Here is a 56,624-nt window from a genome sequence, read left to right as displayed (position 1 = left end):
GATCGCCCGCGCGCTGCAACACACTCGCCGCCTGCATGGACGCGACCAGTTGCTCGAAGTTGTCCACATGCGGGCCCATCACGACGGGGCAGTGCCACAAGATGGCCTCCAGCGGGTTGTGCCCGCCCACCGGCACCAGCGATCCGCCGACGAAGGCTGCATCGGCGAGCCCGAAAAAGCGCTTGAGCTCGCCCAGGGTGTCCAGCAGCCAGACCTGCGTGGCAGGCCCCGGGCCGCCCTCACTGCGCCGCACGAAGGGTTCGCCGGCACGCTCCAGCAAGTCCGCAACCTCGCCAAAACGCTGCGGGTGACGGGGCGCGATGATGATCAGGAGGTCCGGGTACTCGTCGCGCAGGTCGCGCAGACCCGGCAGCAGCCTCGCCTCCTCGTCCGCGTGGGTGCTGGCGAGGATGACCACCGGCCGCGCACCCACCCATGACCGCAGGCCATCCACCTCATGGCGATCCGCGGCGTCGATGTGAATGTCGAACTTGATATCACCGTTCACCGTGAGCCGGTCGGCTGCCGCGCCCAGGCCGACGAAGCGGTCACGGTCGAGCTCATTGCGGCATGCGATCCAGTCAAATTGGCGCAGAGTCGGTCCGATGAGACGCGGTATGCGTGCATAGCGCCGCGCCGAACGCTCGGAGAGCCGCGCGTTGGCCAGCACCACCGGGACCTGCGCGCGGGCTGCCTGCGCCAGCAGATTGGGCCAGATCTCGGTCTCCATGATCACCACGCAACGGGGGCGCACCGCGCGCAGGAACCGACGCTGCAGCCAGGGCAGGTCCAGCGGCAGAAACCGGTGCGTGACCTGCCCGCCCAGGCGCTCTTCCAGCATGGCCGCACCAGTGGGCGTGGTGGTCGAGACCAGCGGCCGCACCCCGCTGGCGAGCAGACCCCGAATCAGGGGCTCCGCCGCCAGGACCTCGCCGACCGACACCGCATGGATCCATACCGGCGCCGGAGCGGGCGCTGCGGCCCAGCCCATGACCTCGCCCAGACGCACGCGCACCGGCGCGCGGCGACTGCGCAGAAGGTGCCGGATCAGAAGCAGGGGGGTCAGCAACGCCAGCAGCGCCGTGTAGACTACGCGGGTCATTCGCAGGGAGACTCCGATCCGTGACGGCACGGCCCGAACCATCGAGCGCGACCGAACGCCCCCCGCGCGGCCCCGCCACCTGGCCCATGTGGGCCGTGATCGGGCTGGCGCGGCTGATCATCCAGCTGCCCATTCGCTGGCAACAGGCCTTGGGCCGCGGCATGGGGCGACTGTTCTACCGCCTGGGCCACGAACGTCGGGCCATTGCCCGCACCAATCTGGCGCTGTGCTTTCCCGACCAGCCTGCCGCCCGCCGCGAACAGTGGCTGCGCGAGCATTTCGAGGCGGCCGGGATCGGCGTCCTGGAGATGGCCATGGCCTGGTGGGGGCGCGACGCGCAGTTCAAGGGGCATTACACAATCCACGGAATGGAACATCTCGACCGGGCGCTGGAACAGGGCCGGGGAGCCCTGCTGGTCAGCGCCCATTTCACCACACTCGAGCTTTGCGGGCGCCTGCTCGCGCTGCACCGGCCGTTCGCCGCGATGTACCGGCCCAGCGAGCGCCCGCTGATCAATTATCTGTTCAAGGTCAATCGCAACCGGCACACGGCCGGCGTCATCGCCCGCGACGACGTGAAGGAGCTGCTGCGCACCCTGCGCAGAAACACGCCGGTATGGTACGCGCCCGACCAGGCGACCACAGGCCGCCAGACCGAGCTGGTCCCGTTCTTTGGCGAGCCGGCCAACACCCAGACGGCCACGCACCGCATCGCCCGCGTAAGCGGCGCCCCGGTCCTGCCCTTCTTTGGGTACCGTCGGGACGACGGCCACTACGTCGTGACCATCCACCCTCCGGTGGAAAACTTCCCCACCGACGACGCCTACGCCGACACCCTGCGCATCAATCAGCTTATCGAGCAGGCCGTGATGGATGCCCCGGGCCAGTACTTCTGGACCCACAAGCGCTTCAAGAAACGCACGGGCCTGCCGGACCCTTACGCGGGCTGACGGCCTCGCTGGATCAGTCTGCGAGTCCCAGCGCGTTCCGGATATGCGCAGCGACCATCGGGGTGTCATTCACCGGCGTGTAGGACCACTGATCGAGCGCTCCCGTGAATGGCCGGGTCACGCCTTCCGCCTCCAGCGCAGAATGGAAGGCCTGCAGCCGATGGCCGAGCGGCCCCAGCGCCGCCGTATAGACAGGCACGCCGGTGGCGGCCGCCTCGGAGACCATGGACACGGAATCGGCACTGACCACGATATGGTCGGCGGTCGCCAGCATGGCCATGTAGGGGTTTTCCCCCGTTCCGTCCCAGACGAAGCCCGGGACCCCCGCCAGCCCCTCGACCAGGTGCCGGGTGCTGGCCTCCCCCGTGCGCCGCGACGGCGTCACCAGCACACTGCCACCAGCCGTAGCCGCAGCCTCGCGCAGATCCCGGACCAGACGGTCCAGCCGCTCCCACCCGAGATCGCCGCGCTGGGTCGCGCCACCGACCAGCACCGCAATCCAGGGCCTGGGAAAGGCGGCCCAGGCCTCGCCCAGAGCGGCCCGTGCGGCGTCGAGCCCCTCGGCGGTGACCCGATGCAGGGCACCGCGCGTCGCGATCACATTGGGGCCCGCCAGCCCGTCGTGACGCGGCGGCACCACCCAGTCGAAATGGCGAGGGGAGATCTGTGGATCCTGCACATGGACGGTCATGATGGCGCCGCCACTGGCACGCTTCAGGGCCACCGCCACCATGGCACTGCGACGGCCGCAAGAGATCAGCAGCCGCGGCCACGGCGGCTCCAGCGCATCGCTGTCAGCGGTCAGCCCCCGCAGCACGCCCGGGGCAAAGGAACCACGCATCCAGCGCCAGGGGCGGCGCAGGCTCACGGTCTTGTGCTCGTAGGGCAGCCCGACGGCCTCGGCCAGGCCGCGGACCTGACTGGTCATCCCTGCTTCACCGGTGGTCAGGGTCCAGCACGAGATCTCATTCACAGCCAAGCGACCCGCGTCCGGCTTTCGCTCAAGCGGGCACACCCCGCTGCACAGGGGTATCCGGCGAGGCCAGTTCGTGCCGATTGCGCCACTCTTCAGTGACGTAGTTGATGATCAGGGACCGGCGTACGCCCTCCAGCGGGCGCCGATGATAACCGTGCCAAGTGTTGTCGGCCGGCACAAATACCAGTGCGCTGTTGTAAGTCCCGGGGGCGGTCTCGTAGTGCGTATCGGCATCCACGTAGACATCCGTACCCCAGTTCTCGAAGCCCGGATCGGTGGACAGGTACAGCAGCATGGTGAATTTCTTCACGCCCAGATCCGTGTGCGGTGCCAGCCAGAAACCCTCGGTATCCAGGCAGTGCTCGATGCGCAGGTAATTGCCGCTCACGTCCACGCCGCACACATCAAAGATCGCATCCAGCACTTGCGGACTCTCGAAGGCCGCCGCAACGCTCTCGCAGACCTCGAAGGCATTCCGATTTTCGGCGTCGAAGAAGCGCCGGGAGCTGTTGTGCGTCTCGCGCTTGCCCTCGGTATCCCCGATCGCCGGCGGCGCGAACGGCAGCGCCTCCACCGCGCGCGCGGCCGCCTCCGGCAACACCGCCTGCGGATACCAACGCCGATACGGGTATGCCTCCGACGATGCCCGCCGCAGCGATGCCTCGACCTGCTCTGCCACCTCTGCGACCGGGTTCATGTCTTTCCTCGAAAAATTAGATATTTGAATTCACGATTGTAAAGCAACGAGCACAGCAGCCAAAACCTCCGGACGCCCGAGCTGCTAGAATTCGGGGTCTTTACAAGCCGCACACGCCATAATTCGTGGCACCCCGGACAAGGCGATCCATGACATCCAGACCCGCCCCGAAGCCCTCCGCATTCGGCAACCACCGCCCCGAAAAGCGTGCGCTTCCATTCCTCTGGATCGTTCGCCTCGGACTCGCCCGCGGCGAGCTTTCGCGCGGGTTGCGCAAATTGTGGACGCGCTGGTTCGACCACGTGGTGGACATCGAGGCGAGGGGGATTCGCTATCGCCTGAACATCGGCGACAACGTCACCGATGCCAAGATCCTCCTGTCTTCCAAACAATACGATCAGACCGAACTCCAGCATCTTGCGCACGCATGTTCCGGGGGCACGTTCGTCGATATCGGTGCCAACACGGGCTACTACAGCCTGCAGGTTGCCGCCTCCGGGGCGCGTCAGATACTTGCGATCGAGCCGAACCCGCCCACCTTCGAACGCCTGGCATTCAACATCAACTGCAATCCATTCGCGAAAACGGTTCGCGCCCTCAAACTTGCCATTGGGCCCAAGGGGCGCGTAGCCCTTCACAAGACAACAACGCTTGGATCGGCCTCACTAATGAAGAGGGATCTTCACGAAGCGGGCGCCACCGAGGTCGAGTCCAGCCCGCTCCTCGATGTGCTGAAAGCAGAAGATATCACCCAGATCGACGGGTTAAAGATCGACATCGAAGGATACGAATACCAGGCGCTCGAACCCTTCTTCAGGGACGCACCCCGCTCGCTGTACCCGCACTGCATGGTCGTGGAAAAGTGCCACGGGCATGTCTGGGAGCAGGACGTCATCAAGCTGCTCCAGCCCCATGGCTACACGCTCACCGCACAGACACGCTCCAACGCGATTCTGCACCGAGATTGAGGGGCGGCGGACCGAGCCACGGCCAGGACAGCACCGGGAGAGTCACACCATGACCACCATCCTGCAGGTCGTTCCCGCCCTCGAAGCGGGGGGCGTAGAGCGCGGCACGCTCGAAATCGGACAGGCCGTGGCTGACGCCGGGCACCGCTCTCTGGTGATGTCGGCAGGCGGCCGCATGGTGCCCGAACTGGAGCGTCAGGGCAGCGAGCACTTCGCCTGGCCGATCGGGAACAAATCCCCCTGGACCTTCCGGCTGGTGCGCCCACTGCGGCGTTTCCTGCAACAACAACGCGTAGATGTGATCGATGTTCGTTCGCGTATGCCGGCCTGGGTCGTCTGGCGGGCATGGTCGCGGATGCCCGCAGCTACCCGCCCCCGACTGGTGACCTCGGTGCACGGTTTTAACTCCGTGAACCGGTACAGCGAGATCCTCACGCGGGGAGAACGCGTAGTGACAGTATCCGAGACCCTGAGGCGTTTCCTGCTGGAACAGTACCCGCGCCTGGATGAACAGAGGATTGAAGTCATCCATCGGGGCGTTGACACCCGCGAATACAACCCCGGGTTTCGACCATCTCCCTCCTGGGTGGCCCAGTGGGAGGAAGCCTTCCCCCAGCTTCACTTGCGGCACGTCCTCACGCTTCCAGGCCGAATTACCCGACTGAAGGGCCACTTCGACGGCTTGGACATCCTGCAGGGCCTGCTACAGCGGAGCATCCCGGCGCACCTGCTCGTGGTCGGCGGCACCGATCCACGCAAAAAGGACTACCAACGCGAACTGCAGGGGCGCATCTCCGAACTCGGCCTGGCATCCCACGTCACCTTTACCGGACAACGATCCGACCTCCGGGAAATTCTCGCATCCTCCAATGCGGTGCTTTCCATCTCGTCGCAACCCGAGTCGTTCGGCCGCACCACCCTGGAAGCCCTCAGCCTGGGACGACCTGTCCTTGGGTACGATCATGGCGGAGTGGGAGAACAGCTTGCCCAGCTGCTCCCAGAAGGACTGATACCGGCCGGGCACACACAGCGCGCGGTTGAGCGACTTGCCGAATGGGCCAAAAGAAGCCCCCCGCACCCTCGCTGGCCCCACTCGTGGGACCTGGACAGCATGTGCCAGCGCACCCTGGCTCTCTACGGAAAGATCGCCGAACGATAATTTCCCTTGCGCGCTTTACCGGTTCGTTTGCCGATACACGATGGGGGTCAGCGCAAGCGCAACCACCAGCCACAGTACGGCGGTCGAATAGGAACTGTAGAGCGTCCAGTGGACGTTAAGCGGATTCAGCGCTACGAAGATTGCGACCGCACCGACCACAAAATCAGGGCGCGCCTCGCGCAGGCCACGTCTGGCGCCTCGCCACAACGCCCAGAGAATGCCCACCAGAGCCGCCAGATAAGCTACAAGCCCGACAATTCCGGTGGACACCAGAACATCCATAAAATACAAGTGGATATGCGAGAAAGACATATCGGTGTAGCCACGTGCATGAGCCACGGGCTCGACGCCGCGGACCCCCACGCCCAGGATCGGCTCATCCTTCGCAACCTGCCAGGACGCAAACCAAATCGTCCCGCGCCTTGCGGTCGCGGCATCAAGGCCCTCGATACTGAAATCGGACATTTGGGTCACGACCGCCAGGCGATCTCGGGTTTCAGGTGACACCCAAAGGGCCGCGGCCACTCCCACCGCCAGCATCCCTACCAGCACACCCACGACCCTCGGTCGCAAGCGGTAAAACCAGACCAGGAAAACACCGTAGGCAACCACCGTAACCAGAGTTGCGAGCATCGCGGCTCGGGAACCCGAAAGGACGATCGCAACGATCACGATCAATGGCAGCAGAAGGGCGAGCCGACTGGAAGAGGCCAGTCGACGCGATGCCTCGAGCACAAATGGGAGGAAGTGCGCGAGCACAATCCCCAGCCGCATGTTCGGATGAAACAAGCCGTCGATCCGGCGACCGTTATATGGATAGCCAAGGATGTTACTGCCCGAGAAAAACTGCAGAAGCCCATCCAGCGACCAGAAAACCGCAAGCGCCAGGACTACATAGAGAACCGGTATCGCAATGTCACGACGCCGAGCCACCCACAGGATCGGAATCACGGCGATCGCAAACAAGGGGTAGGTAAGCGCGGTTCGCAAGGCACGATCGAAATCAACCGCCACCGAAAGCGCCATCAACTGGGGAACCCATAACGCCAGCAAAAGCAGGAATGCCCAGCGTATCCAGGGCTCCCGCCAGAGTACCCCGCACCGGGTGACCAACAGCGCAATACCGAGAAAAGCCAGAAGCGCCAGAGGCGCAAACACGCTCGTCCCGAACGGCAGAGCGAAAAGAGCAAGCGCTGCAAGCACCACTACGCCAGGGAACCACCAATCGACCCGTCCACTTTCCCCTTTCACAAAGCGCCCCATTCGCCCATCAACGCTGTCGCCCGAAACCGGTTGTCATCTTATCAGCAGTAGCGTTATCAATTGAGCGTACGGCCCGGGAGACCAGGCCGCATCGCCCGCACGGTTGTCCAGCCTTGCTATCATCCCTCCGATTGCCACCTCCCTTGGGGAATCCACATCCTGTAACAAGCCAGACAGGGACAAGGAGCCTGATTCATGACTACGAAGAACCCCGGCACGATCACCGTCGAAGTAGGCGCGGGCGAGCTGCTGGACAAGATCACGATCCTGAAGATCAAGGACCAGCGGATCTCCGATCCCGAAAAACTCAGGAACATCCGTCACGAGCTCGATGCGCTCGGCAGGACATGGTCGACTGCGGGCATTGACAACCCCGAGATCGAGGCTCTGGAGCGCGAGCTTCTGGAGGTCAATGTAAAGCTCTGGGACATTGAGGACGAGATCCGAGAATGCGAGGCACGGCAGGATTTCGGTGAGCGTTTCGTGGAACTGGCCCGGTCGGTTTACATCACCAACGATGAGCGTGCGCGCATCAAGAAGACGGTCAACACCCTGTGCAATTCGGCCATCGTTGAAGAGAAATCCTACGCGAGCTATCGCTAGCCAAAGTGGAGATCCGACGCCATCTCGCGTAGCACAGTCTGCATCGGGAGTTCCTTTAGGTCCGCCGCTTCGATGGCCCGAAACCTCGCACGCGACAACCCGGTCCGCACGGGCGATGCATGGGGCCCGAACAGGGCTAACCCTGGCTTTCCAAGACTCGCCGCCACGTGCGTCGGCCCCGTATCGTTCCCGACGACGTAGGCGGCACCCCGGATAACCCCGGCCAGCCCGAACCAGTTCAGAACCTTGCCAGCGTCATCAAACAGCGCAAGCGCCGGTATGGACCGACTCAGCTCCAGCTCGTCCGGACCGGGAACCGTAACAATCTGGTACTTCGTGCGCTCGGCCAGGGCTGCAGCAAGTTCCGCATAGAACGGCCAGCGCTTCTCGGGATGGCTGGCCGAAGACCCGGGGATGAGCATGATGTATTCGCCGGTCACACCATTCGCCCGCAAAATGGAAGCGACATCCTCCGCCATCCAGCTTACATCCGGCTCGAGCGTGTGCGTGGTTTCAAGCCCGGCCCCCGACAACTGTCGCTGAAATGCCGCAAGCGCGGATTCCTCGCCCCGCTCGCGCTCACCGCAGATCCAGATCGCGCGCTGCAGGATGTGACGCCGATAGATGGATGTTCGGCTCGAATTCTGCAGATCGTAGACGCGATCAAACCGCTCGGCTCGAAGCATCCGCGCCAGACGCCACCAGACCACCAGCTTCCAAGCCTTTGGGCGGGTCTCGGTCAGGACACGGTCAACATGCGGGCAACGTTCAAAAATGGAACGATACGAAGGCGTGGTCAGGACGACCAGCTCGTCATTCGGGTGATGCTTGCGGATATCCCGCAATGCGCCATCGGCCTGCACAACGTCGCCGAAGGCGCCGTGCTTGATTACCAGAACCTTAGCCATCCAATGCCTCGGCAAGCCGTCTTGCCGCCCCCAACCACCGGTCTCGGCGACAACGTCGGACTCAGGTGTCGTCCTTCAGGATGAACTGGGTGCCGCAGTACGGGCACTGGTAGCGGCCGTCCGGGGTCTCGTCGATCGGGAGGTAGACGCGCGGGTGCGAGGCCCACAACGCCATCTTCGGCGTCGGGCAGTGCAGCGGCAGGTCTTTCTTGGTGACCGTGATCTCCGGCTGCGCGTTCGCGGTCTCGTACTGGTCCTGGTGATGAGCGGTATCGGGATTGACCATGGTTTTCGTCTCGCGTGTTGGGGAAACACTGATTAATGCACGCGCTCGCGCTCGAGTCGCTTTTGCGTGCGAACAAGGCGCGGTGACTGCCGTGCAGTCATTCTGCACAAGGGAACCGCAACGCCGTTCCCGCGCAAAAGCGGCCGAGCCCCGTCTTTCAATAGCTTGTGGGGGTTGGCACCCCAGGTTCCCCGATCCTGCGTTGCGCCACTTGCGGGTAGAACCACTACCCGCTGCACGACGCGCCTTGTCTCGGAAAACCTGGGGTGCCAACGCGAGCGTGTGCATTAATCAGTGTTTCCCTAGAGGTAGGTCAGCCAGCCGTCGTGCTGACGGTCGCGGCCCTGTACGACATCAAAATAGCGCGATTGCAGACGTTCGGTAATCGGCCCACGGGTGCCGGAGCCGATCGGGCGGTCGTCGACCTCGCGGATCGGGGTCACCTCGGCAGCGGTACCGGTGAAGAAGGCCTCGTCCGCGATGTAGACCTCGTCGCGGGTGATGCGCTTCTCCACCACGCGCAGGCCTTCCTCCTCGGCCAGGCTGATCACCGTGCGGCGGGTGATGCCGTCCAGCGCGGAGGTCAGGTCCGGGGTGACCAGTACGCCGTCGCGCACCAGGAAGATGTTCTCGCCACTGCCCTCGGCCACGTAGCCCTCGGTATCCAGCAGCATGGCCTCGTCGTAGCCGCAGCGGGTCGCTTCTTGCAGGGCCAGCATCGAGTTCATGTAGTTGCCGTTGGCCTTGGCCTTGCACATGGTCACGTTCACGTGGTGCCGGCTGTAGGACGAGGTGCGGATGCGGATGCCCTTCTCCATGCCCTCGTCGCCCAGATAGGCGCCCCAGTGCCAGGCCGCCACCATCGCGTGCACGTTCAGGTTGTCCGCGCGCAGGCCCATGCCCTCGGAGCCGAGAAAGCACATCGGGCGCAGGTAGGCGCTCTCCAGACCGTTGTCGCGGACCGAGGCGATCTGCGCATCATTCAGTTCGTCGGCCGAGTACGGGATGGTCATGCCGAGGATCTTGGCGGAGTTGAACAGGCGCCGGGTGTGGTCCTGCAGGCGAAAGATCGCCGGGCCACGCTCGGTCTTGTAGGCGCGCACGCCCTCGAACACGCCCATGCCGTAATGCAGGGTGTGGGTCAGTACGTGGGTCTGCGCCTCGCGCCAGGGCACCATCTGCCCGTCCAGCCAGATCACCCCGTCGCGGTCGGCCATCGACATGTCTTGTATCCCTCTAGGCGTTCTTGTTGGCGACCGGGTCCGGCGCACCGAACAGGTCATTCCAGGTTTCGATTATGCGGTCGCGCACCGCCAGCAGTTCGTCGTCCGGCTCCTCGACCCGGGCCTCGCAGCCCGCCAGCGTCAGACGATGGATGCGGTTGCGCAAGTCCCGATAGGCATCCGCCAGCGCCTCGCTCAGGCCCGCATCAATCACGCCCTCGCGCCCGAGGGTTTCCAGCGTGCGAATCTTGTCCGGCCAGTCGCAGACAGCGGGATGGTCGTGGGCGGATACCAAAACCCAGTATTGAACCATGAATTCGATATCAGTGATACCGCCGCGATCGCGCTTGAGATGGAAGCCCTGGCCCTTTTTCGAGGCGTGCTCCGCCAGCATCCGGCCGCGCATCTCGACCACCTCGGCGCGCAGGGCTTCCGCGTCACGCGCGCGGGTCAGCACCTCGCGGCGCAGGGCATCGAACTGCTCCCCCAGCGCCGGGTCGCCGGCGACGAAACGGGCCCGCACCAGTGCCTGATGCTCCCAGGTCCAGGCGGACTCGTCCTGATAGCGCCGGAACGCCTGCAGCCCGCTGACCAGCAGGCCCGCGGTTCCGCTCGGACGCAGCCGGGTGTCCACCTCGTACAGGCGCCCGGCCGGGGTGAAGGCCCCGAGCAGATGCACCACGCGCTGCGCGACCCGGGCGAAGAACTCCGTGTTGTCGATCACGCGGGGACCGGCGGTCTGGGCCTCGTCACCCTCGCTGTCATGCAGGAAGACCACGTCCAGGTCCGACCCGTACCCCAGCTCGAAGCCGCCCAGCTTGCCGTAGCCGATCACCGCGAACCGGGCACCGCGCCCTCCCTCGACACCGCCGCAGCGCGGCTCGCCATGGCGCTCGACCATCTTCTCCCAGGCCAGCCGCAGGACCCGTTCCAGCAGGACCTCGGCCAGCCAGGTCAGGTGATCGGAGACCTTCATTAGCGGCAGAAACCCCATGATATCGGCCGCCGCCACCCGCAGCGTCTGTACCTGCTTGAACTGGCGCAGGCGGTCCAGCATCTGCTCGTGGTCCTGTTCCGGAAACTGGGCCAGTTCGGCCTCCAGCTCCTCGCGCAGGCCGGACCGGTCCGGCGGGGCATACAGGGCCCGCGGGTCCAGCAGTTCGTCCAGCAGCACCGGGTGCCGGGTCAGCTGCTCGTTGATCCACGGGCTGGCCGCCACCAGCTTGACCAGCTGGGAGAGCGCCAGCGGATTCTCCACCAGCAGCGACAGATACACCGAACGGCGGGCGATGGTGCGAACCATCTGCAGGGCGCGCGGCAGGACGGCATCCGGCGCCTCCATCTCGGCGATCGCGCCGATCAGCAGCGGCATCAGACGATCCAGCCGCTGACGCCCGGTGACGCTCATGGCTCTGACCCCCGGGCTCTCGCGCAGATCGGCGATGCCCCGCAGCGCCTCGTCGGCATCCTGGAAGTCCATCGAACGCAGGACCTTTAGCGCATCCGCCTCCGGCAGCGAGCCCTGCCACAGACGGTTCAGCTGCTGTTCGCGATCGGTCTCCGGCGAGGCCTCCATGGCCTTGCCGTCCGCCCGCTGCGGGGCACTGAAGACCTGCTCGAAATGCGCATGCACCCGCCGCTGCTCGCGAACCAGGGCCATCTCGAAGGCGGCCTCGTCTTCAAAGCCCAGCGCCAGCGCCAGGCGGTACCGATCATCCCCGTTGGAGGGGAGCCGGTGCGTCTGCTGGTCGTTCAGCATCTGCAGGCGGTTTTCCACCCGGCGCAGAAAGCGATAGGAACGTTCGAGCTGTTCGACCACGTAACCCGGCAACAGCTCGCGCCCCTTCAGCACGTCCAGAACGCCCAGCAGGTCGCGCCGTTGCAGCGCCTGGTCCCGGCCGCCCCGGATCAACTGGAAGGACTGCGCGATGAATTCGATTTCACGAATCCCGCCCTCGCCGTGCTTCACATCCTCGAAGCGCCCGCGGCGTGCCGACTCGTCGTTGATCATCTGCTTCAGCTCACGCAGGTTCGCGAGCGTGCCGTAATCCAGGTAACGCCGGTAGATGAAGGGACGCAGCCGACGCATCAGCCGGGCCCCCGCCTCCGGGTCCCCAGCCAGTGGCCGCGCCTTGATCAGGGCATAGCGCTCCCACTCGCGCCCGTGCGCCTGGTAGTAGTCCTCCATCGCATCGAAGTGCATCACCAGCGGGCCTGAATCCCCGAATGGACGCAGACGCATGTCCACGCGATAGCAGAATCCGTCCGCGGTCACATCCGAGAGCACCGCGATCAGCTGCCGCCCCAGGCGCCGGAAGAACTCCTGATTCTCGATCACGCGCTCGCCGTCGGTCTCCCCCGACTCCTCGAAGGCAAAAATCAGGTCGATATCCGAGGAGAAGTTGAGCTCACCCCCACCCAGCTTGCCCAGCCCCAGCACTACCATGGACTGCGCCTCGCCCGCCGGTCCGCGCGGCTGGCCATAGCGCCGCTGCAGGTGCTCATCCAGCCAGCGCATGGCGCCGGCGATCAGCGACTCGGCCAGACGACTGAGGTCATGCATCACCTCGTCGAGATCCGCCAGCCCGGCAAGGTCGCGCCAGGCAATGCGGATCAGCTCACGGTGGCGCACCTCGCGCAGGGCCCGACGCAGACCGGCATCGTCCTCCACCCGCTGCAGGCGCGCCTCCAGCGTGCGCGCAAACGCGGCGTCGTCACAGGCCGCCACCCGGCTGTCCGGGTCCAGTGCCTCCAGCAGGTACTCCGGGTGCTGGCGCACCGTCTGCACCAGGTAATGACTGAAGGCGAGCGGGGCAGGGGTCGCCGCCAGCAGGGAGTCCGGCCAGGCGAGCTTGTCTTCCAGCTCGTCGAGCAGCGCGCGGACCTCCTGCTGCAGCGGTGACGACAGGGTGGCGGGCGAATCGGGAAGCGGCTTGTCCATGCGCCAAGCGTATCAGCGTTGCGGACGAAGACCACCCCGCCCCGCACGCTTGACTTGGATGCGAACACAAATGACAATCGTTATCGTCTACGCAATGCAGTTCCGCGACACCCGCAACCAGGATCGACCCATGCGCTATCGCCCCCTTGCCTGGCTGGTCGGCACCGCCGCCGCCATCGCCATCAGCATGCCCCTGGTGGGCTGCAGCCCCGCCGATCAGGACGAGGTCAATCTCTACTCCGCGCGCCAGGAAAACCTGATCCGCCCGCTGCTGGAAGACTTCACCGACCAGACCGGGATTCGCGTCAACCTCGTAACCGGCGCGGCAGACAACCTGCTTCAGCGCCTGCGCCACGAGGGTCGCAATTCACCCGCGGATCTGTTCATCACCGCCGACGCCGCGCGCCTGCATCAGGCCCGCGAGGCCGGTGTCCTGCAGGCCGTGGATTCGGACGTTCTGCGTGCCAACATCCCGGAGCGCTACCGTGACCCCGAGGGCCTGTGGTTCGGACTGTCCACCCGTGCCCGCCCCATCCTCTATCACAAGAGCCGGGTCGACCCCGATGCACTTTCGACCTATGAGGCCCTGACCGAGGAACAGTGGCAGGGACGCATCTGCGTGCGCTCCTCGAGCAATGTCTACAACCAGTCGCTGGTGGCCGCGATGATCGCCACCGAGGGGGCCGAAGCCGCCGAGGAGTGGGCCACCGGCATCGTCGCCAACATGGCCCGCTCCCCGCAGGGCGGCGACCGCGACCAGATCCGCGCGGTTGCGGACGGCGTCTGCGATGTGGCGATCGCCAACACCTACTACCTGGGCCTGATGCTGAACAGCGAGGGGCGTGACCGCGAGGCGGCCGAACAGATCGGCGTCTTCTGGCCCAACCAGGACGGGCGCGGCACCCATGTAAACGTCAGCGGTGCCGGTGTCACCGCACACGCCCGCCACCGCGACAATGCGATTCGCCTGCTGGAATTCCTGACCTCCGCCGAAGCACAGGAGTGGTACGCCGAGGCCAACCAGGAATATCCGATCCGCGACGACGTGCCAGCCAGCACCACCCTGCGGGGGTTCGGGGAGTTTCAGGCGGATGACATCGAACTCTACCGCCTGGGCGATCACAACGCCGAGGCCGTGCGCATCATGGACCGGGCACGCTGGCGCTGACCCGGCCTGAACCGCCCACCGACGGCAGAACGCCCCCGGCATCCCCGGGGGCGTTCTGCTTGCCAGTGCGGCCCGATAGTGCATCCGGATCGTGAATCCGACACTCGGCACGCAGCCTTGATGGCACCCGAAACAAGAACCTTTATTATTCGCAATCAATGACCGAGCCGACCTCCACCCTGACTGCACCGGCCGCCCGGCCGGACCGCTGGCGACTGCCTTTCAGTCTCTGGTCGGCCGTTGCCTTTGTGGTCGCGCTCACGCTGGCACTGCCGATCCTGGTCATCTTCGGGCACATCTTCGTCCCTGCCGGCGAGGTATGGCAGCACCTGCGCGAAACGGTCCTCGCCGAGTACGTGACCAACTCGCTACTGCTGCTGGTCGGGGTCGGGATCGGCGTCCTGCTGATCGGCGTACCGGTGGCATGGCTGGTCAGCGTCTGCGAATTCCCCGGGCGCCGGATCTTCCAGTGGGCGCTCATGCTGCCTCTGGCAATGCCGGCCTACATCATCGCCTACACCTACACCGGCATGCTCGACTTCAGCGGCCCGGTGCAGGGGCTGATCCGGGAGCTCACCGGACTGGGTTATGGCGAATACTGGTTCCCCGAGATCCGCTCCATCGGCGGGGCGATGGTCATGCTGATTCTGGTGCTGTACCCGTATGTGTACCTGCTCAGTCGCGCGGCCTTTCTGGAGCAGTCGGTCTGCGTGCTGGAGGTGTCCCGCACCCTGGGGGCCGGCCCGTTTGGCGGCTTTCGCCGGGTGGCCCTGCCGCTGGCGCGGCCGGCCATCATCGCCGGCCTCACCCTGGCGCTGATGGAGGCGCTGGCCGATTACGGCACCGTCGCCTATTTCGGCGTCAGCACCTTCACCACCGGCATCTTCCGTACCTGGTACGGCCTTGGCGACCCGGCCGCCGCCGCCCAGCTCGCCACCGTGCTGCTGACCTTCGTGTTCGTCCTGATCGTGCTCGAGCGCTGGTCGCGGGCGAAGGCCCGCTTCCACCACACCAGCCGGCGCTACTCCACCCTGCCGCGCTATCAGCTGCGCGGATGGAAGGCCGCGGCCGCCTTTTTCGCCTGCCTGCTGCCGGTGCTGCTCGGCTTTCTGCTCCCGGCTCTGCAGCTCGGCCTGTGGACCCTGCAGACCCCCGAGCAGTGGCTGAACGCACGTTTCGCACGCCTGGTGTTCAATACCTTCTGGCTGGCCGCGGCCGCGGCGGCCATCGCCGTCAGCCTGGCCCTGCTTCTGGCCTATGCCCGGCGATTGGAAGGCGGCCGCTTTACCCATATCGCGGTCCGCGTGGCCGGCATGGGCTACGCCGTCCCCGGCATCGTCATCGCGATTGGCGTGATGATCCCGTTCGCCGCCTTCGACAACGCCCTCGACAGCTTCATGCGCAGCACCTTCGGGCTGTCGACGGGCCTGCTGCTGTCCGGCACCGTGTTTGCCCTGCTGTTTGCCTATGCCGTGCGCTTTCTCGCGGTGTCGCTGCAAACGGTGGAGGCCGGTCTCGGCAAGATCCAGCCGAGCATGGATGACGCCGCCCGTTCGCTGGGGATGCGCCCGCTACAGACCCTGACCCGGGTGCATCTGCCGATCATGCGCGGCACCCTGCTGACGGCCCTGCTGCTGGTGTTTGTCGACGTTCTCAAGGAACTACCGGCCACCCTGATCCTGCGCCCGTTCGACTTCAACACCCTCGCGGTGCGCGCCTTCGAGCTGGCCGGCGACGAACGCCTGGCCGAGTCGTCCAGCGCCGCCCTCGCGATCGTGCTGGTTGGACTCGTACCCGTTATCCTGCTGTCGATGACTATCGGCCGCTCGCGTCCCGGCCAGCAGGATCGCAGCCGCGGCACGGACCCGGAACCGCCACCCAAACCCCTCGCCATGCCCGCAGGCACGACCAATACGCCATGACCCAGCCCAGCGAAGCCACCCTGCAGGTGCCCCACACGCCGCTCGTCGCCCTCGACCGGGTCGATATCGGCTATGACGGCCAGGCCGTGATCCACCAGGTGTCGCTGGCCCTCGCCAAGGGCCAGATCGGCTGCCTGCTGGGGCCATCCGGCTGTGGCAAGACCACACTGCTGCGCGCCATCGCCGGCTTCGAGCCACTGATGCAGGGCAGCATTCAGCTCGACGGGCGCACCGTCTCCGATGCCCGCCACACCACCCCCCCGGAACGGCGCGGCGTGGGCATGGTGTTCCAGGACTTCGCGCTGTTTCCGCACCTCAGCGTGGCCGACAATATCGCCTTCGGCATTCGCGACTGGAGCCGCAAGGACCGCGACGCGCGCATCCATGCCCTGCTCAAGCTGGTCGGCCTCTCCGGCTATGGCGGCTCCTACCCGCACGCCCTGTCCGGCGGTCAGCAGCAGCGCATCGCGCTGGCCCGGGCGCTGGCCCCGCGACCCAAGCTGCTGCTGCTGGACGAGCCGTTCTCCAGCATGGACGTGGAGCTGCGCAGCGAACTCGCACGCGAGGTACGCCGCATCCTGCGTGCCGAGAACACCACCGCCATCCTGGTAACCCACGACCAGCACGAGGCCTTCGCCTTTGCCGATCGCATCGCCGTGATCCACCAGGGCCGCGTGGCCCAGTGGGATACCGCCTACAACCTCTATCACCGCCCGGCCGACCGCTTCGTCGCCGACTTTGTCGGTGAAGGCACACTGGTTCCGGGCATGGTCTGCGCCGAGCACGTGGTCGACACCACCTTCGGGCAGATCGAGGGCACCCTGTCGGAATCGCTGCCCCCCGGCGCGGCGGTCGATGTCCTGGTCCGCCCCGACGACATCGCGATCGACAACGAGGCCGGCACCCTCCAGACCGAGGTCATCGACAAGGCCTTTCGCGGGGCGGACTTCCTCTACACCCTGCGCATGCCCGACGGGATAAGCGTCCTGTGCATGGCACCCAGTCACGACAACTTCGTGATTGGCGAACACGTGCGCCTGCGACTCGACTTCACGCACCTGGTGGTGTTCTCTCGCGGCAGCGGGGTCGACTGCCCCGCCGGCTGAGGCGGACCCGCACTGACGGCCGAACCCGTCGCCGGGAACTCGCATCGCCCGGTGCGTTCCGAAGCCCACGCACACCATCATCGCGAAACGGATGCATCGGGGCCCGGACACTCCCGCCCCCTGTTGCGCGCTGGCGGACACGACAACGGACCTGCATATCAGTACCTCACGCGCGCCTGACCGTGCATGCATCGGCCACACCCTTACAACCGCTATCATCATTCCATGAACCCTGCCCGCATCCACGGCGTCCACCGCACCAGGGGCCCAGGTCCAGGCCTGGCCATGCTGCTCCTTGCGCTGCTGGCGCTGGCGGCCCCGGCCAGCGCGGAGAACGGACCGACCCCCGGGCTGGCGATCGAAGGCGGCACCGAGGCCCAGCGTGGCAACATCCGCAACAGCATCAACCTCGCCCGCCACCCCTGCGACCTGCCCGGCTTTCGCGAGCGCCGACTGCTGCGCGACACCGAGGAACGCGCCCGCAATGCCCTGCGCGCCATCGGCTTCTACGACCCCGAGCTGGAGCTGGCCTTCGAACGCGACGATGCCTGCTGGCAAATCCGCATTACCGTGGAACCGGGGCCGCCAACCACGGTGGAACACATCGATATCCAGATCACCGGCGCGGGCGCCGACGACCTCGGCTTCGAGGCCGTACGCAGCCAGACCGATATCCGTCCGGGCGACACCCTGCGCCACGATCACTACGAGGCTCTGCGCAACCGCATGACGCGGATCGCCGCCGATCGCGGCTATTTCGACGCCGACCTGCACACTCGGCGCCTGGAAGTCGACCGCGAAGGCCGCACCGCGGCGATCCGGCTGCACATGGAGACCGGGGATCGCTACCGCATGGGTCGCGTGCACATCGAACAGGACATCCTGGCGGACGACTTCCTGCAGCGCATGGTGCCGTTCGAGGAGGGCGATCCCTACAGCTCGGCACAGATCATCGCCCTGCAGCGCAACCTCAACGACAGCGGCTACTTCGGTGCCGTGCGGGTGCGGCCGCAGCGCGATGCGGCGGACGGGCTGGAAGTCCCGATCCTCGCGGAGCTGGAACCACGCAAACGCCACAGCTACGAGGCCGGCATCGGCTACTCCACCGATATCGGACCGCGCATCCGCCTGCGCTACGAACATCGCTACGCCAATACCCGGGGCCACCGCTACCAGGCCGAGATCGAGGCGTCCCCGGTGCGCTCCGGCATCGGCTACAACTACGAGATCCCGCTGCGCGACCCGCTGCGTGAACGCCTGAACCTGTTCACCACCTACCGCACGGAAAAGACCGACACCCAGGAGTCCGACCGCTTCCAGATCGGGGCCAACCGTATCCTGCAACGCCGCAGCGGCTGGCAGACCACCGAGGGGCTGCGCTACGAGTACGAGGACTATGTCGCGAGCGAGGATGACCGCGGACGCAGCCAGCTGCTGATCCCGTCCTATCGCATCAGCCGTATGGATGCCGACGACCCGATGACGCCGCGACGGGGCTACCGCTTCGAGGCCACGGCGCAGGGCGCCCGCGAGGAGATCCTGTCCAGCACCTCCTTCGCGCAGATCCTGGCCAGCGGCAAGATCGTGCGCGGTCTCGGTAAGGGCCGTGTCCTGGCGCGCGCGGACGCCGGCTTCACCGACGTGGACGCGGTGCAGGACCTGCCCAGCTCGCTGCGTTTCTACGCCGGGGGCGACGCCAGCATCCGCGGCTACGGCTACCAGCGCGTGGGGCCGCGCAACGCGGACGGCGACGTGATCGGCGGGCGTCACAAGGTGGTCGGCAGTGTCGAATACGACTACCCGGTCGCGGGCAACTGGAGCGCCGCCATGTTTGTCGATGCCGGCAACGTGGTGGACGAATGGGACGAATTCGACCCGGTCTACGGGGTCGGGGTCGGCGTACGCTGGCGCTCCCCGGTCGGGCCCATCCGCGTGGACCTGGCTCACGGCCCGGATTCGGACGACGACTTCCGCATCCACTTCTCCATGGGGCCGGACCTGTGAAGCGGCTGTTGCGCGCCACGCTGTGGGGGCTGTCCACCGTCCTCACGCTGGTGATCGTGCTGCTCGGCACCCTGGCGGGACTGCTCGCCACCGAGTCCGGCACCCGCTGGCTGGCCGAGCAGGGCCAGCGCCTGGCCCCGGTCGAGTTGCGCATCGATCGGGTCGAGGGAACGCTGTTTACCGAACTGCGGCTGCACGGACTGTACCTGGCCCTCCCCGACGGCCCGGAGATCGATCTGCCCGCGGGCCGCATCGGCGTCAGTGCCCGCAGCCTGCTGCGCGGGGAACTGAACATCCGGGTGCTGGCCGCCACGGGCATGCGCGTCGATCTCCCGCCGCCCGACCCCGAGGCGGTCTCCGACGACAAACCCTTCGCGCTGCCTGAATCCATCCGGCTACCGCTGGCGATACGCCTGGGCCAGCTGCGCGTCGAGGACCTGGAGATCCTTCAGGCCGGCGAGCCACTGGCCACCATCACCCGCCTGACCAGCGGCGCCCGGGCGCGTGGTTCGCGGGTCGAGCTGCAGGCGCTGGAACTGGACATGCCGGAGATCCGCGCCCGGCTGACCGGCGAGATCGAGACCGACGGGGACTATCCGCTCGAGCTGCGTGGCCAGTGGCAGGCACCCCTGCCCGAGACGGCCGCCGAGGGCCTGGGAACCGACGAGGCACATGGCGAGCTGCGGGTCACCGGGGCCCTGCGGGAACGCGTACAGGTGGACCATGACCTGCGCGCCGGCATCGAGCTGAGCCTGCATGCCAGTGCCCGCGAGCTGTTCGCCACGCCGGAGCTGGAACTGACCGCGCAGTGGCAGCCCTTCGCCTACCACCTCGATCCGGAACAGAGCATCCATGTGGAAGCCGGGTACCTCGACGCGCGCGGCACACCGGAGGCCTGGACCCTGGAGATCGATACGGCCGCCACCCTCGCACCCTGGCCGCGCATCGCGCTGAACACCCGTGCACGAGGGGACCTCGAATCGCTGCATCTTGAAGGCTTGGAGATCGTCTCCGAAGCCGGTCGGTTCGCCCTGTCCGGCCCGGTCCGCTTCGACGACGCCCTGGACTGGGACCTGACCCTGGAGGCGCGTCAGCTGACGCCGGCGCCGCTGGGCCTGGAGGCGGATGCCGGGATCGAACACCTGAAGGCGCAGCTGCAGGGCCGCCTTCCGCTGGGGGCCGACGCCCCGCCCCTGGCCGCCCTGGAGGCACGCGCGAGCGTCACTGAACTGGAAGGACATTTCGAAAATCACCCGATCACCGGGAGCCTGAACGCATGGGTGGCCAATGGCGAGGCCGGCATCGAGGACACCCGCCTGGCCATCCGCGACCTCGCGCGGCTGGATTTGGCGGGCGCGGCCACGGGCCTGGCCGGCGACCTGGCCGATCCGGATCACCGCATCGCCTTCGACCTCGGGCTGGACCTCGCCGCCCCGGAACTGGCACGCCTGCACCCGGAGCTGGACGGCCGTATTGAACAACTGCGCGTGGCACTGGACGGCGACTACGCACCCGCCAGCGGTGGCCTCGCCGCGCAGCTCGAGCTGGCCCCGTTGCAGGCCCGACTGCGCGGGATCGACATCACGGGTGACGCCCGGGTCGCGCTGACCGAGACCGGCAGCCAGATCGAGCGCCTGCAGCTCGCCACCGACACGGGTGCCCGGCTGAGCCTGAGCGGCGAACTCGACTGGACCGACGGCCTGGCGTGGGACCTCGCGCTGGACGGCGAGGGGTTGGACCCGTCGCAGGTGGCCGCCGAACTCCCCGGCCAGCTCGCGCTGGCCCTGACCAGCGCGGGACACCTGGACGCCGACGGCCGCCCGCGCCTCCAGGCCCGACTGCAACGCCTGGAGGGCAACTTGCGCGAACAGCCCGTCTCCGGTCAGGCGGACCTCGCGCTGGAGGGCGAACACCTGCGCGTAGACCGCCTGGACCTGGCACTGGGGCGCAACACGCTGAGCGCCCGCGGCGAGTGGGCCGACGCCCTCGACTTCGAACTGCAACTGGATGCACCGGAGCTGGACCGGGCCTGGCCCGACCTTGGCGGCCGGCTGGAACTGGATGCGCGTATCACGGGGGACCCCGAGCGTCCGCGCGTCGCGGCGCGCGGCAGCGGCGCCGGCCTGCGACTGGCGGACATCACCCTGGAACGGCTGGAATTGCAGGCCGATGCGGGCCTCGAGGTAGCCGCACCCGCCGAGATCGAGCTGCGCCTGACCGGGCTGGAACCGGGCGACGGTATTCGGGTGGAGTCTTTACGGCTGGACGCCTCCGGCCGCGTGGATGAACACCGCGTCACCCTTGCCGCAGATGCGACAAACCTGGGCTCACTGGAACTGGCGCTGCGCGGCGGCCTGGACCCCGAGACCCTGCACTGGCGCGGACAGCTCGCACGACTGGACCTGGACCAGCCCGCCGCCGGGGCCTGGCACCTGGCCGAACCGGTCGCGCTGGAGGGCGGGCCCGAGCAGGCACAGCTGGGACGCCTGTGCCTGGCGCGGGACGAGGCACGCCTGTGTACCGAGGCCCGCTGGAGCGCCACCGCAGGGGCGGAATTCGATGCCGGCATCCGGGCTCTGGACCTGGCGTGGCTGGAGCCCTTCCTGCCGCCGGAACTGGCCATCGCCGGCGAGTTGAACGCCGAGGCCAGCGGCCGCCTCGACCCCGACGGCATCCTGGCGGCAGACCTGTCCGTGACCCCGACCGACAGCCACCTGATCGTGCGGGACGAGGACGGGGATCTGGAAGATGTGCCCTATCGCGATGTGCGCCTGACCGCCCGGGTACGCGACCGCGACGTGGACGCCGCCCTGCGCCTCGACTTCCTGGAGGGCGGAACCGCCCGCAGCGACGTCCGCCTGCGACCGGACGGCGAGGACCTGCGCCTGGACGGTGACTTGGTCGCGCGCCTCGAGGACCTGGCCTGGCTGGCCGCCCTGAGCCCCGAGATCCAGCGCCTCAGGGGTTCCCTGGACGCCCGCCTGGACTTTGGCGGCCGCCTCGACGCACCGCTGGTGGAGGGTGAGTTGGCCTTCCGCGACGGGGGCGTGCTGATCCCGGAGGCGGGTATCGACGTTGTGATCCCCGAGATCACGGCCCGCGTGGTATCGGCCGAGGAGCTGACGCTCTCCGGGCGGCTGGAGTCGGGAGATGGCGGCATCGACCTCGACGGCCGGGTCGATCTCGGGGGCGACGGCCCGCGCGCCGAACTGAATCTGGCCGGCACGGACTTCCTGGTGGTCAACCGGGTGGACGCCGAGGCCCGCATCACACCGGACCTGCAGCTGGTCTTCACCCCCGCCGACGGCATTCGCGTGCGCGGCGAGGTGTTCCTGCCCTGGGCGCGCATCCGCCCGCCGGATCTGCCGCCGGGCGCGATCCGGGTCTCCGGCGACGAGATCATCCTCGGCGAGGAGATCCAGGAGGCCCAGGGGCTGAAGACCGACATCCGGATCCGGATCCGGCTGGGCGACGACGTGCGCTTCGACGGCTTTGGCCTGACCGCGCGCTTCGCCGGCGAGGTGGATGTCGAGGAGATCACCGGGCAGCCCACTCAGCTCTTCGGCGAGATCACCATCCCCGAGGGCCAGTACAGCGACTACGGCCAGGATCTGCGAGTGGAACGCGGCAGCCTCATCTTCCAGGGGCCGGCGGAGAACCCGGAACTGGACCTGCGCGCGGTGCGCACCGTGCGCGAGTACAACGTGACGGTCGGCCTCGAGATCCGGGGTACGCCGGACAACCTGCGCTCGCGGGTCATCTCGGAGCCACCGATGGACGAGACCGAGGCGATGTCGTTCCTGCTGACCGGGCGGCCCCTGTCGGGCGCGTCACAATCGGACGGCAACATGATCGCCGCCGCCGCGGCGGCCTACGGGCTGGAACAGGGCGCGGTGATCACCGAGCGCATCGGCCGCGAACTGGGCCTGGACGAGGTGGAACTGGATACCGAGGGCGGGCTGGACGAGAGCGCGCTGACCCTGGGTCTGTACCTCTCGCCAAGACTCCTGCTGCGCTACTCCATCGGGTTGTTCGACAACACCTCGAAGGTCCTGCTGCGCTACGAGCTGACGCGCAACCTGAGCGTGGAAACTGCCTCCGGCACCACGGAGCAGTCGGTCGACCTGATCTACCGGATCGAACGCTAAGGAAACGCTGATTAAATCGCACGTCCGCGCTGGTGCCCCCTGTTTTCCGAGACAAGGCGCGTCGTGCAGTGGGTAGTGGTTCTACCCGCCCGTTTTTGATGGATTGCGGGGCGCAACGCAGGATCGGGCCATATTCATTCAGAATCAGGGGGGGGCACCAACCCCACAAACCATTGAGAGCAGGGGCTCGGCCGCCCGTTGTTGATCAAAAACGGGCGCGCGCACAGCGTTGCGTTTCCCTAAGGCGCCATGCACTACAGGCGGCGACCAGCAGATCAGGGGCATGAATCACCACGAAGGGCACGGCAGCACAAAGAAAGCCGTGTGCGGTGACAACACGCAGGCCCAGGACATGTCCGGACTACACTCGTGCACGGGCAGCCGAGGGACCTGGCCCTACCGATGCTCTCGCGAGGGATGCCGTCGGCGCGACGTCGCGAGCAGCAACGCAATGTGGCGGCGGGACCGGCCTTTGCCTCGGCGTGGCCAGCGGAACCGTGTCCGGCTAGCTCGAGGAGTCGCCGGCCCCGTGACGGGCGGCCTCAATGCGAGTGCGGATCTGACTGCGGTACAGCTGTTCGTTGGGAATCCCCACCAGCGGCGTGCCGGCGGGACGCCCCTCGGCATCAAAAGCCATGATGGTCGGCACTACCCGCACGCCGTAATTCCGCCCGAGGACATTCCCCGGCAGGCTCTCGCCATTGAAGTCGCGCACGGTCTCCCGGTCCAGCATCACCTTGCGTATGTTCACGTCCGCGAACGCGGCATCCTCGGTCATCGGACCGAGATGATGCTGTTCCGCCCGATCGCAGTAGGGACAGCTGCTGGAGGCGAACATGATCAGGGTCGGCTGGCCATTGCCATTACCGGCCAGGCCCTGCAGGTCCGTCGCGCGTTCCACGCCGCTGGCGGCCGCACCGGGTGACAGCAACAGGCCGACCAGCAGAGTGACGGCACCCAGCAAGGCTGCGGAAAGAGAGTGTCTCGGGATGCTATGGATCATCATGGTGACCTGGTTTTCCGAATGTCTGGACTCAGTCTAGGGGCGCAAGATTAACGCAGGCTGAAGGGCCCGGCGTGTGCTTCCCTGCCCCCCCCTGGAGCCGCGAAAGGTTCGCCGGCCACCGGCCGCGGAGCACGCACAAAAAAGCCCCGCCGAAGCGGGGCTCGGTACCGGCGTGCCAGCGAACTGGCAGCCGGGGTGTCGCGTGCGACCTTAGTTGGCGCGCTTGCGCACGTCGGAGGTCACTTCCACGCGGCGGTTGGCCTCGCGGCCCGCCTGGGTGGAGTTGTCGGCGGTCGGCCGATCTTCACCATAACCCACGGTGCGGATGTCGCTTTCGCGCACGCCTTCGCTGGCCAGGAACTCGGCCACAGCGGCCGCACGGCGCTCGGACAGCCCCTGGTTGTAGTCAGCCGGACCGATAGTGCAGGTGTGACCTTCGACCAGCACCGAGCTGTACTCGGCGTCATCGGCGGTCAGGCTGCGGGCCAGATCGCGCAGGGCGGAACGACCTTCGGCGCGCAGCTCGGCGCTGTCGAAGCCGAACAGGGCCTGGGCGCTGAGGGTGGTGGTGGTGAATTCCGGCTCCGGTTCCGGCTCCGGCGCGGCGGCGGGCTCGGGCGCCGGGGCTTCGGCGGTTTCCTCGATGTAGCCCGCGCAATGCGGGAATTTCACGTTTTCCGCAGCCCAGGAACGGGTGCGCACGCACTCGCCGGAACGGTCGACCACGACCTTGCCGCTGCGGTCGGTGACGTTCGCGGCCGGCGGCTCCTGCGCAACCACCTGACCGGCAGCACCCAGCACCAGCGAGGCGACGGATGCGGCCAGAAGATTCTTCACCAGCTTGTGTTTCATTGCATAGCCTCCTTGTAAAAACAATCGACGTCGGACCGTGGGGTTCGCCGTGCGCACACGCAAAGCCGTACACCATCCGCAATCCCAAGCAGCGAGCTCCTTGCTCCAAGCTCTCTACAGTACCCTGATAGTGGCACACAAGTTCGGGTTTTGCACGCGCTCGCGGGCAAAATTTGTGTCGGCATCACAACGCCGTCACATTCCGCAAACTGCTGCATAACCAGACACTTCGTCTCCACTGTCCCGGGATTACAACAGCCGGGACCCGCACGGGTACAACCCCCGGTTAACGCAGGACCCCACAGAAGACACACGGTACTCGCTCGGGTTCCGTTGCATTGCCGGAGAAATACCGGCCCTTCGCGGCCCGCGGCCCCAAACAAAAAGACCCCGCCGAGGCGGGGTCTCCGGGTACATCGGCGATGTACGGGTCCGGAACGGCTTACATCATGCCGCCCATACCCCCCATGCCGCCCATGCCGCCCATGCCGCCCATGTCGTCGCCGCCGGCGCCGCCACCGTCATCCTTCTTCGGGACGTCGGCGATCATGGCCTCGGTGGTGATCAGCAGGGCCGCGACCGATGCGGCGTTCTGCAGCGCGGAACGGGTCACCTTGGTCGGATCCAGGATGCCCATTTCGATCATGTCGCCGAACTCGCCACTGGCGGCGTTGTAGCCGTAGTTGCCCTTGCCTTCCAGGACCTGGTTCAGGACCACAGACGGCTCGTCACCGGAATTGTAGACGATCTGGCGCAGCGGCTCTTCCATCGCACGACGGCAGATGTTGATACCCGCGGTCTGTTCTTCGTTGTCGCCCTTGAGCTTGGTGATCGCGGCGCAGGCACGCAGCAGGGCCACGCCACCACCGGGGACCACGCCTTCTTCCACCGCCGCACGCGTGGCGTGCAGGGCGTCTTCGACGCGGGCCTTCTTCTCTTTCATCTCGACTTCGGTGGCGGCGCCAACCTTGATCACCGCAACACCGCCGGCCAGCTTGGCCACGCGCTCCTGCAGCTTTTCCTTGTCGTAGTCGGAGGTCGCTTCCTCGATCTGCGCACGGATCTGGTCAACACGGCCCTTGATGTCCTTGTTGGTGCCCATGCCGTCGATGATGGTGGTGTTTTCCTTGGTCACCTGCACCTTCTTGGCACGGCCCAGGTCTTCCACCGTGGTCTTCTCGAGCGACAGGCCGACTTCTTCGGAGATCACCTGACCACCAGTCAGCACGGCGATGTCCTGCAGCATGGCCTTGCGACGGTCGCCAAAGCCCGGGGCCTTCACGGCGGCGACCTTCACGATGCCGCGCATGGAGTTCACCACCAGCGTGGCCAGGGCCTCGCCTTCGATGTCCTCGGCGATGATCAGCAGCGGCTTGTTGGCCTTGGCCACGCCTTCCAGGATCGGCAGCAGATCGCGGATATTCGAGATCTTCTTGTCAAACAGCAGGATGTAGGCGTCGTCCAGCTCGGCGCTCATGTTCTGCTGGTTGTTGATGAAGTACGGCGACAGGTAGCCGCGGTCGAACTGCATGCCTTCCACGACATCCAGTTCGTTTTCCAGCGAGGAGCCTTCCTCGACGGTGATCACGCCTTCCTTGCCGACCTTGTCCATCGCATCGGCGATGATCTCGCCGATCGCGGTATCGGAGTTGGCGGAGATCGAGCCCACCTGGGCGATCGCCTTGTGCTCGGTGCACGGCTTGGACAGCTTCTTCAGCTCTTCGGTGGCGGCCTTCACGGCCTTGTCGATGCCGCGCTTCAGGTCCATCGGATTCATGCCGGCGGTGACCGCCTTCATGCCTTCGCGGACGATGGACTGGGCCAGCACGGTCGCGGTGGTGGTGCCGTCACCGGCGGCGTCGGAGGTCTGCGAGGAGACTTCCTTGACCAGCTGGGCGCCCATGTTCTCGAACTTGTCTTCCAGTTCGATCTCCTTGGCCACGGACACGCCGTCCTTGGTCACGGTCGGGGCACCGAAGGCCTTGTCCAGGACCACGTTGCGGCCCTTCGGACCGAGGGTGACCTTCACGGCGTTGGCCAGGGTGTTCACGCCCTTGGCCATACGGGTACGGGCATCGGTACCAAAGCGAACTTCTTTAGCGCTCATGATTCGTTCTACTCCTGAAAATTCGTGTTAGACGGACGCGGGACGGGGCCTCAGCCCTCGATGACGGCCATGATGTCGTCTTCGCGCATCACCAGGACGTCTTCACCCTCGACCTTGACCTCGGTGCCGGAGTACTTGCCGAACAGGACCTTGTCACCGGCCTTCACGTCCAGCGCGCGGACTTCACCGTTCTCCAGGATCTTGCCGTTGCCTACCGCAACCACCTCGCCGCGAACCGGCTTTTCGGCCGCGGAATCCGGGATCACGATACCGCCGGGGGTGGTGCGCTCTTCTTCCATACGCTTCACGATGACTCGATCGTGCAAAGGCCGCAGGTTCATGGTGCGAACTCCTTATTGAATGTCTGCAACAGGAAAGTTGGGGGTGTCGGGCGGGCGCCCTGTTAGCACCCACCCCTGACGAGTGCTAATAATAGGGGCACACAAGGGCGAGTCAAGGGCGTGTACCGCGAACTTGACCCGGGTCGCGTAACGGTCGTCAGCGCCTGCGCGTAAAACGGTGCGGAGAAACCGACTGGATCAGCGCCGATCGTCGTGATCGAGCCGGTCGTCAGGCGGCTCGCTACCGTCCTCGTGCCGCCGGAATTCGCCTTCGATCGGACCGGGGCCACCGCGCCCCCCCGGCCCCGGGCCTCGCGTGCGGATCATCCCGCGGCGCAGCACGCCGGCCGCCACCCAGCGGCGCAGGGGCGGGATCAGCAGCACGAACCCGGCGGCATCCGTGAAGAATCCCGGCAACAGCAGCAGCATCGCGGCCGCCATCAGCAGCCAGCCCTCGACCAGCCCGAGCGCTGGCACCTCGCCACGCGCCAGGCTTTGCTGCAAACGGCGCCAGTGATAAAACCCCTGCAGGCGGAACAGCAGCAGGCCCGCCGCGGCGGTCACGATCACCAGCACCACCGTCATCAGCGCGCCCACGGCATCGCCGACCCAGGCAAACCCGAAGATCTCGAGCAGGATCAGGCCAAGGAATACGAAAAGCGGAAAGAAGGGGCTGCGCATGGGGTGTTCCGGATATATTGCGTAAGTATTGGAACACGCGCCCCGCTGGGTGTCGATTGCCACTACGGAGGCTCGGCCGCCCTCCCGTCGTGGCCAGGGCGCTGTTTTCCTTGCACGAACAGGGGAATTAAGTCAGCCTGCTGCACGTCATTGGTGCATACGGCAATCGATATATTGCGGAGATCCCGAGCATGCTGCGAAACCCGACCCCGCTCCTGGCGCTCATCGTCCTCGCCTTGCTGCTGCCGGCACTGGCAGGCGCCGGCGTCGAGGATCCGCGCGACCCGGATCATCACTTCTTCGACCCAACCTTCGGCGAATTCCCGGAGGAACTGGAAGATGCCCGCGCCGCGGGCAAGAAAGGCATCCTGATCTTCTTCGAGATGGCCGACTGTCCGTTCTGCCACCGCATGAAAAACCAGGTCCTGAATCAGCCCGAGGTGCAGGAGTACTTCAGCGAGCACTTCCGGGTATTCAGCGTCGATGTCGAGGGCGCGATCGAGATCGTCACCTTCGACGGCGAGACCAAGACCCAGATGGAATGGGCCACCCGCGACTTCCGCGTACGCGCCACCCCGGTGTTCCAGTTCTTCAACCTCGACGGCGAACCGATCGCCCGCTTCACCGGGGCCACCCGCGACACCCGCGAGTTCCTGCAGCTGGGCGAGTTCGTGGCCAAAGGCCATTACAGGGACCAGAACTTCACGCGCTTCAAGCGCGAACAAGACAGCCGCTGACCCTTCTCACTGAATCGCAAGGATCGACGCACGATGTCGCCGATACCCCCTCGCTCGCCTCGGGTGCGCCGACACCCGGCCGGCGGCCTGCTGCTGGCGGGCCTGCTGCTCTGCCTCCCGGTCATGCCCGTGGCCGCCCAGGGTGGCGCCAGCGAGCTCGGGCCGCTGCCCAACCCGATGCGGGTCGGGGACGCCCTGGAGCGCGTCGACGCCCTGCACCCGCAGGTGCGCCAGGCACGCGCGGAACGCGAACGCGCCCGCGCCGCGCTGGAGGCCGCGCGCGCCGAAAGCGACGTCAACGTCAGTGCCCGCCTCGAGGCACGCTGGATCGAACCCAACGACCTGGTCGCGGACCGCAGCCGCAACGACTCCCGCGCCTCCATCGTCGCGCGCAAACTCCTCAGCGATTTCGGCCAGTCGCATGCGCGCGAGTCCGCCAGCGCGCAACGCCTGGAGGCGGCGCGCATGGAGGAGGAGCTGGCATACGCCCGCCACCGCATCCATGTACTGGAACGTTACTTCGACGTGCTGCTGGCGGATCTTGCCTTCGCCCGCGACACCGAGGCGATGGCCGCCGCCTATGTCTCCAAGGAGCGCGCGGAAGAACGCAACCAGCGCGGCCAGGTATCCGACATCGAGGTCTTCCGGCTGGAATCCGAGTATCAGACCCTGCGCGTGCAGCGCACCCGCGCACTGCACACCCAGCAACGCACCCGGGCGGCCCTGGCCGAGGCCCTGAACCGCCCGGATCGTCGGGTGCGCACCGTGCTGGCCCCCATGCTGCCGCTGGATCTGCCCGCACTCCCGGACCTGGACCCGCTGCTCGCCGAGCTCGACAACACCAGTCCGCGGCTGCTGGCCGAGCGCCACCACGTGGAGGCGGCAACCCGCGAACTGGCCGCCTCGCGCGCCCAGCGCCGGCCGCGCCTGTACGCCGAGGCCGAGTCCGGCTGGTGGTACCGCGACCTGGGCGGCAGCGACCGCAACCCCTTTGCGGCCGGGCTGGTCCTGGAAATCCCGCTGTACGAAGGCCGCCGCCACGACGGCCGCGTGGGGCAGGCCGTGGCCGCCCGCCACCGCGCCGAGGCCGAGCGCGGCCAGGCGCGCATTGAAGCGCGCAACCGCCTGCGCGAACTCCATGACGAGATCCGCGCGCTCCAGATCCAGCGCGACGAGGCCAGCTGGCGCATGGACTACCGCGAGCTGTATATCGACCGCGCGCGCTACCTGTATGACATCGAGGACCAGGCCGACCTGGGCGATTCGATGGTGCAGCAAAGCGCGGCCGCGCATTTCAATGCCAGCACCGAATTCCAGCTGGCCCTGGCCTACGAGCGCCTGGCCCTGCTGACCGGACGCGACGAGCTGAGCCCGTTTCGCGCCACTGACGACAACTCTTGAGCCGCCGACCTGCCGGCGACCGGACGGGAGACCAGACCATGCCCCGCGTCTTCAACGCATCTTCCCTGCTGACCACCGTCGGTCTCGCGGCCCTGCTCGCGCTGGCGCCGCTGCCCGTACTCGCGGAGGACGGCTTCGACGCCCGCCTCGACTGGGGCGAGCGCTACCGCATCACCGCCCCGATCGCGGGCCGGATCGAGGCAATCGAGGTGCGGCCCGGCGAACGGGTCGCGGCGGAGGCCGTGCTGTTTCGGCTGGATACCCGCCGCACCGAGGCCGATCTGCGCGCGGCGCGGGCCGCCATCGAACGCCTGCAGATGGAGCTCGCCGAGGCCGAACGCGAGCGGGACAAGGCCGAGGACCTCTATGACCAGACCCTGATCGCCGCACGCGAACTCGAGCTCGCGCGCATCGATTACGCCACGGTCGCCGCGCGCCTGGCCGAGGCCCGCGCCCAGCGCGACCGCGTTCGCGCCGATCTCGAGGATGCCGTCATCCGGGCCCCGGCCGATGGGCATATGGTTCGCATCGACGCCAGCGTCGGGCAGTTCGTCAACCCGGCGCTGATGCCGCCAGTCCTGGCCATCCTCGGCACCCGCGACCCGATGCGCGCCCGCGGCCTGGTGCCGGCCACGACCGCCGCCGAACTGGAACCAGGGGACGCGGTCACGGTCGTAGTCGCCGAGCAGCGTCTGTCCGGGCGGATCGCCAGCGTGGGCTGGGAACCGACCGGCGAGGAGCCCGAACGCGGCTACGCGGTCGAGGTGGAATTCTCCCCGGGGGATGCCACGTCATTGCGACCCGGCCAGAATGCACGCATCGAACGGGACCACTGACGCATGAGCGCCGACACCCCGGTGGCCAGCGCCCGTGCCTGGCTGGTCATCACCACTCTGGATGACCCCGAGGCGGCGGATGCCCTGGCCGGCGCCCTGGTGGAACGAGGCCTGGCGGCCTGCGTGCATGTCCTCCCACCCGGACGCTCGGTTTATATGTGGAAAGGGAATATCGAGTTCGATACCGAAGTCACACTGTTGATCAAGACCTCCCCGGCGCGGCTGGACGAACTCCAGGACTGGCTGACGGACCAACATCCTTACGAGACGCCCGAGATCGTCGCACTGCCGATCGAGCGCGGGCTGCCCGATTACCTGAACTGGATAACGCAATGCACCTCCTGAACCCTCGCACCTGGCTGACGACCCTGCTGGTCACCCTGCTGCTGATCCCCGCTCTTGCCCAGGCCCTGTTCGAGGACGACCTGCTGGACCCGGATGACGCCTTCAGCCTGAGCGCGGAGGCGATCGACGCCGACACCGTCCGCCTGACCTGGGACATCGCCGACGGCTACTACATGTACCGCGAGCAGTTCGAGTTCACGCCCGAGAGCGAAGGTCTGGAACTGGGCGAGGCGCGCATCCCCGATGGCGAGATCAAGGAAGATGAATTCTTCGGCCGGGTCGAGACCTACCGCGACCAGGTGGAAATCGAGCTGCCCATCGCGGCCGCGGAAACCACCACCATCGAACTGACCGCCCGCTCCCAGGGCTGCGCGGACCTCGGCGTCTGCTACCCGCCGCACTTCCAGACCGTCTCCATCGAACTGCCCGGCCTGCCGGGCGGCAACGGCGAGGAAACCACCGCGGAAGACGAGCCGGTCGAGGAACGCAGCGCCCTGGGCGATCTCGGGGAGCTGTCCGGCGAGGTGGGGGCCGCCGATGATCTGCTGGAGCCGGAGAAGGCCTTCGCCGCGTCTCTGGAGGCCATCAGCCAGAACGCAGTGATCCTGCGCTTCGAGATCGCGGACGGGTATTACCTCTACCGCGACCAGCTCGACGTACGCGTGGCCGAGGGCGAGGGCATCGAGCTGGGCCCGGTCAACCCGCCCGACGGCGAGCTGCAGGAAGACGAGTTCTTCGGCGAGACGCAGGTCTACCGCGACCAGGTGGAGATCCTCGTGCCGGTCCTGCGCGACGCCGATGACGTTGCGGACATCACCCTGGCCATCGACTACCAGGGCTGCTGGGACGGCGGCGTGTGCTATCCGCCGCTGACCCAGGAGGTCGCGGTCACCTTCGCCTCCGACCTCGCCGCCGAGGCCGACACCGATGCCCTGCCGGCGACCGGCGACGCGCCGCGCGAGGACGACGAGGCCACCGCCCCCGTGACCCAGCAGGACCGCATCGCGGCCCAGCTGGCCGACGGGCAGATCTGGCTGGTGGCGCTGGCCTTCTTCGGCTTCGGGCTGCTGCTGACGTTTACCCCCTGCGTGTTCCCGATGATCCCGATCCTGTCGAACATCATCATCGGGCAGAAGAACCTGACCACCCGCAAGGCATTCCTGATCTCGCTGGTATTCGTGCTGGCGATGGCGCTGACCTACACCATTGCCGGGGTGTTCGCGGGGCTGGCCGGGGCCAACCTGCAGGCGGCGTTCCAGAACCCCTGGATCATCGGCACCTTCGTCGCCATCTTCATTGCCCTGGCGATGTCGATGTTCGGCTTCTACGAGTTGCAGATGCCGGCCAGCGTGCAGAGCAAGCTGTCGCAGATCAGCAACAAGCAGGAAGGCGGCACTTACATGGGCGCCGGGATCATGGGCTTCCTGTCGGCGCTGATTGTCGGCCCCTGCGTGACCGCGCCGCTGATCGGCGCCCTGCTCTACATCAGCCATACCGGCGATGCCGTGCTGGGCGGTATCGCCCTGTTCGCCCTGAGCATGGGCATGGGTGCCCCGCTGCTGGCGATCGGCACCTCCGCCGGCCGTCTGCTGCCGAAGGCCGGTCCGTGGATGGACACCATCAAGGCGGTGTTCGGCGTAGGCCTGCTGGCGATCGGCATCTGGCTGCTGGAGCGGGTGATCCCCGGCGAGCTGGCGATGTTCCTGTGGGCCATCCTGCTGATCGTGACCGCGGTGTACATGGGTGCGCTGCGCACCCTGCCGGAGGGCACCTCCGGCTGGTACACCCTGTGGAAAGGCCTCGGCGTGGTCATCCTGATCTACGGGGTGCTGCTGATGCTGGGAGCGGCCACCGGCGGCAAGGACATCTTCCGGCCGCTGGCCACGCTCAATCAGCCCGCGGTGACCGCCACCGGCGAACAGTCCGGGCCGACGGAGATGCAGTTCACCTACATCGACAGCCTCGAAGACCTCGAACGCGAGCTGGAGCAGGCCCGGGGCAACAACCAGCCGGTGTTCCTGGATTTCTACGCCGACTGGTGCGTGGACTGCGTGCGCCTGGACCGCACCACCTTCCAGGACCAGCGCGTCATTAACGCGATGGCGGACGTGCACCTGCTCAAGGTGGACGTAACCGACAACACCTCGGAGCACCGCAACCTGATGCGCGAGTTCAGCCTGTTCGGGCCGCCGGCGATGATCTTCTGGGATGCCGACGGCAATGAACTGCGCAACTACCGCAACGTGGGCTACCTGAACGCCGATCGCTTCCTGGCCCATGTGGAAAACGCCATCGGGGTGACGCCATGAGCCTGCGCGTATACGCGGTCGCCGCCCTCACCCTGGTCGGTGCCGTCGCGCTGACCGCCTGTACGGATCCGGAGCCCGGAACCGAGCCCGGGGCCGAGGCCGAAGCGACCTCCGCCAGCGAGGCCACGCAACGCGAGCGCATCGATTTCACCCTGCCCGACCTCGCCGGGCAGGAGCGCCAGCTCAGCGAGTGGGACGACGACCTGATCGTGCTGAACTTCTGGGCCACCTGGTGCCCGCCCTGCAAGAAGGAAATGCCGCTGTTCCAGGAGACCTACGAGGCCCACCGCGACGACGGCTTCACCATCGTCGCGGTCGCCGTGGACGAACAGACCGCTACCCAGCACTTCGTCGATGACTTCGGCATCGAATTCCCGGTCCTGATCGGCCAGGACGAGGCCGTCGCGGTCGGGCGCGAGTACGGCAACCGCATTGGCGCGCTGCCCTACACCGTGCTGATCAGTCGCGATGGCCGTATTCTCGACACCCATCGTGGTGAGGTGGAACCGGAAGACCTCGAGGGCTGGCTGGAGGCACACCTTTAGGGAGACACCCCGGCGCCGTCACGCCGCAAGGCTGGTAAGTTAGGGAGACACTAATTGGATTGCACGCTCGCGTTGGCACCCCCCCTGTTCCTGATGTGCAAGGCCCGAGACAAGGCGCGGTGCGCAGCCGGTAGTGGCTCTACCGGCAAGTGCCGCAACGCAGGATCGGGGAACAGGGGGTGCCAACCCCACAATTTATTTCACGAAGCGGCTCGGCCGCCCGTTGGTATTAAAAACGGGCGCGCGCACGGTGTTTCGGTTCCCTTGTGCAGAGTGGCTGCACGGCAGTCACCGCGCCTTGTTCGCACGCAAAAGCGACGCGAGCGCGAGCGTGCAATCCAATCAGTGTCTCCCTAAGCCGCCATGACCGAGCGTGAACGCCTGTGGGAACTCGCCCGCCTGATCCGGCTGGATCGTCCGGTGGGCATCTACCTGCTGCTGTGGCCAACCTTCTGGGCACTCTGGCTGGCCGCCGAGGGCTGGCCTCCGGGCTATCTGATCTTCATCTTCACCGCCGGTGTGGTCCTGATGCGTTCGGCCGGCTGCGCGATCAACGACTACGCCGACCGCGACTTCGACGGCCATGTGGCGCGCACCCGCGACCGCCCGCTGGCGCGCGGCACCATCACCCCGCGCGAGGCACTGGGCACCTTCGTGGCGCTCAGCGTGGTCGCCTTCGTGCTGGTGCTGTTCACCAACGTGCTGACCATCCTGTATTCCCTGGTAGCCGTTGCGCTGGCGGGCACCTATCCATTCTCCAAGCGCTTCCACCACTTCCCCCAGGTCCATCTTGGCGCGGCCTTCGCCTGGGCCGTGCCGATGGCCTTCACCGCGGTCAGCGGCGAGCACCCGCCACCGATCGCCTGGCTGCTGTTCGTGACCGTACTGGCGTGGACCGTGGTGTACGACACCTTCTACGGCATGGTGGATCGCGAGGACGACCTGAAGATCGGCGTCAAATCCACCGCCATCGCCTTCGGCGAACTGGACCGCCTGATCACCGCCGGCCTGCAGGTGCTGGTCTGGTTCGGGCTCTATCTGATCGGTCAGCATGCCGGGCTCGGCGGGTACTACACCGCCGGGCTGGTCGTCGTCGCGATGCTGATGTTCTACCAGCAGTTCCTGATCTTCGAGCGCGAGCCCGGTGACTGCCTGCGCGCCTTCAAGAACAACCACTATCTGGGGGCCGTGGTCCTGCTGGCGATGGTCGCGGACCACCACCTCGGCACGTGACCCCCGCGCCCACCGGTGACGAGTCAGGCGCGCGCCAGCACCAGTCCCTCCACCCGCGCGGCACCGGCCTGTCGCAACACCCCCGCCAGTGCGGACAGCGTCGCCCCGGTGGTAGCCACATCGTCCACCACCAGCACACGGCACCCGGCCAGGCGCGGCCCCGTCCAGGCAAAGGCACCCTGCACATTGCGGCGCCGTGCCTGTCGCCCCAGGGCCTGTTGCGAGCCGGTCGCACGGATGCGGCGCAGGCTGTGACCATCCAGCGCCGCGCCCAGCACCCGCGCAACCCGCCGGGCCAGATACTCCGACTGGTTGAAGCCACGCGCGCGCAGCCGGGACGGATGCAGCGGGACCGGGAGAATCACATCGGGTCGGGCGGGCGGCTCCTGTCCATGGCCAGCATGGGCCATGATGGCGACCCGCTCCGCAAGCGCCGCCAGGATGCGCTCGGCGCGCACATTGGCGCCGTGCTTGTAGGCCAGGATCAGCTGATCCAGCGGCCAGGCATAGGCCCAGCCCGCGTGCAGCTCATCCAGGACCGGGGGCTGGCGGATACAGTCCGGGCACACCCCGGCCACCGGCAGCGGCATCGCGCAGGTGGGGCAGGGGTCCGGCAATGGCGGCAGGTCCTCGCAACACGGACCGCATACCGGTGGACCCGGCGCCAGGCACAGACCGCAATACGAGGGGTAGAGCAGCTCGCCCAGACCCTCGCCCCAGGCCACAAGCCTGCGACTCCAGGACGTCACCCGGCCCCGCTGAAGGCCATGCTGCAATGAAGGGTCCGCAGGCATGATGGTATGATCCGTCTTTTGCATTCAGGGTAGACCATGGCCACGAAGACCGTCTCCGGGCGCAGCTCGCGGCGCGCCGCCTCGATGTTCGACATCGGCAATCTGATCAGCGTATCGATCGCCGGAATCCCGCTGTTCGTGGTCAGCAGCGAGGGCGTCGGGGTCGGTTTCATCATCGCCGCCATCATGGGCATCGTGCCCCTGGTGCTGTGGTTTGGTGGCTCCATGCTGGTCTACGCCCTGAACAAGCACCACCCCGATCCGCGAGTCGGGCACCACACCCAGTGGGCCGCCTACCGCTACTACGCCCTGATGGGCGCCCTGATCGTGTTGGCCACCTTCTTTCCGCCGGATCTGAACTACTACCGCGCCTACTGGGCCATTGCAGCGGCGATCCTGCTGCCCTGGACGATCTACGCGCTGTTCACCATCTACCGCGAGCCGTGGATGGACGTCGAGATTCCGGACGACTTCGACGAGGAACATCACCGATGAGCACGCCCCGCCACGACTGGAACATCGACGAGGTCGAGGCCCTGCTCGACCTGCCGCTGAACGACCTGATCTTTCGCGCGCAGACCGTGCACCGCGAGCACTTCGACCCGAACGCGGTGCAGGTCAGCACGCTGCTGTCGATCAAGACCGGGGCCTGCCCGGAGGACTGCGCCTACTGTCCGCAGAGCGCCCACCACGACGTGGAGCTGGAGCGCGAACGCCTGCTGCCGCTGGAGGAAGTGCTCGAGGCCGCGCGCAACGCCCGCGCCCAGGGCGCGACCCGCTTCTGCATGGGGGCCGCCTGGCGCAACCCCACCGACAAGAACCTGGAGCGCGTGATCGAGATGGTGCGCGCGGTCAAGGACGAGGGTCTGGAGACCTGCATGACCCTCGGCATGCTGAAGGCCGAGCAGGCGAAGCGCCTGTCCGAGGCGGGGCTGGACTACTACAACCACAACCTCGACACCTCGCCGGAGTTCTACGGGCACATCATCTCCACGCGCACCTATGATGACCGCCTGGAGACCCTGGAGCACGTACGCGAGGCCGGCATGAACGTCTGCTGCGGCGGCATCCTCGGCATGGGCGAGTCGCGCCGTGACCGCGCGCGCCTGCTGCAGCAGATGGCCAACCTGCCGAAACACCCGGAATCGGTGCCGATCAACCAGCTGATCCAGGTCGAGGGCACGCCGCTGCACGGGATCGAGGACCTCGACCCGCTGGAGTTCGTGCGCACCATCGCCGCGACCCGCATCCTCATGCCGGCCTCCTACGTGCGCCTGTCCGCCGGGCGCACCGAGATGTCCGACGAGATGCAGGCCCTGTGCTTCCTGGCCGGCGCCAACTCGCTGTTCTACGGCGACACCCTGCTGACCACGCCGAACCCCGGCGAGAATCACGACCTCGCGCTGTTCGAACGCCTGGGCCTGCGCCCGGAGACCGGCCCGGAAGCCCCTGCGGAATCGGACCGGCCCGCCTCCGCATCGGCCTGAGCCGACCGGCCGGTGGCGGGCGACTTTCCCGATCATTTCTCGGCGGTAGCGGGCGACTACGCCCGCCACCGCCCGGACTACCCCGCCGAGCTGTTTGACTGGCTGGCCGCGCACACCCCGCGCCACGAGCGCGCCTGGGACTGCGCCAGCGGCAACGGCCAGGCCGCCCAGGGCCTGAAGCCGCACTTCCCGCAGGTCGTGGCGACGGATGCCGCCCCGGCCCTGCTGGCCGCCCTGCCGGCGACCAGCGGGGTCGATCGCGTGGCCTGCGCCGCCGAGGCCTGCGCGCTGGCCGACGCCTCCGTGGATCTCGCCTGCGTCGCCCAGGCCGCGCACTGGTTTCGCCACGCCGAGTTCCATCACGAGGTTGCCCGCGTCCTGCGCCCGGGTGGCCTGCTGGCGATCTGGGGCTACGGCATCCTGCGCGCCGAGGACCCGGCGCTGGACCGCCTGCTGACCGACTTCCACGACACCACCCTGGCGCCCTGGTGGCCGGAAGAGCGCAGCCACATCCGCAGCCACTACCGCGACCTGCCCTTCCCCTGGCCGGAGCTCGAGGCGCCCGAGTTTCGGATCGACCGCGAATGGGACCGCGACACCCTGCTCGGCTATCTCGGCACCTGGTCGGCCATCCGCCGCGCACAGGCCGCCGGACAGGATCCGCTGACCGCGCTGGAGCCGGCCCTGCACACACTGTGGCCGAACGCGGCCATCACCGCCCGCCTGCACTGGCCGATCTTCCTGCGGGCCGGGCTGCGGCCGTGAGTCCGTCACCATGAGCACCTCGCTGCAGGCCTTTCTGCAGGCCCGCCTCGACCGTGTACGCACGGACGGACGCTGGCGCCGTCTGCGCACGCTGGACGGGCCGCAGCAGCCGGAGCAGGTCATCGACGGCCAGCCGGTCGTCGCCTTCTGCTCTAACGACTACCTGGGCCTGGCAGCCGACCCGGCCGTCGCCGCCGCCGCCCGCGAGGCCCTCGACCGCTACGGGGTCGGGGCCGGCGCAGCCCATCTGATCAACGGCCACACCCGCGCCCATGTAGAACTGGAGCAGGCGCTGGCGCGCTTCACCGGGCGCGAGCGCGCACTGCTGTTCTCCACTGGCTACATGGCCAACCTGGCGCTGGTACAGACGCTGGTCGGCCGCCACGACACGGTGTTCGAGGACCGCTGGAACCATGCCTCGCTGATCGACGCGGTGCGCCTGGCCGGCGCGCGCAGCCAGCGCTATCGCCATGCCGATCCCGGGCACCTGCGCGAACGCCTGGAGCGGGCGCCCGATCGCGGTCACCGCCTGATCGTGACCGACGGCGTGTTCTCCATGGATGGCGACATCGCACCCCTGCCGGAACTGGCCGCGCTGGCACGCGAGTTTGACGCCTGGCTGATGGTGGACGACGCCCACGGCCTGTCGGTGCTGGGCGCGACCGGCGGCGGCAGCTGCCAGTACCACGGCCTGGCCGCAGACGACGTACCGATCCTGATGGGCACGCTGGGCAAGGGTTTCGGCACCGCCGGGGCCTTCGTCGCCGGCTCCGAGGCCCTGATCGAGACCCTGATCCAGACCGCGCGGCCCTACATCTACACCACCGCAATGCCGGCCGCCCTGGCCGCCGCCACGCTGGCCTCCGTGCGGATCGCCGAGGCCGCCACAGATCGGCGTGCGCACCTGCAGGGCCTGCTGCAGCGCCTGGGCGCGGGGCTGGACCGGCTCGGTCTGCAGCACCCGCCACCGTTGACCCCGATCCAGCCGGTCCACATCGGCGACACCCGCCGCGCCAGCGCCGTCGCCGAGAGGCTGCTGGCCGCCGGCTTCCTGGTCCCGGCGATCCGTCCGCCGACGGTCCCCGAGGGCCAGGCGCGGCTGCGCATCACCCTGTCCGCCGCCCACGCCGAGGCCCAGGTGGATGCCCTGCTCCGGGCGCTGGAGCAGGCCCTCGAGCAGGCGAATCCGTGAACCCGAACACAGCCCGGCATTGATGCCCTTCACGTTTCCGGCGATCTCCGCCGCTCGTTAAAGAACCGTTCAGCCACCCCGCGCGAGGCTGGAGCCGAACACGGTCGAAAGGAGACGAACCATGGCACGGAAACGCACTCACTCCCGACGCGGTATACCCACTCACCTGAAGGTACTGGCGGCCGCGATGCTGTTCGGCTTCGCTGCCGACACCCTGGCCTCCCCGCCGCCCTGGGCACCGGCCCACGGCTGGCGCGCGCAGAACGATCCGGGGTATGCCGGCTACCACGGGTACAGCGTGGAGCGCTGGGAACACGACTACGGCGTGATGGACGGCGGCTGCAACCGCGACGCAATCGGCACGGCGATTGGCGGTAGTGCCGGTGCCGTCATCGGCCATCGCGTTGGCGACGGGGATCCGGTCGCCGTGCTGATCGGCGCGGCCAGCGGCGCAGTGCTGGGCCGCATGATCGGCCGCCAGATGGATCGCGCCGACCAGGCCTGCATGGGCCATGCACTGGAACTGGCCGAACCCGGACAGGCCGTGCACTGGGACAACGCCCGCGGTCAGCCCGTGCACATGACCCCGGGGCGCGTCCGCGACAACGGCTGCCGCGAATTCGAGATGCAGATCGACGGCGAGCACCACACAGGAACGGCCTGCCCGGACGAGCCCGGACACTGGGCGATCCGCAGCTAGAAAACTCCGATTAATGGGCGCATTCGGGTTGGCACACCCGGTTCCCCGATCCCGCGTTGCGCCCCGAATCAATCAAAAACGGGCGGGTCGACCCCCTGCCCGCTGCACGACGCGCCTGGTCTCGGAACACCCGGGGTGCGAACGCGAGTGTGCACATTGATCCGTGTTTCCCTCGGGAAACACTACAACTCGCCGCGCTCGGCCAGGGACACAATCGTGTCCGCGACGATCAGATGATCCAGCACGCGGACATCGATCAGCCCAAGGGCCTCGCCGAGCCGGCGGGTAATGGCGACATCCGAACGCGACGGCTCGGCTACGCCCGAGGGGTGGTTGTGCGCCAGGATCACCGCCGCCGCGTTGTGGTGCAGGGCGCGGCGCACCACCTCGCGCGGGTGCACGGAGGCACCATCGATGGTGCCGCGAAAGAGCTCCTCGAAGGCAATCACCCGGTGGCGGTTGTCCAGAAACAGGACCGCAAAGACCTCGAAGGGATAGTCGCGCAGGCGCGCCGCAAGAAACTGGCGGGTGGCCGTCGGCGAGGTCAGTGCATCGCCACGCTCCAGATCGGCGGCCAGGTGCCGCCGCCCCATCTCGAGCACCGCCTGGAGCTGAGCATACTTCGCATCGCCCAGCCCCGGCGCCGCGCAGAACCCCGCCTGATCGGCCTGCAGTAGCGGCCGCAGCCCGCCGAAACGACTGAGGAGATCGCGCGCAACATCGACCGCGCTCTTGCCGGCCACTCCGGTGCGCAGAAAGATCGCCAGCAACTCCGCATCCGACAGCGCCGCCGCGCCCCGTTCGATCAGCTTCTCCCGCGGGCGCTCGGCCGCGGGCCAGTCGGTAATCGCCATCCCCACCTCCCTGTGGTTCGGTCGTTTGGTTCTCCCGGTCCGAGCTGCCGCTCAATACATCCTGCAAGCCCGCCGGTTGACCTTGGTCAGTCCTCGAAGCGGGAGATGTCGCGTACCGCGCCGAAGGCGGCGGAGGTCGTCATCAGGGCGTAGGCACGCAGGGCCTGGGTGACCTCGCGCTTGCGCGATTCGGGCTTCCACGCCTTGGCGCCGCGTCCCTCCATCTCCACGCGGCGGGCCGCCAGCGTGGAATCGTCGACGTCGATGCGGATCTCGCGCCCGGGGATGTCGATCACGATGGTGTCGCCCTCCTCGATCAGGCCGATCGCGCCGCCCTGCGCGGCCTCCGGCGAGACGTGCCCGATGGACAGCCCGGAGGTGCCGCCGGAGAAGCGCCCGTCGGTGATCAGCGCGCATTCCTTGCCCAGGCCCTTGGATTTCAGATACGAGGTCGGGTAGAGCATCTCCTGCATGCCGGGGCCGCCCTTCGGGCCCTCGTAGCGGATGATCACGACGTCACCGGCCTGCACCTGATCGCCGAGGATTGCCTCGACGGCCGCGTCCTGGCTCTCGAACACCCGCGCCGGGCCGGAGAACTTCAGGATGCTCTCGTCAACGCCCGCGGTCTTCACGATGCAGCCGTCCGGCGCCATATTGCCGTAGAGCACGGCGAGGCCACCGTCGGTCGAGTAGGCGTGCTCGATGTCGCGGATGCAGCCGTTCTCGCGATCGATGTCGAGGCTGTCCCAGGTCTTGTCCTGGCTGAACGCGACCTGAGTGGGCACGCCGCCCGGCGCGGCCTTGTACAGGGTCTCGGAGGCGGCGGCGTGGCGCATCACGTCCCACTGCTCCAGGGCCTGGCCCATGGTGTCGGCGTGGACCGTCGGGATGTCGCGATGGATCAGGCCGCCACGGTCCAGCTCGGCCAGGATACCGACCACGCCACCGGCACGATGCACGTCCTCCATGTGATAGAGCTGGGTGGCCGGCGCCACCTTGCACAGGTTCGGGACCTTGCGCGACAGGCGGTCGATATCCGCCATGGTGAAGTCGACCTCGCCCTCGCGCGCGGCCGCCAGCAGGTGCAACACGGTGTTGGTGGAGCCGCCCATGGCGATGTCCAGGCTCATCGCGTTCTCGAAGGCCTCGAAGGTGGCGATCGAACGCGGCAGCACGGATTCGTCGTCCTGCTCGTAGTAGCGCTTCGCGAGCTCGACCACGCGCCGACCGGCCTGTTCGAACAGCGACTTGCGCCCGGCATGGGTGGCCAGCAGCGAGCCGTTGCCCGGCAGCGACAGGCCCAGGGCCTCGGTCAGGCAGTTCATCGAATTGGCGGTAAACATGCCGGAGCAGGAGCCGCAGGTCGGGCAGGCGGAGCGCTCGATGGCCTCCACCTCCTCGTCGCTGGCGCTGGAGTCGGCGGCCTTGACCATCGCGTCCACCAGGTCCAGGTGGATGACCTTCTCGCTGCCCGGTGCCTTCACCTTGCCGGCCTCCATCGGGCCGCCGGAGACGAACACCACCGGGATGTTCAGGCGCATCGCGGCCATCAGCATCCCGGGGGTGATCTTGTCGCAGTTGGAGATGCACACCAGCGCGTCGGCGCAGTGGGCATTGACCATGTACTCGACCGAGTCGGCGATGATCTCGCGCGAGGGCAGCGAATAGAGCATCCCGCCGTGACCCATCGCGATGCCGTCATCCACCGCGATGGTGTTGAACTCCTTGGCCACGCCACCGGCTTTTTCCACCTCGCCGGCGACCAGCTGGCCCAGATCCTTCAGGTGCACGTGTCCGGGCACGAACTGGGTGAAGGAGTTGGCGATGGCGATGATCGGCTTGCCGAAGTCGCCATCCTTCATCCCTGTGGCGCGCCACAGGGCGCGGGCGCCGGCCATGTTGCGGCCGTGGGTAGTGGTGCGAGAACGATAGGCGGGCATGATGGAATCTCGTGAACGTTTGTGCAGAGCCAGAATCGTACATAATGAGTCGTACAAACCCCAGTTTCCGGAGGAAACGTTGATGAAAATCGAAGTCGAGAACATCAAGTGCGGGGGCTGTGCCAGCTCCATCCGCAAGGGCCTGATGCAGGTCGAGGGCGTGACCGGCGCCGAGGTGGATGTGGAAGGCGGTGCCGTCGAGGTCGAGGCCCCGGACAGCGCGCGCGAGGCGGTCGCCGCGAAGCTCGCCAGCATGGGCTACCCGGAGACGGGCTCGGTCTCCGGCCTGCGCTCTGCCAGCGCCAAGGCCAAGTCCTTCGCCAGCTGCGCCGTGGGGCGCATGAGCGGCGACTAGCCTGTGAACGCCGGGGACCGGTCCCGCGGCCGGGCCACCTTCTGCGGCGCGGCCTGGCTGTTTCTGGCCCTGCTGCTTCTCGGCATCGGCGGTCTCCACGCCGATGACCGGCCCCTGCCCGTCGACACGCTGGCGGTCGGCGAGCAGACGCTTTCGGTGGAGATCGCCGCGACCGACCGCAGCCGTCGTGTCGGGCTGATGCACCGCGACCATCTGCCGGACGATCACGGCATGCTGTTTATCTGGCCACGCGCCGCGGAGTACGGGATGTGGATGCAGAACACCCGCATCCCGCTGGATGTGGCGTTCATCGACGCGGACTACACCATCGCCAATATCGCCCGCATGACGCCGCACTCCACCCGTATCCACAGCGCCCGGCGTCCGGTGCCGTACGCGCTGGAGGTCAATGCCGGCTGGTTCGAGCGCCACGGTATCAAGCCCGGCGACCGCATCCCCGATCTGGAACGCCTGGTGGACGGGCGCGACTGATCCCGTCCCTCCCCGCCAGGGAGGCGCCGACATATCAGCGGCTCCCTGGTGAGCCCGACGTGCCACGGGGACAGCGGCGCGCGAATTGATAGACTGTCCGCACCGCCGTTCAGGGAATTCGAGCCGCCGTGACCCGCCCCAATCCGCCAGTCGACCACGCACCCGCCACCTCGCGTCGCGCCCCCCACCCCGGGGAACTCGCATGGTTCCGCGATGCCGTGCCCTACATCGCCGCCCACCGTGGACGCACGATGGTCATCGCACTGGCCGGCGAGGCGGCCCTGGCCGCGGAATTCCCGGCCCTGATGCGCGACATCGCGAAGCTCAATGCCCTCGGCATCCGGGTGGTGCTGGTCTACGGGGCACGCCCGCAGATCGAGACCCGCATGCACGAGCGGGGCCTGACCCCGGCCTATGCCCATGGCCTGCGCGTGACCGACGCCCCGGCCCTGGAGGCCGTGCTGGACGCGGTCGGGCGCCTGCGGCTGCAGATCGAGGGCCTGCTTTCGCGCAGCCTGGGGCAGCCGGGCACCGGGAACGCCCGCCTGCGCGTAGCCAGTGGCAACTTCGTGACCGCGCGGCCGCTGGGCGTGCGCGATGGCGTGGACTTCCACTACACCGGCGAGGTCCGCGGGGTTGATACCACGGCGCTCACCGCGCTGCTGGACCGGGAACAGGTCGTTCTGGTATCGCCGCTCGGCTATTCGCCGACCGGCGAGGTGTTCAACCTGTCCGGCGAGGACGTGGCCACCCAGGTCGCCATCGCCCTGAATGCCGACAAGCTGATCTTCCTCACCGAGGCCGGGGTGCTGCGGGATCCACGACATGGCGTGCTCGACCAGCTCACCGTGCCGGCCGCACGCGAGCTGCTGGATACCGCGCCCGACCTGCCGGAGGAACTCGCCAACCACCTGCGCAGCGCCATCGACGCCTGCGGTGCACGCGAGATACGCGTGCACCTGGTGGACCGCCACGACGACGGCGGGCTGCTGACCGAGCTCTTCACGCGCCAGGGCATCGGGACCCTGGTCTCGCGCGAACCCCTGGAACGGCTGCGCGCGGCCACGCTCGACGATGTCGGCGGCATACACGCCCTGCTGGAACCGATGGAAGCCGAGGGCATCCTCGTTCATCGCGCGCGCGAACACCTGGAACTGGAGATCGACCGCTTCCGGGTACTCGAGGCCGATGGCCTGATCATCGGCACGGCCGCGCTGTACCCGTTCGAGGCGGACGCCGGCGAGATCGCCTGCCTGGCCCTGCATCCGGATTACCGCGGGAGCGGGCGCGGGGATCGCCTGCTGCAGGCGATGGAGCAACTGGCGCAGGAACAGGGCATTCGACGGGTCTTCGTGCTGACCACGCGCACCGCGCAGTGGTTTCAGGAACGCGGCTACACCCCGGGGCAGGTGGAGGATCTTCCGGCCAGCCGGCAGGCCCGTTACAACCAGGCCCGCAACTCAAGGGTGTTCACCCGCACCCTGGGGTAACACGGAAAGGGAAGCGCCAGCCGACGCGGGCGCGCGACTCCATCGCCTCACGCCTGCACGCCGGCCGGGCCAGCTACTGCGCGTAGCGGGCCTCGTCGCGTTCGTGGGCCTCCTGCGCCGCCACGCTCAGGGTGGCAATCGGACGCGCCTCCAGACGCGCGAGGCCGATCGGTTCGCCGGTCTCCTCGCAGTAGCCGTATTCGCCGCGGTCGATACGCAGCAGCGCGGCGTCGATCTTGTTCAGCAACTTGCGGTAACGGTCGCGGGTGCGCAGCTCCAGACCGGCATCGGTTTCGTGACTGGCACGGTCGTTGGGGTCCGGTTCCTGCCAGCTCTCGGTACGCAGATGCTCCAGCGTCTGCTCCGATTCCTCGATCAGCTCGGCACGCCAGGCCTCGAGCTTGGCACGAAAGTAGTCCAGCTGGCGCGGATTCATGTAGGGTTCGTCCTCGGACGGACGGTACCCGGAATCCGGGTGGGTCTTGGCTTCTTGGCTCATCTCGGGCCCCTCGCCAGGCCCCCTCCCGCCCCATGCGGTCAGGCCCCGGCGCGATACGCGGTACACCTGTTCGAGTATAGGGCAATCAACCCGTCGGGCGGCAAACGCGCGCGCGTCCGAATGCACAATACAGACAGACAGCTACGAGCCAGTCAGGACGCATGCAACGCATTATCCAGATCAGCGATACCCATCTCGGAGCGGAACCGGGCCCCATCCGGCCGGGATATCCGGACAGCGATGACCAGCTCGCGCGAGTGCTCGCGGCACTGCGCCGGGAACAGGCCAGACCGGATCTTCTGTGGCTGACCGGGGACCTCGCCGAGACCCCGGACCCGCGGGCCTACGACCGGCTCCTGCAGCTTCTGCAGGCGCATGTCGAGGACTGGCCGGTCGGCGGCCTTGCCGGCAACCATGACGACTGGGCGCTGCTGCGCGATGCTCTCTCCGACGCGGGCCACACGCTGGATGGCCACCAAGTCCTCGGCGAATGGCTGCTGATCGGCGTGAATTCGGCGCAGCCGGGCCAGGCCGCAGGGCAGATCAGTCAGGCCGAGCTGGAACGACTGGACCAGCTGCTGAGCGCGCATCCCGGGCACTGGGCCGTGATCGCCATCCACCATCCGGTGGTGCCGGTCGGCAGCGCCTGGATGGACCGCATCGGCCTGCAGAACGGGACGGAGCTGTTCGCGGTACTGGATCGTCACCCCCGCGTGCGGGCGTGCCTGTTCGGCCACATTCATCAGGATTTTCGGGCCCAGCGAGGGGGCATCGAACTGCTCGGCTGTCCCTCGACCTGCGTCCAGTTCACGCCCGGGTCGCAGGATTTCGCCGTGGACAGGATCCACGCCGGTTACCGCGTAATCGAACTCCACCCGGACGGGACGATCACCTCGCAGGTCGAACGCGTGCCCGGTGCCCTGCCCGCAGAGAGCTGGGCATGATCCCGGACGATACCCGCAGCCGCCAGCTCCAGGACTGGCTGGAGGCACAACCGGGCCACTGGAGCGACCTCGCCCTGCTGCGCGCGGATGCCAGCTTCCGACGCTACTTCCGGGCGCGCCACGAGGGCGACCCGGTGGTGCTGATGGACGCCCCGCCGGATCGCGAGGCCACCGAACCGTTCGTGCAGATCGCGCAGCTCCTGCAGAAGCTCGGGCTGCGCCCGCCACGCGTGCTTGCACATGACCCGGCCGCGGGCTTCGTGGTGCTGGAGGACCTGGGCGACAGGACCTTCACACGGGCACTGGCCGAGGGAGAACCCGAGGGCCCCCTGTACGACCGCGCTATCGACACCCTGATCCAGCTGCACCGGGCCTGGCCCCCGGCGGCTGCAGCAGCCCCGGCACTGCCCGCTTACGACCTCGCGCGCCTGCTGGACGAGGCCGCGCTGCTGGTCGACTGGTATGGCGCCGAGGCGGCCGGCGCGCCGCTGCCGACGGCCAGCCGCGACGCCTTCCTGGCCGCCTGGGCGCAGGCACTGGACGCCCTCCCGCCACTGCCGTCGACCCTGGTTCTGCGCGACTTCCACGTCGACAACCTGATGCTGCCACCCGACACCGAAGCCGGGTGTGCGGTACTGGATTTTCAGGATGCCGTGATCGGCAGCCCGGCCTACGACGTCGTCTCCCTGCTGGAGGATGCGCGGCGCGAGGTCTCGCCGGCGACGGTCGAACGCGGGCTGGAACGCTACCTGGCCGGCAGCGGCTGCGAGCGCGAGGCCTTTCTGCGGCACTACCGCGTACTGGGGGCGCAGCGCACCACCAAGATCCTCGGGATCTTCGTGCGCCTGGCCCGACGCGATGCCAAGCCCCGCTACCTGGAACACCTGCCGCGCCTGGAGCGCCTGCTGGCGCGGGCGCTGGCGCACCCCGACCTCGCCCCGGTCCGGGCCTGGTTTCAGCAGCACATGCCGGAACGACTCGGGGAACCCTGAGCGATGCGCGCGATGATCCTGGCGGCCGGGCGCGGGGAACGCATGCGCCCCCTGACCGACCACTGCCCCAAGCCCCTGCTGGAGGTGGCCGGGCGGCCGCTGATCGGACACGCCCTGGCGCGCCTCGCCGCCGCCGGCTATCGCGAGGCCGTAATCAACCTGGCCTATCGCGGCGAGCAGATCCGTGCCGCCCTCGGTGCCCAACAGCACGGGGTCAGGATCCGCTATTCAGCGGAACCGGAAGGTGCCCTGGAAACCGCCGGCGGTATCCGCCAGGCCCTGCCCCTGCTGGGCGCCGCGCCATTTCTGGTCATCAATGGCGATGTCTGGTGCGATCACCCGCTGACCCCGCCCGCCAGCATGCGGGCGACTGGCGCGGCCGCACCCCTGGCGCACCTCGTGCTGGTGGACAACCCCGGGCACCATGCCGCGGGCGATTTCGGGCTACGGGGGGAACAGGTACTGGTGGACGGCGGCACGCGGCATACCTTCAGCGGCATCGGATGGTACGACCCGCGGCTGTTCCAGGGCCTGCCTCCGGGGCGCCAGCCCCTGGCCCCGCTGCTACGCCAGGCCATCGCAGCCGGCCAGGTCACCGGCGAACATTACACCGGCGACTGGCGCGACATCGGAACCCCGGAACGGCTGGCGGCGCTGAACGCGGATCTGCAGCAACGCTAACGCCCGCCAGCGCGGGCCCCTCTCAGGGCTTGATGTAGGTGTATCCGGCGCGCTGCAGGCGAGTCAGCTCGACGATACCGCTGGGCACCACGTCGCGTTCTTCCACCTCGTGGAGATCCTCGCGCGCAAGCCCCCGCGACGCCAGCGTATTGCCGCAGACCAGGAAGCGGACATCCTGCAGCTTGAGGGTGTTGACGGTGCTGCGCAGATCCGGATCGGAACGGGCATGCTGCAGCAGGCTGATACCGCTGCCATGCATCAGCACCTTGATCCGCAGCGCCTGCTCGCCCGGGGTCCCGTCGATATGGTTCTGCAAATTGCGCAGGGCATTGAGGTGCAGTTCCAGGTCATCGGTGTTGATGTGATAAACGACCCGCAGTGGCTCGTCCGCGGCAGGGGCCTTGGCCACCGCAGCGAACAACAAGGCACTCGCACCGCCGGCCACCAGCATTAACAGAAACGCCCCGGCCAGAAGCCAGCCGGGGCGTTGCATGCGTTCGTGCGTATCCATGGGCGCCGGAACGGCCGGGTCAGACCTTGATATAGATCCAGCCCTCGGCCTGACGGCGAGCCGCCTCGGCGACGCCGGAATCAATCAGCTCGGCCTGCGGCAGGATATCCACGGACCCGCCCTCCTCGCGCGCCAAACGATTGAGGGTCTGCGCGCACGCGGTGAAACGCAGCGTCGGGTAGTCCTGCGCCATGTCCGCCACGCGCTCCGGGTAGGGCGCGCTGTCGGCACGCAGCAGGTCCATCGCGTTGTTATGCACCACCACCTGGACGTTCAGCTCGCGACCCTGGGAGGCCGCCTCGCGGTACATGCTTTCGATATCGTCCAGGAGCTCCGCCATCGCGCGCCTGTCCGCCTCGTTGATGTGCAGCAGGATCTGGTCGGTCTTGGTGGCCGAGAAGATCTGCTGCGGGGCGGCCGCGCCGCCGGCGTCATCGTCGGCCGCCGCCACCCGGGCCGGGGCCCCGGGCTCCTGCCCGGAGAGCTGCGCGGACGAACCGCTGAACAGGCCGGCGTCGCGGGTGATCTCGTAGCCGCCCAGCGAGCCGATCACCAGTGCCAGCACCCCGGCCGCCACCGAAGGGAACCAGGCCGAGCGTCCGCCGCGCGACAGCCGGCAGCGGCCGCCGCCACTGGCCTGCCCCGCCGGCACGTCCTCGTAGGCCATGCTGACCAGCTCCTTGAGCTGGTGCATGTCACACACCTCGCGGCTCAGATGCTCACTGGAGGCAATCGTCTTCAGGGTGTACAGCCGGTCTTCCGGGGAGAACTCACCATCCACGAAGGCATTCAGGATCTCCTCGCTGGGACGGTTCTTCGCGCTCAGTCGATCATTCGACATGCCGATTCCTCACTACCTTGAGATAGGGTGCATCGGCCGCTTTCCCCGTGTCGGCCTGCTGCTCCAGCAGCACCTTCTTCAACTGCGCCCGAGCCCGGCTCAGACGGCTCATCACGGTGCCGATCGGTACATCCAGCACCTCCGAGACCTCGGAATAGGCAAAGCCCTCGAGGTCAACCAGCGCGACCACCTGTCGGTGATCGGTACTGAGCTGGGCCATGGCCCGGTGGACATCCGCAATCATGCGGTTGCGCTCGGTCTGCTGCTCCGGGCAGTCCTCGCAGGACAGCTCCATGCTGTCCACATCCACCGTGTCCTTCTGCCGCCGCCCCCAGTCGCGGTAGCAGTTGGTCATGATCCGGAACACCCAGGCCTTCAGGGCGCTCTCGTCCTGCAATGACTTCAGGCGGGTCAGCGCCTTCATCATCGCCTCCTGCACCAGATCATCCGCCAGCGCCGCGTCGTGACACCACGCAAATGCCATGCGGTACATCTGTGGCCGCAGGTCGCAAACCTTCTGGCGCAGCCTGCGCTGCGCAAACCAGGTCGCCATGTTGTCTCCTCCATCCGCAGGCCGTACGTGCGGCCTTGCTTGTTCTTGTACCCTGTAGGACGCTACGGGGCACCGGGCTATTCCGGCCCCGCGCCCCGCGCGCATCCCGCACCTGTGCACTCAGGATACGCCATGCCATTCGATCCGCAAAAACTGGAGCGCGCGTTCGCGTTTGACCCGGACACGGTGCGCGCGCTGCGCGAACACTGGTCGCACCTGATCACCCAGGCGGTCTGGGGCGAGCTCAAGACCGGGACCATCGGGGCCGTGCCGCGCCTGCGCAAACGCCTGCTGGAACTGGGCGAGAATCTGCGTTCCCTGCTGTCCGACCGCGCCTGGATCCCGCATGAACGCGAGCGCGTGAAGGGGGCGATGGCCGCCAGCCTCAACCTGCGCGACAGCCTGCAGCAGACCGACCGGGCAGCCAAGCTGCTCAACGGCGGGGCCGACTTCGCAGCCTTCGAGGCCGACTACCTCGCCTTCCGCAAGACCCTGCTGGCGTTCGTCGAGCACCACGAGAAGATCTGGGGCGACCTCCTGGAAAGCCTGTACGACGACACCCCCGACGACGCGTCCAACGAAGATCAGGACAAGGACTAGACCATTGGGCCGCGAGATCCGCGAGGAGCACTTCGGCGAGGCGGATCACGAGCGCTTTCGCGCGGCCCTCGCCGACGAGACCGCGCGACTGCTGGATTGGCTGGCACAATCGCAACCGCCCCCCGGCCCCAGCCCGCCACCACGCCTGGGCTTCGAGATCGAGGCCTGGCTGTGCGACTCCCACGGGCGACCGCTGGCGGTCAACGATGCCTTCCTGGAGGCCATGGCCAGCCCGCTGGCCACGCTCGAACTCGCGCAGTTCAATGTCGAACTGAACAGCAGCGTGTTCCGCGCCGGGCCGGGCTGCTTTCGCGCCATCCGCGATGAACTGGAGGCCACCCTCCAGCAGGCGCGACGCGCCGCGCGCCACTCCGGCGCCGGCCTGCTGATGGCCGGCAGCCTGCCGACCCTGGAACCGGCGGACCTCGGGCTCCAGCACATGTCGCACCAGGCCCGTTACCGGGCCCTGAACGCGGCGATCCTCGAACAGCGCGAGCAGCGCCCGCTCGAGGTGGATATCGTCGGCCATGAACACCTCCGGCACCGGCATTCGGACGTGATGCTGGAGGCCGCTGCGACCTCCTTCCAGGTGCATATCGAGACCCGGCCGGACATCGCCCATCATGCCTACAACGCCGCCCTGATGGCCGCGGCGCCGGTACTGGCCGTCGCCGGCAACACGCCCTATATCTTCGGCCATGACCTGTGGGCCGAGAGCCGGATCCCGCTGTTCGAGCAGGCGGTGGAGGTGGGCGGCTTTGCCGCCTCCGCGCGCGGCCCCATTCGACGCGTGACCTTCGGCACCGGCTACCTGCACGACTCCATCGGGGAGCTGTTCACGGAAAACCTCGAGCACTTCCCCGTGCTGCTGCCGGTCGCACTGGAGGACCCGCCCGACCAGCTGCCCCACCTGGCCTTCCACAACGGCACCATCTGGCGCTGGAACCGGCCGATTATCGGCTGCGATGGCGACGGCCGCCGCAGCCTGCGCCTGGAGTTTCGCTGCCTGCCCGCCGGCCCCTCCCTGACCGACATGCTGGCCAACACCGCTTTTGCCCTCGGCCTGATCGAGCATCTGGTCGCGGAGTCGGCAACCGCCACCGCGGCGTTGCCGTTTTCCGCGGCGCGGGACAACTTCTACAATGCGGCGCGCTACGGCCTGGAGGCACGCCTGCACTGGGACGACGGCGACCCGGTCCCGGCCCCGCGCCGGATCCTGCGTGAACTGCTGCCGCAGGCGGTCGCCGGGCTGGACCGCCTCGGGATCGACGCGGGCGAACGCGACGCCCTGCTGGCGGTGATCGCCGCGCGCGTGGAGAACCGCCAGACCGGGGCGCAATGGCAGCGCGCATGGGTCGCCCGGCACGGCCGCGACTGGCCCGGCCTGGTGAGCGCCTACCGCGGCTGGCAGAGCACCGGCGAACCCGTACACACCTGGGGACTGTAGGACAACCGTGAGCGACATCCGCGAATACTTCGAACTACCCGACGGCTTTCTCGAGGCCACCCCCGAGACCCTGCACCAGTGCGTGCCCGGGCCGGCACTGATCCACCTCGCGGGACAGCGCGAACCCGCCGTGGCCGTGGTCCTGCTGCTGCACGGCAACGAGCCGGTGGGCCTGCATGCGGTGCAGACCCTGCTGCGTCACTACACCGGGCGCCCCCTGCCGCGGGCACTCACCCTGGTGGTCGGCAACCCGCAGGCGGCCGCGCTGAACCAGCGGCACCTGGACGACCAGCCGGATTTCAACCGCATCTGGCCGGGGACGGAACAGGGCGGCTCGCGCGAGGCGGAAACCTTCGCCGAGCTGTGCCGGCGCCTGGAGGCGCGCGGCCTGTTTGCCGCGATCGACCTACACAACAACACCGGGCGCAATCCGCACTACGCCTGCATCAACCGCCTGGACACGCCGTTTCTGAATCTCGCCGCGCTGTTCGGGCGCACGGTGGTCTACTTCACCCGCCCCCGCGGGGTGGCCTCCATGGCGCTGGCGCGGATCGCACCCGCCGTGACCCTGGAATGCGGCCATCCCGGGGATGCGGCGGGCGTGGATCACGCGCGCGAGATGATCGACGCGGTCCTGCACCTGGACCACTTTGCGACGGAACCGCCGCGCAGCGGGGCCATCGAGATCTTCCACACCGTGGCGCAGGTCCGGGTGCGGCCGGGTCTGCAGGCCGGGCTCGACGCCCACAACGATGTGCGCCTGGAACCCGACCTCGACAGCCTCAACTTCCAGCTGCTGGCGGCCGGATCGCGGCTGGTCCGTGCGCACGCGGATGCGGAGGATCCGCTGCTCGCAATCGCGGAAGACGGCTCCGAGGTCACCGGGGAGTATCTGGAACGGGTCGGCCAGGAAATTCGGCTCCGGCGCCCGGCCATGCCGTCCATGCTGACGCTGGACAGCCGGGTGATCGCACAGGACTGTCTGTGCTACCTGATGGAGCCGCTGACCCTATGATTCAACGCCCGCAGGAAGCGGGCGTCGCCGGGGTAGTGCTCAGGCGTCGCGTTCGACGCGCTCGAGCACCTGGGCGACGTGATCGCCCTTGCGGTAATTCGGGAGGTCGCGCTGCATGTCGGCCAGGGCCTTCTCGCGAGCGGCCGCGCTGTCATACCAGCGGTAGGATTCCCAGTCGGGGCCCAGCAAGTGCGGCATGGCCAGGGTGCTGCCCTCGGGCAGGCGGATACGGATACCGTAGCGTTTCATGGGGTTCGTCCGAGGTTGGTCCGGTAAGCGCCGCGCAGGACGCGGTCCGGCGCGCAGTCTAGCCGACCCCCGGAAGGCCCGGCAACACGCCGGGTACGCCCCGGCACCAAGCTCGCGCATTCACTCCGAATGGTGGGAGCGCAGCCCCTGCCAGTCCTCCAGATCGAGTTGCGGCTGCTCTGCGCGGTAGCGCGCGTAGTCTTCGATACCCTGCGGATCCTCGAGGATGTCGACGCGCACCCCGTGCTCGCGCAGCAGCGGCTCCGTGCCCGAGGCGTTCGTGACATCGCCCACGACCACCCGCGCAAACCCGCGCATGTACAGCAGAGTGGCGCAGACCGCACAGGGACTGAGCGAGGTATACAGCGTGGTGTGACCGAAATCGATCCGGCCGGCATCGCGAATGGCAGCGGTCTCGCCATGGTTGTAGGGGTGGCCTTCCTGGACGAGCGTGTTGTGCCCCTTGCCCACGATCCATCCGCTCGCGTGATCCACGATAACCGCCCCGATGGGACAACCACCTTCGGAGCGACTCTTGCGGGCCAGCAGCACCGCGATTCGCATGAAATCGGCATCCCGCAGGCGCCGGGCGAAGGCGTCATCCATCAGGACCGGCAGGCTCGCCGTCGGCATGTGTGCAATCGCGGTCAGCACCGTATCCGTAACCGGCGTGGCCGCATCGAGGAGTGTGGGCATCGGCATCGTCCTGGCGTAATCGGGGTGACTGAAGGGCCGCCGCAAGCGGCGCTGCGGCCATCAATGGTAACGGCTTTGCGCATGGCGACAGCCATGCACGCCCCGGACGATACCCGCTGTCCCGGGTGATCGACCACCGCCAGGGTATTGCCGCCGCGCCAGATGTGAGACGGTTGCACCGCCCTGCACCGAATTCGGGCGCGCGCAACCCAAGGAGACCGTCGCGATGGAAGCAACCCCCTGGATTCTGTCACTGGACCCCTGGCAATACTGGCTGGTCCTGGCCGTCACCATCCTGGTGCTGGATCTGCTGCTGTTCGGTGGGCTGATGTCCGGCGGTGGCGGGGTCACGCTGATCCTGGCCGGCGGGGCACTCGGGGCAATCATCCCGGCCGCGTTCGGGGCCGACATGACCGGACAGATCCTTGGCGGGATTGCCGGCATGATCGTGATGGGGGTCTTCGTCTTCTGGGTCGGCCGGCGCTGGGTGCGGGGGGATGACCGCAACCTGTCCGGCCAGGACGTTCGCGCCGGGCGCGAGATCCTGCAGGTCGAGGATCGTGACGGGCGCCTGGGCGTGACCCTGCTGGGCGACTTCTACCCCGCCCGTCCGGAATCGGAAAACGCTGTATTGCACAACGGCGAGCGCGTGCGCCTCGTCCGCTTCGAGGGCATCACCGCAATCGTGACGCCCGAACCCCAGGACCGCGCGTAAGCGCAAAGGAAAAGCCAAATGGAAGGTCTGATTCTGTTTATCGCAGTGGCCGTGCTGGTCGGCGTGTTCATCTCCATGGGGATCACCATGATCCCGCAGCGCCGGGGCATGGTGATCGAGCGCCTGGGCAAGTTCCACCGGGTGCTGAACCCCGGCCTGAACCTGATCATCCCGTTCGTGGATCAGCCGCGACCGATCACGATCCTGCAGTTCGAGGGCCAGCAGAAGGTCGTACGCACCGAGACCAAGATCGACCTGCGCGAGATCCTGCTGGACTTCCCCAGCCAGGCCGTCGTCACCCGCGACAACGTCGGCGTGACCATCGACGGGGTCATCTACTACCAGATCATGGACCCGCAGGCCGCCGTTTATGGCGCCGAGAATCTGGTGCTCGCAATCCAGACCCTCGCCCAGACCACGCTGCGCTCGGAGATCGGCAAGATGGAACTGGACGACATCTTCGAGAACCGCGAGACCATCAACAAGCAGATGGAGGCGGTGATGGACGAGGCCGGGCAGAAATGGGGCCTCAAGGTGAACCGGGTCGAAATCCGCGACATCTCCATGCCGGAGGACATCGTGCAGGCGATGAACCAGCAGATGGTCGCGGAACGCACCCGCCGCGCCACCGTGCGCGAAGCCGAGGGCTACAAGGAGGCGGAAATCCGGCGCGCCGAAGGCGATCGCGACGCAGCCATCGCGCGCGCCGAGGGTGACAAGCAGGAGGCCGTGCTGCGTGCCCAGGGTGAACGCGAGGCCATCGAACTCATCGTGGGCAGCCTGCGCGACCACCCCGAAGGCGCCAAGGCCGGCGTGAACTACCTGATCGCCCAGCGCTACATCGGCATGCTGCCGGATCTGGCGAAGGATGGCGACCGCGTGTTCGTGCCGATGGAGGGCACCGCCCTGCTGTCGAGCCTGGGCGGCATGCGCGACCTGTTCGGCGCCGGTGCGATGGGCAGCGTGGACACCGCGGCCGGCAGGGCCCAGCCGCC

54 protein-coding genes (2 of these 54 running past the window's edge) are annotated in these 56,624 nt (G+C 67.5%); 32 read left to right on the top strand and 22 right to left on the bottom strand.

Going from position 1 to position 56,624, the window contains the following annotated elements; all coding sequences use genetic code 11:
- On the bottom strand, window positions 1–1,102 hold the 5' portion of the coding sequence (locus tag D000_RS0101960; protein WP_018871874.1) for a 3-deoxy-D-manno-octulosonic acid transferase. Its footprint begins 152 nt before the window's first position; 1,102 of the gene's 1,254 nt are visible here — the first part of the coding sequence; the start codon lies at window positions 1,100–1,102; its stop codon lies beyond the left edge, outside the window.
- 20 nt (window positions 1,103–1,122) lie between these two features.
- Here D000_RS0101960 and lpxL point away from each other — a divergent pair, with 20 nt between their 5' ends.
- A complete protein-coding gene (lpxL, locus tag D000_RS0101955) occupies window positions 1,123–2,052 on the top strand; it encodes an LpxL/LpxP family Kdo(2)-lipid IV(A) lauroyl/palmitoleoyl acyltransferase (protein WP_255349460.1) in 930 nt (309 codons plus the stop codon).
- Window positions 2,053–2,065: 13 nt separating this feature from the next.
- Here the strand turns inward: lpxL and D000_RS0101950 are convergent, their stop codons facing one another.
- Together D000_RS0101950 and D000_RS0101945 are read right to left on the bottom strand one after the other, a co-directional pair.
- Window positions 2,066–3,025: a mitochondrial fission ELM1 family protein gene (locus D000_RS0101950; RefSeq protein ID WP_026279691.1), complete on the bottom strand. Its 960-nt coding sequence runs from the start codon at window positions 3,023–3,025 to the stop codon at window positions 2,066–2,068.
- Between the two features lie 28 nt (window positions 3,026–3,053).
- Window positions 3,054–3,725, bottom strand: coding sequence for a 2OG-Fe(II) oxygenase (locus tag D000_RS0101945; RefSeq protein WP_018871871.1), 672 nt, complete (start codon window positions 3,723–3,725; stop codon window positions 3,054–3,056).
- Window positions 3,726–3,874: 149 nt separating this feature from the next.
- Here D000_RS0101945 and D000_RS0101940 point away from each other — a divergent pair, with 149 nt between their 5' ends.
- Together D000_RS0101940 and D000_RS0101935 are read left to right on the top strand one after the other, a co-directional pair.
- Window positions 3,875–4,693: an FkbM family methyltransferase gene (locus tag D000_RS0101940; protein ID WP_018871870.1), complete on the top strand. Its 819-nt coding sequence runs from the start codon at window positions 3,875–3,877 to the stop codon at window positions 4,691–4,693.
- Between the two features lie 49 nt (window positions 4,694–4,742).
- Window positions 4,743–5,852: a glycosyltransferase family 4 protein gene (locus tag D000_RS0101935; RefSeq protein ID WP_018871869.1), complete on the top strand. Its 1,110-nt coding sequence runs from the start codon at window positions 4,743–4,745 to the stop codon at window positions 5,850–5,852.
- Between the two features lie 15 nt (window positions 5,853–5,867).
- On the opposite strand, the gene D000_RS0101930 is transcribed toward D000_RS0101935, so the two are convergent.
- Window positions 5,868–7,115 carry an O-antigen ligase gene (locus tag D000_RS0101930; protein ID WP_018871868.1) on the bottom strand — a complete coding sequence of 416 codons (1,248 nt, stop codon included), beginning with the start codon at window positions 7,113–7,115 and terminating at the stop codon, window positions 5,868–5,870.
- A gap of 195 nt (window positions 7,116–7,310) precedes the next feature.
- On the opposite strand from D000_RS0101930, the gene D000_RS0101925 reads away from it, so the two are divergent.
- A complete protein-coding gene (locus D000_RS0101925) occupies window positions 7,311–7,718 on the top strand; it encodes a DUF6165 family protein (protein WP_018871867.1) in 408 nt (135 codons plus the stop codon).
- Here the strand turns inward: D000_RS0101925 and D000_RS0101920 are convergent.
- The 4 genes from D000_RS0101920 to glnE form a co-directional block, all read right to left on the bottom strand.
- Window positions 7,715–8,626 (bottom strand): glycosyltransferase family 9 protein, encoded by a 912-nt coding sequence (locus D000_RS0101920; RefSeq protein WP_018871866.1) that lies wholly within the window; start codon window positions 8,624–8,626, stop codon window positions 7,715–7,717. The genes D000_RS0101925 and D000_RS0101920 overlap by 4 nt on opposite strands.
- A gap of 61 nt (window positions 8,627–8,687) precedes the next feature.
- Window positions 8,688–8,912: a zinc-finger domain-containing protein gene (locus D000_RS0101915; RefSeq protein WP_018871865.1), complete on the bottom strand. Its 225-nt coding sequence runs from the start codon at window positions 8,910–8,912 to the stop codon at window positions 8,688–8,690.
- Between the two features lie 302 nt (window positions 8,913–9,214).
- Window positions 9,215–10,135 (bottom strand): branched-chain amino acid transaminase, encoded by a 921-nt coding sequence (locus D000_RS0101910; protein ID WP_018871864.1) that lies wholly within the window; start codon window positions 10,133–10,135, stop codon window positions 9,215–9,217.
- A gap of 13 nt (window positions 10,136–10,148) precedes the next feature.
- Window positions 10,149–13,076 (bottom strand): bifunctional [glutamate--ammonia ligase]-adenylyl-L-tyrosine phosphorylase/[glutamate--ammonia-ligase] adenylyltransferase, encoded by a 2,928-nt coding sequence (gene glnE / locus D000_RS0101905; protein ID WP_018871863.1) that lies wholly within the window; start codon window positions 13,074–13,076, stop codon window positions 10,149–10,151.
- Between the two features lie 130 nt (window positions 13,077–13,206).
- On the opposite strand from glnE, the gene D000_RS0101900 reads away from it, so the two are divergent.
- The 5 genes from D000_RS0101900 to D000_RS0101880 all read left to right on the top strand — a co-directional run bounded on the left by D000_RS0101900 (window position 13,207) and on the right by D000_RS0101880 (window position 23,424).
- Entirely contained in the window at window positions 13,207–14,244 is a 1,038-nt protein-coding gene (locus tag D000_RS0101900; protein WP_026279689.1) for a Fe(3+) ABC transporter substrate-binding protein, read from the top strand.
- Between the two features lie 158 nt (window positions 14,245–14,402).
- A complete protein-coding gene (locus D000_RS0101895; RefSeq protein ID WP_018871861.1) occupies window positions 14,403–16,166 on the top strand; it encodes an iron ABC transporter permease in 1,764 nt (587 codons plus the stop codon).
- A complete protein-coding gene (locus D000_RS0101890; protein ID WP_018871860.1) occupies window positions 16,163–17,272 on the top strand; it encodes an ABC transporter ATP-binding protein in 1,110 nt (369 codons plus the stop codon). The genes D000_RS0101895 and D000_RS0101890 overlap by 4 nt, the downstream gene beginning before the upstream one ends.
- 186 nt (window positions 17,273–17,458) lie before the next feature.
- Window positions 17,459–19,276 carry an autotransporter assembly complex family protein gene (locus D000_RS0101885; RefSeq protein ID WP_026279688.1) on the top strand — a complete coding sequence of 606 codons (1,818 nt, stop codon included), beginning with the start codon at window positions 17,459–17,461 and terminating at the stop codon, window positions 19,274–19,276.
- Window positions 19,277–19,284: 8 nt separating this feature from the next.
- Window positions 19,285–23,424, top strand: a complete 4,140-nt coding sequence (locus D000_RS0101880) for a translocation/assembly module TamB domain-containing protein (RefSeq protein WP_026279687.1) — start codon at window positions 19,285–19,287, stop codon at window positions 23,422–23,424.
- Window positions 23,425–23,929: 505 nt separating this feature from the next.
- On the opposite strand, the gene D000_RS0101875 is transcribed toward D000_RS0101880, so the two are convergent.
- The 5 genes from D000_RS0101875 to D000_RS0101855 form a co-directional block, all read right to left on the bottom strand.
- Window positions 23,930–24,430, bottom strand: a complete 501-nt coding sequence (locus D000_RS0101875) for a thioredoxin fold domain-containing protein (RefSeq protein ID WP_026279686.1) — start codon at window positions 24,428–24,430, stop codon at window positions 23,930–23,932.
- Window positions 24,431–24,640: 210 nt separating this feature from the next.
- A complete protein-coding gene (locus tag D000_RS0101870) occupies window positions 24,641–25,282 on the bottom strand; it encodes an OmpA family protein (RefSeq protein ID WP_018871856.1) in 642 nt (213 codons plus the stop codon).
- 442 nt (window positions 25,283–25,724) lie between these two features.
- Window positions 25,725–27,389 (bottom strand): chaperonin GroEL, encoded by a 1,665-nt coding sequence (gene groL, locus D000_RS0101865; RefSeq protein ID WP_026279685.1) that lies wholly within the window; start codon window positions 27,387–27,389, stop codon window positions 25,725–25,727.
- A gap of 50 nt (window positions 27,390–27,439) precedes the next feature.
- Complete coding sequence (gene groES / locus D000_RS0101860; protein ID WP_018871854.1) at window positions 27,440–27,730, bottom strand: co-chaperone GroES; 291 nt, start codon at window positions 27,728–27,730, stop codon at window positions 27,440–27,442.
- A gap of 198 nt (window positions 27,731–27,928) precedes the next feature.
- On the bottom strand, window positions 27,929–28,411 hold the full coding sequence (locus D000_RS0101855) for an FxsA family protein (protein WP_018871853.1): 483 nt from the start codon (window positions 28,409–28,411) through the stop codon (window positions 27,929–27,931).
- Window positions 28,412–28,602: 191 nt separating this feature from the next.
- Here D000_RS0101855 and D000_RS0101850 point away from each other — a divergent pair, with 191 nt between their 5' ends.
- From D000_RS0101850 to ubiA, 7 genes are all read left to right on the top strand, one after another.
- Entirely contained in the window at window positions 28,603–29,148 is a 546-nt protein-coding gene (locus D000_RS0101850; protein WP_018871852.1) for a thioredoxin family protein, read from the top strand.
- A gap of 33 nt (window positions 29,149–29,181) precedes the next feature.
- Entirely contained in the window at window positions 29,182–30,549 is a 1,368-nt protein-coding gene (locus D000_RS0101845) for a TolC family protein (RefSeq protein ID WP_026279684.1), read from the top strand.
- Window positions 30,550–30,587: 38 nt separating this feature from the next.
- The gene (locus tag D000_RS0101840) at window positions 30,588–31,385 is read left to right on the top strand and encodes an efflux RND transporter periplasmic adaptor subunit (protein WP_018871850.1); all 798 of its coding nucleotides are present in this window, start codon (window positions 30,588–30,590) and stop codon (window positions 31,383–31,385) included.
- A 3-nt stretch (window positions 31,386–31,388) separates the two neighbouring features.
- Entirely contained in the window at window positions 31,389–31,730 is a 342-nt protein-coding gene (cutA, locus tag D000_RS0101835; RefSeq protein ID WP_018871849.1) for a divalent-cation tolerance protein CutA, read from the top strand.
- The gene (gene dsbD / locus D000_RS0101830) at window positions 31,718–34,039 is read left to right on the top strand and encodes a protein-disulfide reductase DsbD (protein WP_018871848.1); all 2,322 of its coding nucleotides are present in this window, start codon (window positions 31,718–31,720) and stop codon (window positions 34,037–34,039) included. The genes cutA and dsbD overlap by 13 nt, the downstream gene beginning before the upstream one ends.
- A complete protein-coding gene (locus tag D000_RS0101825; RefSeq protein ID WP_018871847.1) occupies window positions 34,036–34,584 on the top strand; it encodes a TlpA disulfide reductase family protein in 549 nt (182 codons plus the stop codon). Before dsbD ends, D000_RS0101825 begins: the two co-directional genes overlap by 4 nt.
- Window positions 34,585–34,947: 363 nt before the next feature.
- Complete coding sequence (gene ubiA, locus D000_RS0101820) at window positions 34,948–35,817, top strand: 4-hydroxybenzoate octaprenyltransferase (RefSeq protein WP_018871846.1); 870 nt, start codon at window positions 34,948–34,950, stop codon at window positions 35,815–35,817.
- 23 nt (window positions 35,818–35,840) lie between these two features.
- On the opposite strand, the gene D000_RS0101815 is transcribed toward ubiA, so the two are convergent.
- Window positions 35,841–36,407, bottom strand: a complete 567-nt coding sequence (locus D000_RS0101815) for a ComF family protein (protein ID WP_018871845.1) — start codon at window positions 36,405–36,407, stop codon at window positions 35,841–35,843.
- A 240-nt stretch (window positions 36,408–36,647) separates the two neighbouring features.
- On the opposite strand from D000_RS0101815, the gene D000_RS0101810 reads away from it, so the two are divergent.
- From D000_RS0101810 to D000_RS0101790, 5 genes are all read left to right on the top strand, one after another.
- On the top strand, window positions 36,648–37,106 hold the full coding sequence (locus tag D000_RS0101810) for a hypothetical protein (RefSeq protein ID WP_018871844.1): 459 nt from the start codon (window positions 36,648–36,650) through the stop codon (window positions 37,104–37,106).
- Window positions 37,103–38,098 carry a biotin synthase BioB gene (gene bioB / locus D000_RS0101805; RefSeq protein ID WP_018871843.1) on the top strand — a complete coding sequence of 332 codons (996 nt, stop codon included), beginning with the start codon at window positions 37,103–37,105 and terminating at the stop codon, window positions 38,096–38,098. Before D000_RS0101810 ends, bioB begins: the two co-directional genes overlap by 4 nt.
- A gap of 12 nt (window positions 38,099–38,110) precedes the next feature.
- Window positions 38,111–38,863, top strand: a complete 753-nt coding sequence (locus D000_RS0101800; protein ID WP_018871842.1) for a class I SAM-dependent methyltransferase — start codon at window positions 38,111–38,113, stop codon at window positions 38,861–38,863.
- Between the two features lie 10 nt (window positions 38,864–38,873).
- Complete coding sequence (bioF, locus tag D000_RS0101795; RefSeq protein WP_018871841.1) at window positions 38,874–40,055, top strand: 8-amino-7-oxononanoate synthase; 1,182 nt, start codon at window positions 38,874–38,876, stop codon at window positions 40,053–40,055.
- A 121-nt stretch (window positions 40,056–40,176) separates the two neighbouring features.
- A complete protein-coding gene (locus tag D000_RS0101790; protein ID WP_026279683.1) occupies window positions 40,177–40,755 on the top strand; it encodes a glycine zipper domain-containing protein in 579 nt (192 codons plus the stop codon).
- A 182-nt stretch (window positions 40,756–40,937) separates the two neighbouring features.
- Here the strand turns inward: D000_RS0101790 and radC are convergent, their stop codons facing one another.
- Window positions 40,938–41,609, bottom strand: a complete 672-nt coding sequence (radC, locus tag D000_RS0101785) for a DNA repair protein RadC (protein WP_018871839.1) — start codon at window positions 41,607–41,609, stop codon at window positions 40,938–40,940.
- An 86-nt stretch (window positions 41,610–41,695) separates the two neighbouring features.
- On the bottom strand, window positions 41,696–43,549 hold the full coding sequence (gene ilvD, locus D000_RS0101780; RefSeq protein ID WP_018871838.1) for a dihydroxy-acid dehydratase: 1,854 nt from the start codon (window positions 43,547–43,549) through the stop codon (window positions 41,696–41,698).
- A gap of 82 nt (window positions 43,550–43,631) precedes the next feature.
- Here ilvD and D000_RS0101775 point away from each other — a divergent pair, with 82 nt between their 5' ends.
- The 3 genes from D000_RS0101775 (at window position 43,632) to argA (ending at window position 45,886) form a co-directional block, all read left to right on the top strand.
- Window positions 43,632–43,904, top strand: coding sequence for a heavy-metal-associated domain-containing protein (locus D000_RS0101775; RefSeq protein ID WP_018871837.1), 273 nt, complete (start codon window positions 43,632–43,634; stop codon window positions 43,902–43,904).
- 57 nt (window positions 43,905–43,961) lie between these two features.
- Window positions 43,962–44,396 carry a DUF192 domain-containing protein gene (locus D000_RS0101770; protein WP_155999201.1) on the top strand — a complete coding sequence of 145 codons (435 nt, stop codon included), beginning with the start codon at window positions 43,962–43,964 and terminating at the stop codon, window positions 44,394–44,396.
- A 128-nt stretch (window positions 44,397–44,524) separates the two neighbouring features.
- Complete coding sequence (argA, locus tag D000_RS0101765) at window positions 44,525–45,886, top strand: amino-acid N-acetyltransferase (protein WP_018871835.1); 1,362 nt, start codon at window positions 44,525–44,527, stop codon at window positions 45,884–45,886.
- Between the two features lie 73 nt (window positions 45,887–45,959).
- Here argA and dksA read toward each other — a convergent pair whose 3' ends face one another.
- The gene (dksA, locus tag D000_RS0101760; RefSeq protein ID WP_018871834.1) at window positions 45,960–46,385 is read right to left on the bottom strand and encodes an RNA polymerase-binding protein DksA; all 426 of its coding nucleotides are present in this window, start codon (window positions 46,383–46,385) and stop codon (window positions 45,960–45,962) included.
- A gap of 161 nt (window positions 46,386–46,546) precedes the next feature.
- On the opposite strand from dksA, the gene D000_RS0101755 reads away from it, so the two are divergent.
- Genes D000_RS0101755 through murU form a run of 3 tightly spaced genes read left to right on the top strand, consistent with a single transcriptional unit; the run spans window position 46,547 to window position 49,002 of the window.
- Entirely contained in the window at window positions 46,547–47,329 is a 783-nt protein-coding gene (locus D000_RS0101755) for a phosphodiesterase (RefSeq protein ID WP_018871833.1), read from the top strand.
- Window positions 47,326–48,321 (top strand): aminoglycoside phosphotransferase family protein, encoded by a 996-nt coding sequence (locus D000_RS0101750; protein WP_018871832.1) that lies wholly within the window; start codon window positions 47,326–47,328, stop codon window positions 48,319–48,321. Before D000_RS0101755 ends, D000_RS0101750 begins: the two co-directional genes overlap by 4 nt.
- A 3-nt stretch (window positions 48,322–48,324) precedes the next feature.
- Window positions 48,325–49,002: an N-acetylmuramate alpha-1-phosphate uridylyltransferase MurU gene (gene murU, locus D000_RS0101745; protein WP_018871831.1), complete on the top strand. Its 678-nt coding sequence runs from the start codon at window positions 48,325–48,327 to the stop codon at window positions 49,000–49,002.
- Window positions 49,003–49,024: 22 nt separating this feature from the next.
- Here murU and D000_RS0101740 read toward each other — a convergent pair whose 3' ends face one another.
- The 3 genes from D000_RS0101740 to D000_RS0101730 are packed head-to-tail and all read right to left on the bottom strand — an operon-like array spanning window position 49,025 to window position 50,907.
- Window positions 49,025–49,513 carry a DsrE family protein gene (locus D000_RS0101740; protein ID WP_018871830.1) on the bottom strand — a complete coding sequence of 163 codons (489 nt, stop codon included), beginning with the start codon at window positions 49,511–49,513 and terminating at the stop codon, window positions 49,025–49,027.
- Window positions 49,514–49,532: 19 nt separating this feature from the next.
- Window positions 49,533–50,354: a hypothetical protein gene (locus tag D000_RS0101735; RefSeq protein ID WP_018871829.1), complete on the bottom strand. Its 822-nt coding sequence runs from the start codon at window positions 50,352–50,354 to the stop codon at window positions 49,533–49,535.
- Window positions 50,344–50,907: an RNA polymerase sigma factor gene (locus D000_RS0101730; RefSeq protein WP_018871828.1), complete on the bottom strand. Its 564-nt coding sequence runs from the start codon at window positions 50,905–50,907 to the stop codon at window positions 50,344–50,346. Before D000_RS0101730 ends, D000_RS0101735 begins: the two co-directional genes overlap by 11 nt.
- A gap of 132 nt (window positions 50,908–51,039) precedes the next feature.
- On the opposite strand from D000_RS0101730, the gene D000_RS0101725 reads away from it, so the two are divergent.
- From D000_RS0101725 to D000_RS0101715, 3 genes are read left to right on the top strand one after another with little or no spacing between them, the layout of a single operon-like run.
- The gene (locus D000_RS0101725; protein ID WP_018871827.1) at window positions 51,040–51,507 is read left to right on the top strand and encodes a hypothetical protein; all 468 of its coding nucleotides are present in this window, start codon (window positions 51,040–51,042) and stop codon (window positions 51,505–51,507) included.
- Window positions 51,508–51,511: 4 nt separating this feature from the next.
- Window positions 51,512–52,954 (top strand): glutamate-cysteine ligase family protein, encoded by a 1,443-nt coding sequence (locus D000_RS0101720; RefSeq protein ID WP_018871826.1) that lies wholly within the window; start codon window positions 51,512–51,514, stop codon window positions 52,952–52,954.
- Window positions 52,955–52,961: 7 nt separating this feature from the next.
- Entirely contained in the window at window positions 52,962–53,969 is a 1,008-nt protein-coding gene (locus D000_RS0101715) for a M14 family metallopeptidase (protein WP_018871825.1), read from the top strand.
- 39 nt (window positions 53,970–54,008) lie between these two features.
- Here the strand turns inward: D000_RS0101715 and D000_RS0101710 are convergent, their stop codons facing one another.
- The gene (locus D000_RS0101710; RefSeq protein ID WP_018871824.1) at window positions 54,009–54,218 is read right to left on the bottom strand and encodes a hypothetical protein; all 210 of its coding nucleotides are present in this window, start codon (window positions 54,216–54,218) and stop codon (window positions 54,009–54,011) included.
- 120 nt (window positions 54,219–54,338) lie between these two features.
- On the bottom strand, window positions 54,339–54,914 hold the full coding sequence (locus D000_RS0101705; RefSeq protein ID WP_018871823.1) for a nucleoside deaminase: 576 nt from the start codon (window positions 54,912–54,914) through the stop codon (window positions 54,339–54,341).
- A 226-nt stretch (window positions 54,915–55,140) separates the two neighbouring features.
- Here D000_RS0101705 and D000_RS0101700 point away from each other — a divergent pair, with 226 nt between their 5' ends.
- Together D000_RS0101700 and D000_RS0101695 are read left to right on the top strand one after the other, a co-directional pair.
- Entirely contained in the window at window positions 55,141–55,629 is a 489-nt protein-coding gene (locus tag D000_RS0101700) for an NfeD family protein (RefSeq protein ID WP_018871822.1), read from the top strand.
- Window positions 55,630–55,647: 18 nt separating this feature from the next.
- Window positions 55,648–56,624 carry the 5' portion of an SPFH domain-containing protein gene (locus D000_RS0101695; protein ID WP_018871821.1) on the top strand. 10 nt of this gene lie beyond the right edge of the window, so only the first 977 of its 987 coding nucleotides appear in the window; it begins with the start codon at window positions 55,648–55,650; its stop codon lies beyond the right edge, outside the window.

Source organism: Thioalkalivibrio sp. ALJ16, assembly GCF_000377345.1.
Taxonomy (GTDB): domain Bacteria; phylum Pseudomonadota; class Gammaproteobacteria; order Ectothiorhodospirales; family Ectothiorhodospiraceae; genus Thioalkalivibrio.
Note: the sequence above shows the minus strand (reverse complement) of the source record. Positions and strands in the feature narration are given on the sequence as shown.

Coding starts and splice junctions, on each gene's coding strand:
- radC (WP_018871839.1), bottom strand. CDS start 41,609: ATGGCGATTACCGACTGGCCCGCGGCCGAGCGCCCGCGGGAGAAGCTG.
- D000_RS0101705 (WP_018871823.1), bottom strand. CDS start 54,914: ATGCCCACACTCCTCGATGCGGCCACGCCGGTTACGGATACGGTGCTG.
- groL (WP_026279685.1), bottom strand. CDS start 27,389: ATGAGCGCTAAAGAAGTTCGCTTTGGTACCGATGCCCGTACCCGTATG.
- bioF (WP_018871841.1), top strand. CDS start 38,874: ATGAGCACCTCGCTGCAGGCCTTTCTGCAGGCCCGCCTCGACCGTGTA.
- D000_RS0101900 (WP_026279689.1), top strand. CDS start 13,207: ATGCGCTATCGCCCCCTTGCCTGGCTGGTCGGCACCGCCGCCGCCATC.
- D000_RS0101815 (WP_018871845.1), bottom strand. CDS start 36,407: ATGCCGCTGCCGGTGGCCGGGGTGTGCCCGGACTGTATCCGCCAGCCC.
- D000_RS0101870 (WP_018871856.1), bottom strand. CDS start 25,282: ATGAAACACAAGCTGGTGAAGAATCTTCTGGCCGCATCCGTCGCCTCG.
- D000_RS0101875 (WP_026279686.1), bottom strand. CDS start 24,430: ATGATGATCCATAGCATCCCGAGACACTCTCTTTCCGCAGCCTTGCTG.
- D000_RS0101855 (WP_018871853.1), bottom strand. CDS start 28,411: ATGCGCAGCCCCTTCTTTCCGCTTTTCGTATTCCTTGGCCTGATCCTG.
- murU (WP_018871831.1), top strand. CDS start 48,325: ATGCGCGCGATGATCCTGGCGGCCGGGCGCGGGGAACGCATGCGCCCC.
- D000_RS0101735 (WP_018871829.1), bottom strand. CDS start 50,354: ATGTCGAATGATCGACTGAGCGCGAAGAACCGTCCCAGCGAGGAGATC.
- D000_RS0101730 (WP_018871828.1), bottom strand. CDS start 50,907: ATGGCGACCTGGTTTGCGCAGCGCAGGCTGCGCCAGAAGGTTTGCGAC.
- D000_RS0101790 (WP_026279683.1), top strand. CDS start 40,177: ATGGCACGGAAACGCACTCACTCCCGACGCGGTATACCCACTCACCTG.
- glnE (WP_018871863.1), bottom strand. CDS start 13,076: ATGGACAAGCCGCTTCCCGATTCGCCCGCCACCCTGTCGTCACCGCTG.
- D000_RS0101945 (WP_018871871.1), bottom strand. CDS start 3,725: ATGAACCCGGTCGCAGAGGTGGCAGAGCAGGTCGAGGCATCGCTGCGG.
- D000_RS0101935 (WP_018871869.1), top strand. CDS start 4,743: ATGACCACCATCCTGCAGGTCGTTCCCGCCCTCGAAGCGGGGGGCGTA.
- dksA (WP_018871834.1), bottom strand. CDS start 46,385: ATGAGCCAAGAAGCCAAGACCCACCCGGATTCCGGGTACCGTCCGTCC.
- D000_RS0101910 (WP_018871864.1), bottom strand. CDS start 10,135: ATGTCGATGGCCGACCGCGACGGGGTGATCTGGCTGGACGGGCAGATG.
- bioB (WP_018871843.1), top strand. CDS start 37,103: ATGAGCACGCCCCGCCACGACTGGAACATCGACGAGGTCGAGGCCCTG.
- groES (WP_018871854.1), bottom strand. CDS start 27,730: ATGAACCTGCGGCCTTTGCACGATCGAGTCATCGTGAAGCGTATGGAA.
- D000_RS0101850 (WP_018871852.1), top strand. CDS start 28,603: ATGCTGCGAAACCCGACCCCGCTCCTGGCGCTCATCGTCCTCGCCTTG.
- D000_RS0101895 (WP_018871861.1), top strand. CDS start 14,403: ATGACCGAGCCGACCTCCACCCTGACTGCACCGGCCGCCCGGCCGGAC.
- dsbD (WP_018871848.1), top strand. CDS start 31,718: ATGCACCTCCTGAACCCTCGCACCTGGCTGACGACCCTGCTGGTCACC.
- D000_RS0101840 (WP_018871850.1), top strand. CDS start 30,588: ATGCCCCGCGTCTTCAACGCATCTTCCCTGCTGACCACCGTCGGTCTC.
- D000_RS0101845 (WP_026279684.1), top strand. CDS start 29,182: ATGTCGCCGATACCCCCTCGCTCGCCTCGGGTGCGCCGACACCCGGCC.
- D000_RS0101925 (WP_018871867.1), top strand. CDS start 7,311: ATGACTACGAAGAACCCCGGCACGATCACCGTCGAAGTAGGCGCGGGC.
- D000_RS0101725 (WP_018871827.1), top strand. CDS start 51,040: ATGCCATTCGATCCGCAAAAACTGGAGCGCGCGTTCGCGTTTGACCCG.
- D000_RS0101740 (WP_018871830.1), bottom strand. CDS start 49,513: ATGGATACGCACGAACGCATGCAACGCCCCGGCTGGCTTCTGGCCGGG.
- cutA (WP_018871849.1), top strand. CDS start 31,389: ATGAGCGCCGACACCCCGGTGGCCAGCGCCCGTGCCTGGCTGGTCATC.
- D000_RS0101710 (WP_018871824.1), bottom strand. CDS start 54,218: ATGAAACGCTACGGTATCCGTATCCGCCTGCCCGAGGGCAGCACCCTG.
- D000_RS0101810 (WP_018871844.1), top strand. CDS start 36,648: ATGGCCACGAAGACCGTCTCCGGGCGCAGCTCGCGGCGCGCCGCCTCG.
- D000_RS0101775 (WP_018871837.1), top strand. CDS start 43,632: ATGAAAATCGAAGTCGAGAACATCAAGTGCGGGGGCTGTGCCAGCTCC.
- D000_RS0101885 (WP_026279688.1), top strand. CDS start 17,459: ATGCATCGGCCACACCCTTACAACCGCTATCATCATTCCATGAACCCT.
- D000_RS0101700 (WP_018871822.1), top strand. CDS start 55,141: ATGGAAGCAACCCCCTGGATTCTGTCACTGGACCCCTGGCAATACTGG.
- D000_RS0101750 (WP_018871832.1), top strand. CDS start 47,326: ATGATCCCGGACGATACCCGCAGCCGCCAGCTCCAGGACTGGCTGGAG.
- D000_RS0101915 (WP_018871865.1), bottom strand. CDS start 8,912: ATGGTCAATCCCGATACCGCTCATCACCAGGACCAGTACGAGACCGCG.
- D000_RS0101890 (WP_018871860.1), top strand. CDS start 16,163: ATGACCCAGCCCAGCGAAGCCACCCTGCAGGTGCCCCACACGCCGCTC.
- D000_RS0101920 (WP_018871866.1), bottom strand. CDS start 8,626: ATGGCTAAGGTTCTGGTAATCAAGCACGGCGCCTTCGGCGACGTTGTG.
- D000_RS0101930 (WP_018871868.1), bottom strand. CDS start 7,115: ATGGGGCGCTTTGTGAAAGGGGAAAGTGGACGGGTCGATTGGTGGTTC.
- ilvD (WP_018871838.1), bottom strand. CDS start 43,549: ATGCCCGCCTATCGTTCTCGCACCACTACCCACGGCCGCAACATGGCC.
- ubiA (WP_018871846.1), top strand. CDS start 34,948: ATGACCGAGCGTGAACGCCTGTGGGAACTCGCCCGCCTGATCCGGCTG.
- D000_RS0101825 (WP_018871847.1), top strand. CDS start 34,036: ATGAGCCTGCGCGTATACGCGGTCGCCGCCCTCACCCTGGTCGGTGCC.
- D000_RS0101755 (WP_018871833.1), top strand. CDS start 46,547: ATGCAACGCATTATCCAGATCAGCGATACCCATCTCGGAGCGGAACCG.
- D000_RS0101940 (WP_018871870.1), top strand. CDS start 3,875: ATGACATCCAGACCCGCCCCGAAGCCCTCCGCATTCGGCAACCACCGC.